Origin of the sequence: Nocardia vermiculata NBRC 100427 (assembly GCF_001613265.1) — a bacterium.
GTDB lineage: Bacteria > Actinomycetota > Actinomycetes > Mycobacteriales > Mycobacteriaceae > Nocardia > Nocardia vermiculata.
In genome coordinates, this window is record NZ_BDCA01000029.1 from 1 (window position 1) to 57,671 (window position 57,671).

At 66.4% G+C, this 57,671-nt stretch carries 46 protein-coding genes (1 of these 46 running past the window's edge); 32 read left to right on the forward strand and 14 right to left on the reverse strand.

Annotated elements, in window-relative coordinates; translation table 11 throughout:
- From NV2_RS31535 to NV2_RS24335, 3 genes are all read right to left on the reverse strand, one after another.
- On the reverse strand, nucleotides 1-765 hold a 765-nt coding region (locus tag NV2_RS31535; RefSeq protein ID WP_218019021.1), incomplete at its 3' end, for a hypothetical protein.
- 22 nt (nucleotides 766-787) lie between these two features.
- Entirely contained in the window at nucleotides 788-1,291 is a 504-nt protein-coding gene (locus NV2_RS24325) for a hypothetical protein (protein WP_157103061.1), read from the reverse strand.
- A 355-nt stretch (nucleotides 1,292-1,646) separates the two neighbouring features.
- On the reverse strand, nucleotides 1,647-2,282 hold the full coding sequence (locus NV2_RS24335) for a hypothetical protein (RefSeq protein WP_169811553.1): 636 nt from the start codon (nucleotides 2,280-2,282) through the stop codon (nucleotides 1,647-1,649).
- Between the two features lie 227 nt (nucleotides 2,283-2,509).
- Here NV2_RS24335 and NV2_RS24340 point away from each other — a divergent pair, with 227 nt between their 5' ends.
- The 5 genes from NV2_RS24340 to NV2_RS31060 all read left to right on the forward strand — a co-directional run bounded on the left by NV2_RS24340 (nucleotide 2,510) and on the right by NV2_RS31060 (nucleotide 7,216).
- Complete coding sequence (locus NV2_RS24340; RefSeq protein ID WP_067878960.1) at nucleotides 2,510-3,838, forward strand: helix-turn-helix domain-containing protein; 1,329 nt, start codon at nucleotides 2,510-2,512, stop codon at nucleotides 3,836-3,838.
- Complete coding sequence (locus tag NV2_RS24345) at nucleotides 3,835-4,392, forward strand: GNAT family N-acetyltransferase (protein WP_067878963.1); 558 nt, start codon at nucleotides 3,835-3,837, stop codon at nucleotides 4,390-4,392. The genes NV2_RS24340 and NV2_RS24345 overlap by 4 nt, the downstream gene beginning before the upstream one ends.
- The gene (locus tag NV2_RS24350) at nucleotides 4,314-5,021 is read left to right on the forward strand and encodes a chloramphenicol phosphotransferase CPT family protein (protein WP_218019022.1); all 708 of its coding nucleotides are present in this window, start codon (nucleotides 4,314-4,316) and stop codon (nucleotides 5,019-5,021) included. Before NV2_RS24345 ends, NV2_RS24350 begins: the two co-directional genes overlap by 79 nt.
- 94 nt (nucleotides 5,022-5,115) lie before the next feature.
- The gene (locus tag NV2_RS24355) at nucleotides 5,116-6,135 is read left to right on the forward strand and encodes an NADP-dependent oxidoreductase (RefSeq protein WP_157103062.1); all 1,020 of its coding nucleotides are present in this window, start codon (nucleotides 5,116-5,118) and stop codon (nucleotides 6,133-6,135) included.
- Nucleotides 6,136-6,334: 199 nt separating this feature from the next.
- A complete protein-coding gene (locus tag NV2_RS31060) occupies nucleotides 6,335-7,216 on the forward strand; it encodes a CPBP family intramembrane glutamic endopeptidase (RefSeq protein WP_084475386.1) in 882 nt (293 codons plus the stop codon).
- On the opposite strand, the gene NV2_RS24365 is transcribed toward NV2_RS31060, so the two are convergent.
- From NV2_RS24365 to NV2_RS24375, 3 genes are read right to left on the reverse strand one after another with little or no spacing between them, the layout of a single operon-like run.
- Nucleotides 7,098-7,982: a hypothetical protein gene (locus NV2_RS24365; RefSeq protein WP_067878976.1), complete on the reverse strand. Its 885-nt coding sequence runs from the start codon at nucleotides 7,980-7,982 to the stop codon at nucleotides 7,098-7,100. The genes NV2_RS31060 and NV2_RS24365 overlap by 119 nt on opposite strands.
- Nucleotides 7,979-8,797, reverse strand: a complete 819-nt coding sequence (locus NV2_RS24370; protein ID WP_084475388.1) for a MerR family transcriptional regulator — start codon at nucleotides 8,795-8,797, stop codon at nucleotides 7,979-7,981. The genes NV2_RS24365 and NV2_RS24370 overlap by 4 nt, the downstream gene beginning before the upstream one ends.
- A gap of 35 nt (nucleotides 8,798-8,832) precedes the next feature.
- The gene (locus NV2_RS24375; RefSeq protein ID WP_084475390.1) at nucleotides 8,833-9,498 is read right to left on the reverse strand and encodes a TetR/AcrR family transcriptional regulator; all 666 of its coding nucleotides are present in this window, start codon (nucleotides 9,496-9,498) and stop codon (nucleotides 8,833-8,835) included.
- Between the two features lie 102 nt (nucleotides 9,499-9,600).
- On the opposite strand from NV2_RS24375, the gene NV2_RS24380 reads away from it, so the two are divergent.
- Nucleotides 9,601-10,455 (forward strand): class I SAM-dependent methyltransferase, encoded by an 855-nt coding sequence (locus NV2_RS24380; protein ID WP_067878985.1) that lies wholly within the window; start codon nucleotides 9,601-9,603, stop codon nucleotides 10,453-10,455.
- Nucleotides 10,456-10,611: 156 nt separating this feature from the next.
- Nucleotides 10,612-12,402: a molybdopterin-dependent oxidoreductase gene (locus NV2_RS24385; protein WP_157103064.1), complete on the forward strand. Its 1,791-nt coding sequence runs from the start codon at nucleotides 10,612-10,614 to the stop codon at nucleotides 12,400-12,402.
- Nucleotides 12,403-12,456: 54 nt separating this feature from the next.
- Here NV2_RS24385 and NV2_RS24390 read toward each other — a convergent pair whose 3' ends face one another.
- Nucleotides 12,457-13,329, reverse strand: a complete 873-nt coding sequence (locus NV2_RS24390) for an oxidoreductase (RefSeq protein ID WP_067878989.1) — start codon at nucleotides 13,327-13,329, stop codon at nucleotides 12,457-12,459.
- 128 nt (nucleotides 13,330-13,457) lie between these two features.
- Between NV2_RS24390 and NV2_RS24395 the strand changes: the two genes are divergently transcribed.
- Nucleotides 13,458-13,880 carry a winged helix-turn-helix transcriptional regulator gene (locus NV2_RS24395; protein ID WP_067878992.1) on the forward strand — a complete coding sequence of 141 codons (423 nt, stop codon included), beginning with the start codon at nucleotides 13,458-13,460 and terminating at the stop codon, nucleotides 13,878-13,880.
- Between the two features lie 13 nt (nucleotides 13,881-13,893).
- Here NV2_RS24395 and NV2_RS24400 read toward each other — a convergent pair whose 3' ends face one another.
- A complete protein-coding gene (locus tag NV2_RS24400; RefSeq protein WP_067878995.1) occupies nucleotides 13,894-14,592 on the reverse strand; it encodes a siderophore-interacting protein in 699 nt (232 codons plus the stop codon).
- Between the two features lie 149 nt (nucleotides 14,593-14,741).
- On the opposite strand from NV2_RS24400, the gene NV2_RS24405 reads away from it, so the two are divergent.
- The 13 genes from NV2_RS24405 (at nucleotide 14,742) to NV2_RS24465 (ending at nucleotide 45,087) form a co-directional block, all read left to right on the forward strand.
- The gene (locus NV2_RS24405) at nucleotides 14,742-18,290 is read left to right on the forward strand and encodes an AMP-binding protein (RefSeq protein WP_067878998.1); all 3,549 of its coding nucleotides are present in this window, start codon (nucleotides 14,742-14,744) and stop codon (nucleotides 18,288-18,290) included.
- A gap of 46 nt (nucleotides 18,291-18,336) precedes the next feature.
- Nucleotides 18,337-24,432: a non-ribosomal peptide synthetase gene (locus NV2_RS24410; RefSeq protein WP_067879001.1), complete on the forward strand. Its 6,096-nt coding sequence runs from the start codon at nucleotides 18,337-18,339 to the stop codon at nucleotides 24,430-24,432.
- Between the two features lie 60 nt (nucleotides 24,433-24,492).
- Nucleotides 24,493-29,112 carry a non-ribosomal peptide synthetase gene (locus NV2_RS24415; RefSeq protein WP_067879004.1) on the forward strand — a complete coding sequence of 1,540 codons (4,620 nt, stop codon included), beginning with the start codon at nucleotides 24,493-24,495 and terminating at the stop codon, nucleotides 29,110-29,112.
- 45 nt (nucleotides 29,113-29,157) lie between these two features.
- The gene (locus NV2_RS24420; protein WP_067879007.1) at nucleotides 29,158-29,904 is read left to right on the forward strand and encodes a thioesterase II family protein; all 747 of its coding nucleotides are present in this window, start codon (nucleotides 29,158-29,160) and stop codon (nucleotides 29,902-29,904) included.
- 77 nt (nucleotides 29,905-29,981) lie between these two features.
- Complete coding sequence (locus NV2_RS24425) at nucleotides 29,982-31,304, forward strand: beta-ketoacyl [acyl carrier protein] synthase domain-containing protein (protein ID WP_067879010.1); 1,323 nt, start codon at nucleotides 29,982-29,984, stop codon at nucleotides 31,302-31,304.
- 55 nt (nucleotides 31,305-31,359) lie between these two features.
- Nucleotides 31,360-34,440, forward strand: a complete 3,081-nt coding sequence (nbtC, locus tag NV2_RS24430) for a nocobactin polyketide synthase NbtC (protein WP_245662764.1) — start codon at nucleotides 31,360-31,362, stop codon at nucleotides 34,438-34,440.
- 185 nt (nucleotides 34,441-34,625) lie between these two features.
- Nucleotides 34,626-35,378 carry a thioesterase II family protein gene (locus NV2_RS24435; protein ID WP_067879155.1) on the forward strand — a complete coding sequence of 251 codons (753 nt, stop codon included), beginning with the start codon at nucleotides 34,626-34,628 and terminating at the stop codon, nucleotides 35,376-35,378.
- Nucleotides 35,375-36,676 carry a beta-ketoacyl [acyl carrier protein] synthase domain-containing protein gene (locus NV2_RS24440; RefSeq protein WP_067879013.1) on the forward strand — a complete coding sequence of 434 codons (1,302 nt, stop codon included), beginning with the start codon at nucleotides 35,375-35,377 and terminating at the stop codon, nucleotides 36,674-36,676. Before NV2_RS24435 ends, NV2_RS24440 begins: the two co-directional genes overlap by 4 nt.
- Nucleotides 36,669-39,797 (forward strand): nocobactin polyketide synthase NbtC, encoded by a 3,129-nt coding sequence (gene nbtC / locus NV2_RS24445; protein ID WP_084475393.1) that lies wholly within the window; start codon nucleotides 36,669-36,671, stop codon nucleotides 39,795-39,797. The genes NV2_RS24440 and nbtC (NV2_RS24445) overlap by 8 nt, the downstream gene beginning before the upstream one ends.
- Nucleotides 39,798-39,967: 170 nt before the next feature.
- Nucleotides 39,968-40,921 (forward strand): daunorubicin/doxorubicin resistance ABC transporter ATP-binding protein DrrA, encoded by a 954-nt coding sequence (locus NV2_RS24450; protein ID WP_067879161.1) that lies wholly within the window; start codon nucleotides 39,968-39,970, stop codon nucleotides 40,919-40,921.
- On the forward strand, nucleotides 40,918-41,721 hold the full coding sequence (locus NV2_RS24455) for an ABC transporter permease (protein WP_067879016.1): 804 nt from the start codon (nucleotides 40,918-40,920) through the stop codon (nucleotides 41,719-41,721). Before NV2_RS24450 ends, NV2_RS24455 begins: the two co-directional genes overlap by 4 nt.
- A complete protein-coding gene (locus NV2_RS24460; RefSeq protein ID WP_245662761.1) occupies nucleotides 41,721-42,593 on the forward strand; it encodes an ABC transporter permease in 873 nt (290 codons plus the stop codon). The genes NV2_RS24455 and NV2_RS24460 overlap by 1 nt, the downstream gene beginning before the upstream one ends.
- Nucleotides 42,594-42,978: 385 nt before the next feature.
- Nucleotides 42,979-45,087, forward strand: coding sequence for an amylo-alpha-1,6-glucosidase (locus tag NV2_RS24465; protein WP_067879019.1), 2,109 nt, complete (start codon nucleotides 42,979-42,981; stop codon nucleotides 45,085-45,087).
- Between the two features lie 54 nt (nucleotides 45,088-45,141).
- On the opposite strand, the gene NV2_RS24470 is transcribed toward NV2_RS24465, so the two are convergent.
- On the reverse strand, nucleotides 45,142-47,175 hold the full coding sequence (locus NV2_RS24470) for a M13 family metallopeptidase (protein ID WP_067879022.1): 2,034 nt from the start codon (nucleotides 47,173-47,175) through the stop codon (nucleotides 45,142-45,144).
- A 349-nt stretch (nucleotides 47,176-47,524) separates the two neighbouring features.
- Here NV2_RS24470 and rplN point away from each other — a divergent pair, with 349 nt between their 5' ends.
- From rplN to NV2_RS24505, 8 genes are all read left to right on the forward strand, one after another.
- Nucleotides 47,525-47,893 (forward strand): 50S ribosomal protein L14, encoded by a 369-nt coding sequence (rplN, locus tag NV2_RS24475; protein ID WP_067879024.1) that lies wholly within the window; start codon nucleotides 47,525-47,527, stop codon nucleotides 47,891-47,893.
- A gap of 1 nt (nucleotide 47,894) precedes the next feature.
- The gene (gene rplX, locus NV2_RS24480) at nucleotides 47,895-48,209 is read left to right on the forward strand and encodes a 50S ribosomal protein L24 (protein ID WP_067879027.1); all 315 of its coding nucleotides are present in this window, start codon (nucleotides 47,895-47,897) and stop codon (nucleotides 48,207-48,209) included.
- Between the two features lie 2 nt (nucleotides 48,210-48,211).
- The gene (gene rplE / locus NV2_RS24485; protein ID WP_067879030.1) at nucleotides 48,212-48,775 is read left to right on the forward strand and encodes a 50S ribosomal protein L5; all 564 of its coding nucleotides are present in this window, start codon (nucleotides 48,212-48,214) and stop codon (nucleotides 48,773-48,775) included.
- A gap of 4 nt (nucleotides 48,776-48,779) precedes the next feature.
- Nucleotides 48,780-48,965 (forward strand): type Z 30S ribosomal protein S14, encoded by a 186-nt coding sequence (locus tag NV2_RS31065; protein WP_025347225.1) that lies wholly within the window; start codon nucleotides 48,780-48,782, stop codon nucleotides 48,963-48,965.
- Nucleotides 48,966-49,529: 564 nt separating this feature from the next.
- Complete coding sequence (locus tag NV2_RS24490; RefSeq protein WP_067879032.1) at nucleotides 49,530-49,922, forward strand: roadblock/LC7 domain-containing protein; 393 nt, start codon at nucleotides 49,530-49,532, stop codon at nucleotides 49,920-49,922.
- A gap of 7 nt (nucleotides 49,923-49,929) precedes the next feature.
- Nucleotides 49,930-50,760, forward strand: a complete 831-nt coding sequence (locus NV2_RS24495; RefSeq protein WP_245662762.1) for a hypothetical protein — start codon at nucleotides 49,930-49,932, stop codon at nucleotides 50,758-50,760.
- Entirely contained in the window at nucleotides 50,757-51,233 is a 477-nt protein-coding gene (locus NV2_RS24500) for a roadblock/LC7 domain-containing protein (protein WP_245662763.1), read from the forward strand. Before NV2_RS24495 ends, NV2_RS24500 begins: the two co-directional genes overlap by 4 nt.
- Before the next feature lie 3 nt (nucleotides 51,234-51,236).
- The gene (locus NV2_RS24505; RefSeq protein WP_067879038.1) at nucleotides 51,237-51,608 is read left to right on the forward strand and encodes a hypothetical protein; all 372 of its coding nucleotides are present in this window, start codon (nucleotides 51,237-51,239) and stop codon (nucleotides 51,606-51,608) included.
- Between the two features lie 24 nt (nucleotides 51,609-51,632).
- Here NV2_RS24505 and NV2_RS24510 read toward each other — a convergent pair whose 3' ends face one another.
- Nucleotides 51,633-52,019: a TY-Chap domain-containing protein gene (locus tag NV2_RS24510; protein WP_067879042.1), complete on the reverse strand. Its 387-nt coding sequence runs from the start codon at nucleotides 52,017-52,019 to the stop codon at nucleotides 51,633-51,635.
- 130 nt (nucleotides 52,020-52,149) lie between these two features.
- A complete protein-coding gene (locus tag NV2_RS24515; RefSeq protein WP_067879045.1) occupies nucleotides 52,150-52,854 on the reverse strand; it encodes a DUF2306 domain-containing protein in 705 nt (234 codons plus the stop codon).
- 113 nt (nucleotides 52,855-52,967) lie between these two features.
- Between NV2_RS24515 and NV2_RS24520 the strand changes: the two genes are divergently transcribed.
- Entirely contained in the window at nucleotides 52,968-53,714 is a 747-nt protein-coding gene (locus NV2_RS24520; protein ID WP_067879048.1) for a TetR/AcrR family transcriptional regulator, read from the forward strand.
- 195 nt (nucleotides 53,715-53,909) lie between these two features.
- On the forward strand, nucleotides 53,910-54,266 hold the full coding sequence (locus NV2_RS24525) for a hypothetical protein (protein ID WP_067879052.1): 357 nt from the start codon (nucleotides 53,910-53,912) through the stop codon (nucleotides 54,264-54,266).
- 149 nt (nucleotides 54,267-54,415) lie between these two features.
- Here NV2_RS24525 and NV2_RS24530 read toward each other — a convergent pair whose 3' ends face one another.
- Together NV2_RS24530 and NV2_RS24535 are read right to left on the reverse strand one after the other, a co-directional pair.
- The gene (locus NV2_RS24530) at nucleotides 54,416-54,928 is read right to left on the reverse strand and encodes a GNAT family N-acetyltransferase (RefSeq protein WP_067879054.1); all 513 of its coding nucleotides are present in this window, start codon (nucleotides 54,926-54,928) and stop codon (nucleotides 54,416-54,418) included.
- Nucleotides 54,929-55,185: 257 nt separating this feature from the next.
- Nucleotides 55,186-55,806, reverse strand: a complete 621-nt coding sequence (locus NV2_RS24535) for a TetR/AcrR family transcriptional regulator (RefSeq protein ID WP_067879057.1) — start codon at nucleotides 55,804-55,806, stop codon at nucleotides 55,186-55,188.
- 54 nt (nucleotides 55,807-55,860) lie between these two features.
- Between NV2_RS24535 and NV2_RS24540 the strand changes: the two genes are divergently transcribed.
- Entirely contained in the window at nucleotides 55,861-57,249 is a 1,389-nt protein-coding gene (locus NV2_RS24540; RefSeq protein ID WP_067879060.1) for an amidase, read from the forward strand.
- 115 nt (nucleotides 57,250-57,364) lie between these two features.
- Here NV2_RS24540 and NV2_RS24545 read toward each other — a convergent pair whose 3' ends face one another.
- A protein-coding gene (locus NV2_RS24545; RefSeq protein WP_067879063.1) for an SGNH/GDSL hydrolase family protein crosses the window boundary here: on the reverse strand, nucleotides 57,365-57,671 show its 3' portion. It continues 518 nt past the right edge of the window; 307 of the gene's 825 nt are visible here — the last part of the coding sequence; its start codon lies beyond the right edge, outside the window; its stop codon occupies nucleotides 57,365-57,367.

Here is a 57,671-nt window from a genome sequence, read left to right on the forward strand (position 1 = left end):
ACCTAGGGCTTCGTGTTCTTCTCGACCACGCTGACCGCTCGTTGTCGGCTCCGGTAGGCGGATTCGCTCGGTCGTCTGACGCATCAGTAGAAGTCGCTCGCGTGTGCGTTGCTGTCGCTCACGGCGTTCACGCAATCGTTCGGCGGCCTCTCGAACTCGGGGCAGACGCTCCTTCGCGCGCCGGCGGCGCTCATCTCGTTCGCGTTGTCGTTCGAGTTCTCGTGCCCGTTCGCGCTGCCTGACGATTTCCCGGATGTTCTGCAAGCGTTTGCGTGCACGATCGGCTCTGTCCAGTTCATAGACCCGGACCAACTCGAGCTGTTTCGACGCTAGAGTCCGGCCGACCTGTATAGCGCGCAGGGCGTCGGTTCTCGAGATTACTTGGTGGTTGAATTTACCTGGAAAATCTCGGGACAGTGCGTGCATGTCGTTGGAGACGGAGCGGGGGATCTTCTCGCCGGCCACGGTTTCCCAGTCGGAGCGCGCTATCTTTCCGGAGTCGATTCCGGCCCGCTCTCTGATCAGCTGCTCGCGTGCCTCCCGCTCGTTGAGACGGCCTGACTTGCGTTCGACCGCACGTATCCCCAGTCCTTCGGTGCGCGCGCTGTCGATTATTCGCGAACCTTTTCCGGTTTCTATTTTGAACTGCCGAACCCACCCCCGATCGGCGGTTTCCCCTCGGATGTATGCACGACCGAGTTCGAAGTACAGGCCTCGCTCGTAGTTGGATAACCCTCGCCGAATAGCATCATATTCGTCGGGCACCTATTCACCCCCGCTGAATTTTTTACGTGGAGCCTCGCTTTTTCTTCATGTCGCGGGCCGCCGAGGTGATCGCGTAGTCCGCCATACCCGGGCCGTCATCGTCGAGGAACAAGTAGTCGGTCATCGAGACCAAGCTCCGCACGTCCTCGCCCGTGCCGTCATGCACTGCGGGACTGAAATCCGTATACAGCGGGGCACCGCTCCACTCCGGGTAGTTGCCCCATGTCATGCCCGCGCGCCGGATGAAGCATTCGCCGTAGAACCGAATGAACTGATCGGCGGCGTCCCGGTTGTCTGGTGAAAGTAGGCCGTTGCGGTCGCCGAAGAGATTCTTCGCAGCTTCGAGGATCTGTTTGGTCAGGGGCGACTTCCACCAGGCGTCGCCGTAGCCGGCGACACCTGGCACCGTTTCAGTGAGGAATGATCGCACTTGCGCTTCCATCTGTTCGGGTGCAACCCAATCCAGGTAGGCCTGGGTCTTGTCGTCGAATTCGATGTCGAACCCCATCTGTCCTGCGTCGCTCATGTCTGGCTCCCGTCGTCGATGGTTTGCCGGTCAGGCTATCTCGCTCTACCACGATGAAGACGACTGCCAGAGTGCCTGGAACAGAGGAGCCAGTCCGCATTCACGGAAGTGTCCACAATCGTTCACAGGGCAACCGTCGGCACTGCGGATTCGGCTGCTCGAACATGACGGCCACAGCTGGATACTCGGCGACCCAGTGCATAACGAACCGCAGGGCGGCCGACATGCACGCCACGAACCTGAACTCGTGCTCATTCGGGACGGTGATTCGGAGGTACAAACCTATGTCCGGCTCGTACGGCAACGGCGATTCGAAGTGGGCTCCAGCTGGATCCACGAAGCTCATGGCGATCTTCTAGCGCTTGCTGGTCGGTGTGTAGTCGGCGAGGCCGGCTAGAACGTCGAGCAACGTTTCCAGGTTCACTCCCTTCGGCAGGGGGACATCGTTGTCACGGCGCGGTAGGAATGCGAGACCGCGTGCGGCTGCCCGCTCGCGTGGTGTGCCGACCGGGGGGACGATCTTGCCTTCTCTGACGAGGAAGCTGTATGCACTGGCTTTCCGTTGGCAGTCGAATGCGCGGCATTCCTTGTGCTGCTGCATGATCCATTGCGCAGCCCAGACGGTGAGCGGCTGCTCGGGATGTGCGTGCGTGGCATCAGCCGCACCTGATGCCGCTGCGGCCCAGGTGACGGGAGGGCACACCGTTTCCAGATCGAACATCTCACACACTCGACTCGGGCTGTTGCTGACGGTCTCCAGGTCGTAGACGACCACCGCGTCGGCATTCAGACCGGCGGCGAGCCCGAGCGCGTGGCCGACAGGGTCGGGGACGTCGATCGGTGGCCGCACCGTATGCAGCGGTGCGTACCCGAGCCGTGCCGCGTGACGGTGCACTTCGAGCGCATGCCGCGGAGCCTGGGGACCTGAGATATCGACGCGCACCAGGCATATTGCGGTTGGCTGATGGCGGTGTCGGTTTCCGAAATCCATTTGCCTGACCTTTCGTCGCGTGGCTGGATCAGCGCCCGCCGCCGTAGATCAGTCACCGTCTATCGGACGTCGCTGTGTGTTGATCGACGGAGCGGGCTACTGCTTTCTGCCCGTCGCGGGGTCTGAATCGAGTGTGGCCCACTGGTACTCGTGATCCCAGCCATGTCGGCGGTATGGAGGTCGTACGCTTCTCGTACGGAGCGTGGAGGCGACGATCAGGGGCGGCAATGATTGTGACGACGTGGACGAAAGTGGAAGTCCGGGCTCTACGCGATACAGCTCTTCGCCGGACGCAGGAGGAATTTGCTGAATGTCTCGGATTCAAGGTCGAGACCATTCAGAAGTGGGAGCAGAAAGCCACCGTGGAGCGGCCGGTCAAAGGCCGGTCAGCCGAAGCTCTCGACACAGCGCTTGCGCAACTCGAATCGGATCAGCGAGAACGTTTTCGGTCCGAGCTGTCCCGCTTGGAAGCGGACAATGCCCGGACCCCCACTCTCATTACTGCTTCCAGCGAACCAGGCACGGATGCAAAGGAGGTCGAGGAAGTGAGGCGGCGCGACTTCGGCAAGATGGCCGCAGCTGCGGGTGCGGCAATCTTGCTTCCGGACAACAACTCCGCCCGCATCGGCAGGGGCGACGTACAACGACTATTGGCCGGAGTAAATGCGCTCGAGCGCGCCGACCAGCAGCATGGTGGCGCAGGCCTCGTCGGCTACGCAGCGGATCGACTGGAGCGCGTCAAGGGGCTCCTCGACCGGGGAGTTTTCGACACCGCCACCGGGAACGCATTCATCAGCGCGGCCGGGGAGATGGCCGTGCTGTCCGGTTGGCTGGCCTACGACGCCGACCGGCACGTGCTGGCGCGACGCTGCTACGGCGACGCGATGGCGTTGGGCGCGGAAGCCGGCGACTCCGACCTTATGGCGCACACGTGTCTGTACTTGTCGAATCAGGCAGCGGCCCTTGCTCGTTATCCAGGCAGTCCGGGAGGAAGCCCGCACCGGGCTCTGCAGTTGAACGACCGGGCGCGGGATCTCGTGAGGGGTCGGTCGGCGGGTCGCGTGCATGCACTCATCGGTTTGCGTGACGCGCAGGCATACGCGCTGCTGGGTGACCGGTCTGCGTTCGGTCGTTCCATTGCGACAGCGTGGCGGGAGTTGGAGCACGCAATGCAATTCGAGCCGTTGGAGGAGGTCCCGCAGTGGTTGCGGTTCGTTACCTCCTCGGAGGTTGCGGATACCGAGGCACGAGGCTATGCGGATGTAGGTGACCTCTCGCGTGCTGTCGAGTTGTACGGCGCGGCCGTCGAACATCCGGCAGGACGACGAAACACGACGATCGTTCGGGCTTGGTCGGCGGCCACCCGGGCGCGAGCGGGCGACACCACCGGAGCATTGGAACATGGCATGTTCGCATTGGCCGGCCTGTCGGATATGTCGTCGACCCGCACTCTGAAGCGATTGAAGCCGGTACGGGATGCTGTCGCGGATGTTCCGGCTGGTGAGGAATTTCGGAACAAGTACGACTCTCTTACGGAGAAGGCAGCAACGCAATGACTATCGAGTTCCAGCACTATGACAATGACGGAGCGCGCGGTGTGCGTATGACCGTGGAGGATGTGTATCGCCGCTCGTACGTGGATGCCATCGCCTCCGGTGACCCGTTCGACTCGCCTGAAGAATTCATGCGCCGCTTCGACTCCTATTCCAGCCCGCGGAACACCGGTTTCGAATACGTGCTCGCGGTCGTCGGCGGTCGACCGGCGGGACAGATCTGGGGATGGCCGCTGCCACCGAACGCGGCGTGGTGGGGGAACTTGCATCTGGATGACCCGGACACAGATATCGAAGAGTTCACTGCAGAGGACGGGACTCGCACATTCGGTCTGAGCGAGATCATGGTGTGTACCGAGTACGCCGGTCAGGGTGTCGCCCGCGCGATGCATGACGAGCTGTTGGGGCGTCGTCCGGAGGGGCGAGCGACGCTGCTGGTGGAGCCGGACAATCCTCGTGCATATGAGCGCTATATCCGGTGGGGGTGGCGGCGGGTCGGGTACCTTCGCCCGAGCTGGCCCGACGCGCCACGGTTCGATGTGCTGATCCGTCCCTAATCTGCGCCCTGCCCGCCGGAGATAGCAGCGTGGACGACATGAACAACGAGACCGATGCTGATTTTGCGGGTGCAGGTCAGGTCATACTCCTCAACGGTGCGTCGAGTTCGGGCAAGTCGAGCATCGCGCGGCAGTTGCTGATCGATCTCGATCGTCCCTTCTTTCATATGAGCGTCGACATGTTCGGCGCGATGCGCTCGCAGGTTCGAACTCGCGAACTCGACGGTGATGCGCTCGCCGACACCCTTCGGCGAACCAGGGCAGGCTTCCATCGCGCGGTCGCAGCGATGGCGTCGGCCGGCAACAACGTCGTGATGGATCACGTCCTCAGTGAACCTTGGCGGCTACGGGACTGTCTCGCGGTTACCATCGGCATCGATGTCATCTTTGTCGGTGTCCACTGCCCACTCGATGAACTGCGACGTCGCGAAGAGCAACGCGGCGATCGCCTCCCTGGCACCGCGGCCGAACAGGCCGGTGTGGTCCATGCGCACGGTATCTACGACCTCGAAGTCGATACCGGTCGCAACGCCACCGAGGTCTGCTCCGCTCGAATCAAGACACTCATCGATCAGGGGAGATCTGTTCGAGCCTTCGACCGACTCCGCGCAGGAGAAGAACACGATTGATCCATCCGGACGACGAAGCCTTGGGAGCTGAGGGCAACATGGGTCGGCAGTAAATAGGTCGAGTGATGGGGTGTGGGCGCTCTAGTATCGCCCGGTGGTTAATGCGGTGAACCGGCAGTGGGTGTTGCGGCGGCGGCCGGTTGGGGCGGTGCGGGACGAGGATTTCGAGCTGCGGAGTGTGCCGGTGCCGACACCGGGGGCGGGGGAGGCCTTGGTTCGGGTGCGTTGGCTGGGGATCGATCCCACCCAGCGAGGCTGGCTGAATGCGGCCGAAAACTATATCGATGCCGTGCCGGTCGGTGCGGTGATGCGTGGTAGTGGTGTCGGCCAGGTGGTGGCCTCCAACGATCCCGATTGTCCGGTGGGGAGTTGGGTCGCGGGAATGGTGGGGTGGCAGGACTACGTTGTCCGGACGGCCGGCGGGTTGTTCGGACTGAACGTGGTGCCCGATGGGGTACCGCCGACGGCGATGCTGAGTCTGTTCGGAGCGCCCGGGTTGACCGCATATTTCGGCATGACCGACGTCGGTCGTCCCGAACCCGGCCAGACGGTGCTGGTATCGGCAGCGGCCGGCGTCACCGGTTCCATTGCCGGACAGATTGCCAAAGCGTTGGGTTGCACAGTGATCGGCATCGCCGGTGGTCCGGAAAAATGCTCGTGGATTACCGAGCACGCGGGCCTGGATGCCGGCATCGACTACAAGAACGATGATATCGATGCCTGTCTGACCAGACTCGCTCCCGGCGGCGTCGACGTCTTCTTCGACGGGGTGGGCGGTCGCGTCCTCGAACATGGTTTGGCACATCTGGCTCGCCATGCGCGGGTCGTTCTGGCCGGGGCCATCTCTTCCGGATATCAAGGTGTCGATCCGGAATGTGGTCCGCGGAATTACATGCGGCTGGCCCTGGACCGAGCACGTATGGAGGGGTTCATCTTCCTCGATTACCTCGATCGCTTTCCCGAGGCCTTCACGGCGTTGCACGACTGGCAGGCGCGGGGAGCGATCATCGTCGCCGAAACCGTCAGTAGCGGACTGGAATCCGCGCCGAGTGCATTACGCGCCGTTTTCGAGGGCCGTAACCTCGGTAAACAATTGGTCAAGATAATGCCCTGAGTGCGGTTACGGATGTCGACGTGCAGAATCTTGCCGCATCACTCGGCGAGCGGGGTCGTCGTGCCGCGGCTCTGCTTGCTGCGGTCGGTCGATAGCTCGATTGGCTTGTGCCGGTATGGTCGTCATGACCGCGGTGCGAATCCGAGGGCAGGTGGAAGCCGGCTGATCCGGTGCTCCCGAGGAGGCCAGGGTGAATACGATGTCGACCGCGCGCGACGAAGGCAACCGGACCAAGCGCCCTTCCCGCGCTTCCTTCGCATGGATGGTGGCGGGCGCGGTCGTTGTCGGCGTGATCGCAGGGTTGACCGCGGCGGGGCCGGGGCCTATTCCGTTGCTGGGGGCAGTCCTGGCGGTTGCGGTGTATTGGGTGGTGATGCGTCGTCTCGTGCATCGTTCTACGCCGGAGATCGCCTGGCAGGGCGCCGTCGGTTCGGTACTGTCCGGGATCGCTGTCGGGCTCGGATTCGTGCTCGTTTCCGTCGGCCTGATTACCGCGTTCGGCGGCTACTCGTTCTCGTGGACGGGAAATGGTGTCTGGGCGGTGGTTTGGTCCGCGGTCGTGGTACAGTGCGCTGCCGCGGTCACCGAGGAACTCATGTTCCGTGGCTTCGTCCTGCAGGCGGTGGAGCAGTGGTGGGGTAGCGGTGTTGCGCTCGCGGTCACGGGGGTGTTGTTCGGGGCTGTTCACTTGATGAATCCTGGTGCGACACTGTGGAGTGCGGTGGCCATCGCTGTCGAGGCGGGCGTCATGCTGGGGGCGGCGTTCGTGTGGCGGCGCAGCATCTGGTTCGTGGTGGGGCTGCATTTCGCGTGGAACGCGGCGGTGCAGTTGCTCGGTATCCCGGTTTCGGGACACAACTCCGAGGGCCTGTTCGCTGTCGAGTCCCACGGAGCCGTCGCGCTCACCGGTGGTGCATTCGGCTTGGAGGCCTCGGTCGTGCCCGTTGTCACCGGGGTGCTGATCAGCGTTTCGATGCTCGTATTCGCGTACCGTGGCGGGAGTCTGAGGGCCCGCCCTGTTGCGAGGTCAGCGTCGCGAGTAGCTGCCGAGGCTCGTCCAGGTAGAGGCTTATCCGATTGACTTCTCCGGTCTTTGTTCGAGAAGCGAACATCGCTGGAAGCGTCGCTTTGACAGTCGATTTCAGAGCCAGGCCGACCACCGTTCCGTCGGTGTTGGGCAGGAAAAGGTGACTCTCGCGGATGGCCGGCGCCGTTTCCGAAAAACGAGGCCGCGATTCGAGTGCCGCGATATCGCTTCGCTCGACGACAGTCACGACCTTCCCGGATTGACGCAGAACCAGCGATGTCTCGGTCAGATAGTGCGGATTGGTGCGATGAACCGCCAGGTAGCCGAACATGGCGAGTAGCGACCATACTGAGATCAGAGCCACGGCCACCCGAAGCCACATCCAGGGCAGCAGCAGATGCAGCACCACGATCTCGATGACGGTCGCCACGGCGAATGCCACCGGCAGTACGAGTGTTCCTTTGTTCGCGGTGAGCACGACGGCACCAGGCTCCACTCCCGAACACCGTCCCCGGGCCCACAGCCACAACGCTCGGTAGGCCCTGAGCTCGGCTCGAACGAGTGCTGGTATTGGGGAACGGCCGAGTACGCGGGCAGTGGCCTCCCGCAGCCGGTCGCCGCGCCGTACCCCCGCCACGACCGCGATACTCAGTCCCAGCATCAGTGCGCACGTCAGCGGGACCTCCACGGTGACGAACAACCACATCGCTTGGCGCCCGGTGATCTTTCCGGACGCGGCCAAGATCGCGTCGACGGCGACGACGAACACCGTGACCAGCTGCGCGACCTGTTGGAACCGTCGAATCCACATGGTATTCATTCGATATCCGTCGGTGTCGAGGACCGAGCGAGCAGTCCTTGCCGAACCAGCCGGACGACCGCGCGCTGCGCGGGATCGGAGATCATATCGTCGAGTGTCAGCGCCTCATTCGGCTCTCCGCAGGCCCGCTCCGCCTGGGGGAGCAGCGCCTGCTGGTGCTCGAACAGTCCCAGAATCCGGTCGGCGACAGCCGCTATCTGTGGCTGTGCCGTCTCCGGACTGCGGCCTTCGAGATCGGACCAGTCCGCGAGCGCCATCAGGTACCGCTCGCGTCGGTCGGGGTCGGTTACCGTCTCCTCGTACACTCCGAGCAAATTTTCCGGTGCTTTTCCGGACATCACGAGCGCCTCGACCAGGTCCCGGTCGCGTCGCAGGGCCGATCCGGCGGTACGGGAGTTGTCGATGGTCTCGGACAGTGCTGCGGAAAGTCGCGAAGGGAGCGCAGAGATACCTTGGCCTCGTTCGGCTTCGGCGAGCATGGCCGCGAGTTGTTCCCGGCGCCGGGCGAGTTCGGCCTGTTCGTGTTCGACGTCGCGCACAAGTTCCCGCAAATCCGCGACGATATCGCGGATGTCCTCATCGGGCTTGTCTTCGGCGAGGATGGCGGCCACCGAACCCAGCGGAACTCCGCGGGCCGCCAGCCAACGGATACGCATGAGCCGGACAGCATCGTCGACGGTGTATTCCCGGTACCCGTTGGGCAGCCGTCGCGGTTCCTCGAGCAGCCCCAGCCGGTGGTAGTGGCGCACCGTCCGCGTGGTGGTGTCGGCGATCGCCGCGAGCTTTCCTATCCGCATATCCCAAGCTTCAACCATGACCCGACGTCAAGGTCAAGGGCGGATGGCCGGGATCATGTGGTGTCGTTCCGATTCTTCCCGTAGCAGCGCATCCACATATCGACTCCGTTGTCGACGATCGTCGCGATCTCCTCGTCGGACAGGGGATGCAGTCCGTGTCCCGATCGCTCGATGGCGTCGTTAGCGGTGAGCAGGATCAGTTGGTGCGCAGCGAGGGGGGCGTCGGTGACGTTGAGAACCCCTGCCGCCGTGTGCTGTTCGATCTGCCCGGTAAGCATCGCTTCGAAGGTGGGGCGGTCCTGCTCCCATTCGCGGGCGAGTTCGGGGTGGCGGACTTGTTCGGCGATGACGAGGCGGCGCATGGCCGCGACACTGTCGCTCAACAGCACACGAACCAGTAGCCGAAACGACGTGCGCAGGTCGCGGTCGTAGTCGCCGGATTCGGTGTAACCGGCCTCGAACGAGTGCCGCATCTCCGCGCGTACTCGGGTCTTCACTGCGTGTACGACCGCGGTGAACAGCGCCTGTTTGTCGCCGAAATGGTTGTAGATGGTCTGCTTCGATACGCCCGCCTCGGCGGCGATCACGTCGACGCCGGCGTGAGTGAAGCCGCGCTGCGAGAACACCCGCTGCGCGGCGTCGATGATCGCTTGCCGTTTCTGCGGACGTCCCGGGCGAGGATCGCCGCGATCAGCGGTGACTTGACGACTTGGACTCATGAGTCCAAGATTAGCAACGACGTATTTGGACTCATGAGTCCAAGTTTGCCGGTCGCGCACCCACCGACCGGCGGGACACCGCAGAGGCCGACCGGAGCGCTCATGGACATCCGAAACATCTCCGATACCGCACGCCTGACGGCGACCTACCGGGCCGACGAGTCCGCTCGTCCGGATGCTCTGTTTCGCGATCCACTGGCGAGCCGGCTGGCCGGCGAAGGCGGCCGAACCCTCAGGGATACAGCACCTTCCGTGCTCCGGAGCGGTTGGCCGATCGTTACCCGCACCAAACTCGTCGACGACCTGATCGCTGCGGCTGTGCGGGAAGGGTGTGATCGGGTCCTGAACCTGGCAGCCGGTTTGGACACGCGTCCGTACCGGCTCGATCTGCCTTCCGGCCTGGTGTGGGTCGAGGTCGATCTCCCCGAACTCGTCGACGAAAAAAATGCTGCCTTGGCAGCGGAGCAGCCGGGGTGCAAGCTGCGACGGCACGGTCTCGATCTGCGCGACCGGAATGCGCTGGTGGGATTTCTCGACGAGGCACTCGGTGCGCGGGTACAACGAGGTAGCTCCGCGCCGCGGGCGTTGGTGCTCACCGAAGGACTGCTGATCTACCTCGGGCATCGAACGGTCGCCGATCTCGCGCACGCCCTTGCGCGTCCCGAAATACATTGGTGGATAACCGATGTCACCCTTGGCGGCGCCCACTCTCAGCTGGCTTCGTCTTTCGAGGACGGTCCACGTTTCGACCCCGCGGACGGCATCGGATTCTTCGAAGAACACGGCTGGCATCCGCTCGAGGTCGAGAATCTGGTGGTGCAGGCGGGACGATTTCGGCGGGCGCCCCAGGAGTTGTGGCAATTCGCCGAACTCCCACAGCAGATCCCGCGTAGTAATGAAATCCCCTGGTCCGGTGTGGTCCGGTTCCGGCAGGAAGCCACGATAGGGGAAGTCTGAGGCGGTCACCATGAAAAGTTGTGGCATTGCGACATCCGCGCCCGAACGATTCGCTTCGGTAACAGCCCGCCGGTGGGCGGCACTTGCCGTGCGTTAACGAATTTTTGACGGGAAATGCTGTAGTCGAACCGGCAGGGTGGTACTTAGCATCGATTCATGGGGAACGGCGATCGAGCAACCCCGCGCGGAGCCTCCAGCTCGTCCGAACAAGGGTTGGGTACCATTCCGGCGTTCCGGTCAGAATTGCAGCCGGGGCGTGATGTCGTCGACCCGCACGAGTGGGCGGGCGGTATTCCACGTGAGGCGGGTATCGCGCCGCGGGTGCGCGTGGGCCGGGATAAATGGTTCAACGTATTGTGGCTGCTGCCGGTGGGGTTCGTCGTCCTGATCATCACCGTCGCGGCGGCCAAGGGCTTGCACAATATGCCTGCCGTGCAGAATTTCATGGCCGAGTACCCCGGCAGTGGACTGGCGCCCGGACACGAACACATGCCGGGCATTCCGGCGTGGCTGTCGTGGCAGCATTTCTTCAATCTGTTCCTGATAATGTTCATTCTCCGGTCCGGTCTGCAGATTCTGGTGGACCATCCGCGGTTGTATTTCACCAGGAACTGCACGCCGGGAAAGGAGTGGCTGCGGCTTCGAGGGCCCGTTCCCGACGATCCGTTCTGGACGGCTAAAGACGACTCGGTGGAACTGCCCCGCCAGGTCGGGTTGCCCGGTATTCGGCATTCGATCGGTTTGGCCAGATGGTGGCATCTGGGGATGGACATGCTGTGGCTACTCAACGGTGTGGTCTTCTACGTGCTGTTGTTCACCACCGGGGAATGGCGCCGCATCGTGCCGACCAGGTGGGAGGTCTTTCCCGACGCGGTGACCGTGCTGATCCGATACCTGTCGTTGGACTGGCCGACCGACAACGGCTGGGTGGCCTACAACAGTCTGCAACTGCTGACCTACTTCGTGACGGTTTTCGTGGCGGCCCCTTTGGCGTTGCTCACCGGCCTCGGGATGTCGCCGGCCCTGTCCACGCGACTCGGGCGAATCAGTAAGCCGTTGAATATTCAGCTTGCACGGTCGTTGCACTTCCTCGTCATGATGTGGTTTCTGCTGTTCATCGCGCTTCACGTCACTTTCGTGGTAACTACCGGCGCACTGCGGAACCTGAATCACATGTTCGCCGGCCGCGACGACGACAGTTGGGTCGGCTTCGGCGTTTTCCTGATCGCGTTGGTGGTCGTGGTGCTGGGCTGGGTGGCGGCCACACCGCTCACCTTCCGGCATCCACGTCTCGTGCAACGGGTCGGGTACGCGCTGGTCGGTCCGTTGCAGCGCCTCTTCGAGTACACCGACGCGAAACCGGGAACCTACTCCGACGCTGATATCTCACCGTATCTGTGGCACAACGGGACGTACCCGGACAGTGACGAATATCGACGCCTGTACCGGTCGGGATTCCGGGATTATCGGCTGCGAATCTTCGGTCTGGTCCGGGATCCGGTCGACTTGTCGCTCGACGACCTCCGTGCGTTGCCGTATCACGAACAGACGACCCAGCATTTCTGTATCCAGGGCTGGTCGGGTGTCGCGAAATGGGGTGGAGTGTCGATGCATTCGATCATGGAGCGGGTGCATCCGCTCCCCGAGGCGAAATGGGTGGTCTTCTACTCTCTCGCCGAGGGGTCAGGCGGCGGAACCTACTACGACGCACACGCGATCGAGCAGATGGACCACCACCTGACCATGCTGGCCTACACCATGAACGACGACCCGTTGACCTACGGACACGGTGCCCCGTTGCGTTTACGGAACGAGCTACAGCACGGGTTCAAACACGTGAAATGGGTCGCCGCAATCGAATTCGTGGACGATTTCCGTCAGCTGGGCGGCGGCCACGGGGGTTACAACGAGGACCACGAGTTCTACGGCTACCGCCAGACGCTGTAGTTCCGACTTTGCCAGATCCCCGGTGCGCCATAGCTGATGACGCACCGGTGCCGCTCAGGCTGCGATCCCGTTCAACTCGGATATATCCTTCTCTCGGAGGGAAAGTCCAGCGCCGGTGATGTTTTCGATCAGATGTGCTGTGGACGAGGTGCCGGGGATGAGCAGAATGTTCGGCGAGCGCTGCAGCAGCCAGGCCAGTGCTACGGACATGGGCGTGGATTCCCGGCGGGTGGCGACCTCGGAGAGGGTTTCGGACTGTAGGGGAGTGAAGCCGCCGAGTGGGAAGAACGGGACGTAGGCGATGCCGTCGGCGGCGAGATCGTCGATGAGGGCGTCGTCGTGGCGGTGAGCGAGGTTGTACATGTTCTGCACGCAGACGATCGGCGCGACGGACCGGGCTTCGGCGACCTGTTCCGCGGTGACGTTGCTGACTCCGAGGTGGCGGATCACACCCTGCTGCTGGAGTTCGGCGAGCGTCTCGAACGCCTCGCTGATCGAGCCGGGCTGCGGGCCGGTGGCGTCGCCCATCCGCATGTTGACCAGGTCGAGCACGTCGACACCGAGCCGGTCCAGGTTCTGCTGCACCTGGGTGCGCAGGTCTTCCGGTGTGCGGGCGACCGGCCAGCCACCCTCCGCGTCACGGTTCGCGCCCACCTTGGTGGCGATGAACAGTGACTCGGGATAAGGGTGCAGCGCTTCGCGGATCAGCTGATTGGTGATGTAGGGCCCGTAGGCGTCGCTGGTGTCGATGTGGGTGATGCCGCGCGCCACCGCCGCACGCAGCACCGCCACGGCGCCTTCGTGGTCGGCCGGCGGGCCCATGATCCAGGGCCCGGTGAGTTGCATAGCGCCGTAACCGAATCGGGTGACAGTGGTATCACCCAGCGTCCAGGTGCCGCCGGGAAGTGGTGAGGTAGCTGCGTTCATCGGACGCCTCTCGTCGTGTGGTGGGGTAGCGCTTTCGCCCTTCGTCATCCAGTATTGGAGAGTTACTCCCTGTTGGGAAGTAGGCACTTGAAAGTGCGTTACCGGTTCGACGGTGAGAGGTGAGGTAGATGACGGGAAGAGCCGCCGAGAGGGCGCAGGAAAAGAGGGAGTACAACGCGTTCCTGGCGGTATGCCCGAGCCGCCGGCTCCTCGACCGCATCTCCGACAAATGGGTCGTGTTGATTCTGTGCGCGTTGGGTGGTGACGGCCCCGAAGGGCGGGAATCGGCCCGGTCGCTGCGTTACTCCGAGCTCGCCCGCACGATCACCGGAGTGAGCCAGAAGATGCTGACCCAGACGCTGCGTTCGCTGGAACGCGACGGCCTGCTCGTCCGGACGGTCACACCGACCGTGCCGGTCACGGTCTCCTACGAGCTGACCGACCTCGGTCACTCGCTCTACGGCATGACCCAAGGCCTCAGGCATTGGGCGCAGGACCATATGGACGAGGTTCTCGCCCATCGCGAGGACTACGACGCACGCGCCTCCTGACGGCGTTCGCCGCTCAGCGCCAGTAGCCGCGGCCGGTGACGTTGTGCTTCGGCAGTTTGGACTTCAGCGATTTGGTGACGGCACGGGTGGTGGCGGCGTCACAGGCTGCCCAGCCGAAACCGTCGGAGGCGCAGTCCACCGAATCGGCGGCCTGGCGCAGCAGCTGACCGTAGTTGACCCGTTCCACCCAGGTCACCTCGGTCTTCGGACCGGTGCGGACCGGGAGGGACTGTTCGGATTCCTCTTGCCACTCCAACCAGACCCGTGCCGGGGTTTCGCCGATGGCGTCGAGCAGGGAGTTGATCGCGGGGAGGGAGGCGCTGTCGCCGAAGATGACGAACTCCGACGGAACCGGCTGCGGGACCTGGAATTTCGATCCCATGACGGTGGCGTCGAGAGTGTCGCCGACGGAGGCCTTCTCGGCCCAGCGCGAGGCGGGCCCGCCGTGCAGGGCGAACTCGATATCGAAGGAGTCGTTGGCCGGGTCCGGGTCGACCAGGGTGTAGCCGCGCTGGACGAGATCGCCGCTGTCCTCGGCGAACCAGATGCGAATCCACTGGGTGGGATGGACCGGGTGGGCGGCCAGGAGTCCGCCGCCGGTGAACCCGATACGCAGGTATTTTTCGGTAACCTCTGTAACGGAAGTGACCGTCAGTCGGTAATCGTCGGCGCCGAGCGCCTTGAGCACGATGCCGTTGAAACCTTTACCCATACCGACAGGGTAGCTGAGTTAGGTTAGCCAAACCACACCCTTGTCGAAGATGGAGACCTCTGCGTTACACTCCTTGAAGGTTAGGCAAGCCTAGCCTTTTACGTGTGTGGTCAGGCCCGATTTTTCAGGCCGGTGAGGAGTGTTGTCTGATGCTCGGCAAGGCGGACGTTCGCAATATCGTGGCGGCAGAGCTGGAACTCGAACCGGAAGCCATCGGCTACGACGACGACCTGGTGGGCCTCGGCATGCACTCGATGATGTTGATGCGTCTGGCGGGTCGCTGGCGTAAGCAGGGCCACGAGGTCCGCAGCTCCGAGCTCGCGCTGGAGCCGACGGTCACCTCGTGGGCGCGACTGCTGGGCGCGGCCGAACCCGAGCCCGAGGTGCCCGCCGAGCCGGCTGGGTCCGTTGCCGACGGCGAGGAATTCCCGCTGGCCACCATGCAACACGCCTACTGGGTCGGTCGCCGCCAGGATCAGCAGCTCGGCGGGGTCGCCGCCCACCTCTACGTCGAATTCGACGGCCACGGACTGGAAGCCGAGCGAATGGCACGCGCGGTCACGCGGCTGGTACGCCGCCATCCGCAGTTGCGGGTGCAGTTCACCGACAGTGGTACGCAGCGGGTACTGCCCGAGCCGCTGCACCCGGTATTTCGCGCCGTGGACCTGACCGCCGCCGCCGATCCGGCCGCCGAGCTGGAGCGGTTGCGCGACGAGAAGAGTCACCAGTGCATGGATGTCGAGGTCGGCAAGGTCGTCGACATCACCCTCACCTCGTTGCCCGACGGCGCGCACCGGGTGCACGTCGATGTCGATATGCTCGCCGGTGACGCGCAGAGCTACCGTCGCGTCCTCAACGATCTGGCCGCGCTCTACGACTCCGATACCGAACCGGACGATGCGATCGGCTACACCTTCGCCGAATACCTCGAACGTAAGCAGCGCACCGCCCCCGACAACTCGGCCGCTCGCGACTGGTGGCAGCAGCGTCTCGCGGATCTGCCCGAAATTCCCACGCTGCCGGTGGTTCCCGAGAACGAGCGTCGCGATCCCGCGCGCAGCATCCGTCTGAATCACTGGTTCTCGCCCGAGGCGAAGGCGCAGCTGCACAAGGTCGCGCACGGCCACGGCGTGACGCCGGCCGTCACCCTCGCCACCGTGTTCTCCGAGGTCATCGCCCGCTGGTCCGCCCAGCAGCGCTTCTTGCTGAACGTCCCGCTGTTCGACCGTGAGCCCTTCCACGACGACGTCGACCGCGTGGTGGGCGATTTCACCAACTCGGTACTGGTCGACGTGGATGCGCGCAATCCGGAATCAGCGTTGCAGCGCGCCAAGCGCTTACAACGTGAATTGCACACCTGTGCTGCGCATTCCACCTACGAGGGGCTCGACGTCCTCCGCGATCTGGGGCGGCTGCGCGGTGCGCCGGTCACCCCGTCGGTGGTCTTCACCTCCGGCCTGGACCTCGGAGAACTGTTCTCCGACAGCGTGACCCGCCTGTTCGGTGAGCCCGTGTGGGTGCTGTCGCAGGGTCCGCAGGTCGACCTGGACGCGCAGGTGGCCGAACTTTCCGGGGGCCTGCTGGTGAACTGGGACGTGCGCCGTGACGCCCTGCCCGCCGGTGTCATCGAGGCGATGTTCGACGAGTTCCGCACCCTGCTGTTGACGCTCGTCGACAACGAATCGGACTGGCATGCACCGCTGTCCATCGCGTTGCCGGCCGCGCAGTGTGAGATCCGCGCGCGGGTCAACGACACCGCGGCCGATTTCGGACAGCGCACGCTGCACGACGCGTTCTTCACGCTCGCACAACAGGATCCGCAGCGTGCGGCATTGCGGTGGCGCGGCGGATCAGGAAGCAGCTACGGCGAACTGGCCCGTCAGGCCCTGGCCGTGGGCCGATCGCTCGCCGATGCCGGAGTGCAGCCCGGTGACACCGTCGCGGTCGTGATCGGCAAGGGGCACCGCCAGATTCCCGCCGTGCTCGGTGTGCTCGCCGCCGGTGCCACCTATGTACCGATCGGGACCGGTCAGCCGCCGGCCCGGCGCGACCGTATCCTGACGCGCTCCGGTGCCCGCATCGCCCTGGTCGACACCGCGACCGAACTGCCCGACGGGGTCACCGGCATCGCGTTGACCGCCGCGCTGGCGGGTCCGGAACTCGACGCCCCGCGCAGTGTCGCACCCGATGCGACGGCCTATGTGCTGTTCACCTCCGGATCCACCGGTGAGCCCAAGGGAGTCGAGGTCAGTCATCGCGCCGCGGCCAACACCATCGATGCCCTGGCCGCCCATTTCGACCTGGGCGACGAGGAACGCATGCTCGGCCTGTCCTCGCTGGAATTCGATCTGTCGGTGTACGACATCTTCGCCCCGCTGGCCCGTGGTGGCGCGCTGGTGTGCGTGGACCCCGAGACCGAACGCGACGTCCAGGCCTGGGCCGAGCTGATCGCCGAACACGGCGTGACCGTACTCAACTGCGCACCCGGGCTGATCGGCATGCTGCTCGACACCGTGGCAGGAGCGACGCGACCGGAGGCGGCAGCGCGCGTCACCACGGAGGGAGCCGCTCCTGCCACCGATTACACCGTGGCAGGAGCGACGCGACCGGAGGCGGCAGCGTCGCAGCAGTTGCGGTCGCTACGTGTGGTCATCACCGGTGGTGACCGGGTGGCCGCCGAGTTGGGTCACCGCTTGCGTGCGCTGGTGCCCGGCCTGCGTTTCGCGGGGCTGGGCGGCGCGACCGAGGCGGCGATCCATTCCACCGTCTGCGAGGTCGGCGACGACTTCCCGGCGGAGTGGCCGAGCGTGCCCTACGGCACCCCGCTGGCCAATGTGGCGATGCGGGTGGTGAACGAACGGGGTGAGGACTGCCCGGACTGGGTGGTCGGCGAACTGTGGATCGGCGGCACGAGTGTCGCCGACGGTTACCGCGGCGATCCGGAACGCACCGCGCAGCGTTTCCTGGAGCTCGACGGTCGGCGCTGGTACCGCACCGGCGATCTGGCCCGCTATCTGCCCGACGGCACGGTCGACTTCCTCGGCCGCGCCGATCATCAGGTCAAGATCCGCGGCTACCGCGTCGAGCTCGGCGAGGTCGAGGCGGCGCTGACCGAACTGCCGGCCGTGAGCCGGGCGGTCGCGCTGGTGACCGACTCCGGGCGGCTGGTCGCCGCGGTTGTCGGTGCGGGCAGCAGTACCGGTGCCGAGGTGCGTACCGCGCTGGCCGAACTGCTTCCGGCCCATATGATTCCCGAGGCGGTCGAGGTGCTGGATGCCCTCCCGCTCACCGCCAACGGTAAATACGATCGCGCCGCGCTCATCCGTCTGCTCGATACCGGCGCCGGTGTCGAACCGAACTTCGTGCCCGCGGCCGATGAGGTCGAGGCCGCGGTGGGGTATATCGCCGCGCAGCTGCTGGGCGTCGAAACCGTCGGCATGGAAACGGATTTCTTCGAGGTCGGCGGCAACTCGATCCTCGCTACCACGCTCACCGCGAAGGTGCGGGGGCTGCTCGCGGTGGAGAAGTTCGGTGTGACCCTGGTGTTCGGTGGACGCACGGTGCGCCGGATCGCCGCGGGGCTGCTGGACGCCGAGGCCGACCCCGATCGCCTGCGACAGGCGTCGCGGATTCTGCTGGAACTGGCCGAGGTGCCGGTGCCGCAGCAGGATTCGGCACTCGCCGGTAGCGGCCACTGAGCGCCGCTCGACCCGGATTCTCGTTGTAGACAGATTGGTTCGTCAGATGCGTTCGCTGGAAGACCTGCAGGTAGCGATGGCGGCTCGGCTCGCCGAGGAAGGTTTGGGGGGCACCGCCGCTGTCGGGGTCCGCCGCGATCGGCACCGGGCGCCCCTGTCGTTCGGGCAGCGCAATGTGTGGGCGCATCAGCAGATCTCGCCCGGCAGCTCCGCCTACAACCTGTGCCTGGCGCTCACCTTCACCGGTGTGGTCGACACGCACGCGTTGCATACGGCTTTCGAGGCGCTGGCGCAGCGGCATGAAGTCCTGCGCACCACATATCACATCGACGACGACGGTGAGCCTTATCAGCGGATCCATCAGGAGCTGCCGCCCCGGCTGCGCGAGGTGGATCTGTCCGGCACGGAACCGGAAGCGGCTCGGCAGCAGGTGCGGTCGCTGACCGAGGCCGCGGCGAGCGAAACATTCGACCTCACCGCCGAATCCTCGTTGCGGGTCACCTTTGCCCGCGTGCACGCCACCGAACTCGTCGCCATCGTGGTCGTTCAGCACATCGCCTGGGACGGCATGACCCTCCCGGCCCTGTCTCGTGATGTGGAGACGTTCTATCGGCAGGCCCGCACCGGAGCGGTGCAGGTCGAGCCGCTGCGACTGCAGGTGGCCGATTTCGCCGAGTGGGAGGCCGACCGATTCGCCGCCGACGATCACACCGAGGACATCGAATTCTGGAAGAGCCGCTTCGACGGTGAGCTGCCCCAGCTGCAACTGCCCTACGACCGCCGGCCGGTCACGGTCACCGAGCGCGGCGAGCGTTCGGACAAGCTGCTCAGCGAATACGGTGACGCCTCGCTGCGCCGCCTCACCGCGCAACTGCGCACCACCCCGTTCTCGGTTTTCCTCGCCGCCTACTATCTCGCCCTGCGGCAGCTGACCGGCCGCGCGGATATGGTCATCGGCACGACCGTAGCCAACCGCGAGGAATCGGGGATGGAACTGCTGGTCGGCAACCTCAGCAATATGCTCCCGCTGCATATCGCCGCCGACGGTGAGCTGCGCTTCGATGCTCTGGTCGAGCAGGTGCGCGGCGTGATCACCGATGCGTTCGGGCACAAGCATTTCCCGCAGGAACAGATCGTGCGCGCGGTGAATGCCGCGACCGGCAATGTGGGCTCGAATCTGTTCGACACCATGGTGCTGTTCCTGCATCAGAAGATCGACGGCCCGCAGCTGCCGGGTGTCACGACCAGCTGGGAGTTGATGCACAACGGTGGCGCACTGCTGCCGCTGGTGGTCGAAACCTTCATGCACACCGACCGCACCGATGTGCAGATCACCTATCGCACCGATCTTTTCGACGCGACGACTATCGATCGCCTGCACGAGTACATCGATCAGGTACTCGTCGCGGCCACTCCGGACCAGCCGATCGCCGAATTGACCAGGTTGTCGGGCTCCGACCGGGCAGCGTTGGCCGAGTGGTCGCACGGCACGGCCGTCGCCATCGAGGCCGACACCGTCGATGCGATGATCCGCCGTGTCAGTCGTGAGCATCCCGACCGGACCGCGGTGGTCTTCGGCGATATCGAGTTGAGCTATCGCGAATTCGACGCCCGTGTCAACCGGCTGGCTCGGCTACTGCTGGAAGACGGTGTGCGGCAGGGTGATCCGGTCGGTGTGTACGCCGAGCGCAGCGAACGGCTGCCGATCGCGTTCGCCGCGGTGCAGCGGGTGGGTGCGGTCTACTTCCCGATCGATCCCAGCTACCCGGCCGACCGCATCGAATATATGCTCGCCGACGCCGAGCCGGCTCTGCTGCTGCTCTCCTCCGAACAGGCGCTGCCTGTCGAGACCACGGTGCCGGCAGTCGATCTCGCCGACCCCTCGGTCGTGGAACGCCTGGCGAGCAGCGATGGTACCGCCCTGCCCGAGTCCGAGCTCACTCGTCCGATCCACCCGCTCGACGCCTGCTATCTGCTCTACACCTCCGGTACCACCGGCCGCCCCAAAGGCGTGGTGATCCATCATCGTGGAGTCACCAACCATGTGCAGTGGATGCGTGACTATCTGGCCTTCGGCGAGGAACGCATCCTGCAGAAGGCGCCCATCGGTTTCGATGTCTCGGTGTTCGAACTGGTGAACGCGCTGTGCACCGGCTCGGCCACGGTGCTGCCGCCCCCGCAGTGGTGGCAGGCCGACGTGGAGGCGCTCGCCGACATCATCCACCGGCATCGCATCACCCAGATCTCATTGGTGCCCAGTGTGGTTCGGGCCTTCATCGATGCCGGACCGGATCCGGCGCGGCTGCAGTCCATGCGCTATGTGTACCTCGGCGGTGAATCCGTTCCCCCGGCCCTGGTCGAGGAATCGAGCCGGTTCTTCGGTGGCACCGTGCTGGGACTGTACGGCCCCACCGAGGGGTCGATGGATCTCATGCACGAGGACTTCTCCGGCTGCGATCCCGAGGAGGCCGGCAACGAGATCCGCTCGGCGCTCATCGGCCGTCCCGAATCCAATTCGTCGGTATACGTACTCGACGAGCAGTTGCGTCAGGTCCCGCCGGGCGTGGTCGGCGAGCTCTACCTCGGTGGTGTGCAATTGGCCCGCGGTTACCACCGGCGCCCCGACCTGACGGCCGCAGCATTCGTGGCCTGCCCGTTCGCGGGCGCCTCGGGCGCACGGATGTATCGCACCGGCGATATCGTGCGCTGGAACGGCCGGGGGCGGATGGAATATCTGGGCCGCGTGGACGACCAGGTGAAGGTGCGCGGCCATCGCATCGAACTGGGCGAGATCGGCACCGTGCTGCGCCGGATGCCCGGGATCGCCTCCGCGGTCGCGATCACGGTGCGGCAGAGTGCCGGCGACCTCGCGCTGGCGGCTTACTATGTGCCCGAGTCCGATTCGGCTCTCGGTGCCGATGCCGACGACCGGATCCGCGCACATCTGGCCGAACGGCTTCCGGAATATATGGTTCCCGCCGCGCTGGTGCGACTGGACGAACTGCCGCTGACCGCCAACGGCAAGCTGGATCGCCGGGCGCTACCGGCCCCCGATCTGGGCGGTAGCACCGGTCGCGGGCGGGTGCTGCGTGAAGGCGCCGAACGGCATGTGGCCGATGCGGTGCGGCAGGTCCTCGGGCTGCCCGAGGGCACCGATCTGGCCGCCGACGACGACTTTCTGGCGCTGGGCGGTGACTCCATCACCGCGATCCGGATGGCGTCGGCACTGAAGAAGCGTGGTCTGCTCATCACGACCAGTGCGCTGTTCGACGCGCGCACGGTCGCACGGATCGCCGCGGCGGCCGAACCGATCGTCGCCGGCGGTGCTCCCGCACTGGCGGAGGTCGGCTCCGAGACGGGCTGGATTCCGCTCAACCCGATCGCCACCATGCTCACCGAGACGGCGGCCGATTACAGCGCGTACGTCCAGGCCACTGCGGTGGTGACCCCGCCGCACAGCACTCTCGAGCAGGTCACCGCTGTGGTCGGGGCGCTGGTGGACCGGCATCCGATGCTGCGCGCCCGACTGGCCGAAGATGCCGAGGGCCGCACCGCATTCCACATCGCCGACGACACCGCCGCACCGACGCTCACCGAGGTGGTGCTGCCCGCCGGGAAATGGGACCGCACCGCGGGCGCGGAACTGCGCGCGAAGCTGCGTGAAGCCGCCGAACTGCTGGACCCCGCCGACGGGCGGATGGTCGCCGCGGTCCGGGTGCGTTCCGACGACAACGCACAGGGCCGGCTACTGCTGGTGATCCACCACCTGGTCGTCGACGGCGTGTCCTGGCGCATCCTGCACGACGACCTGCGTCAGCTCTGGGGTGACCTCGACGCTCCGGCCGAAGCCGGTACCTCGGTGAAGACCTGGAACACCAGCCTGCTCGAGCTGGCCGGCACCAGTACCATCCGGGACACGCTCCCGTACTGGGCCGCCGCCGCCGAGGGCGTGGATCCGCTGCTGGGCGAGCGGGAACTGGATCCGGCCGTCGACACCGTCGCGACCGTCCGCGAACTCACCGCCACCCTCGACTCCGACGACACCGCCTTCCTGATGACCACCGCGACCGCGGCCTTCGGCTGCGATTTCCTCGACCTGCAGGTGGCATCGCTCGCGGTGGCCGTGCACCGGTTCCGACAGCGCCGTGACACCGATGCCGAGACCGTGTCGCTCACCATGGAGCGACACGGCCGGGTCGAAACCCTGTTCTCCGGTGTGGATCTGGCCAACACCGTTGGCTGGTTCACCACCACCTATCCGGTAACGCTCGACGTCAGCGGAGGCGGCGGGATGGAGCCGGCGGTCAAGGCGGTCAAGGAGCAGCTGCTGGCGGTACCGGATTCCGGTATCGGCTGGGGTCTGTTGCGCTGGATCGACACCGCGACCCGCCCGGCGCTGGAGCAGTACCGCACCCCACAGATCAGCTTCAACTACATGGGCCGATTCGCCGCCGCCGCATCCGAGGGTGAGGTGGAGAACTTCTCGGCCGCACCGGAATTCGGGTACATGGGCGGCCATGCGAATGCCACCATGCCCGCCCCGGCGCTGCTCGACATCAACACCGTCGCGCTCACCGAGGACGACCGGGTGAGCCTGCAGGCCTCCTTCCGCTATCCCGGCGACGCACTGTCCGAAGACGATGTGCGCGAGCTGGCCGAACTGTGGGAGTCCGGGCTGGGTGAACTCGCCAAGGCGGTGCGGGACAACCAGGCGCGCCGGTTGAGCCCGAGTGATGTGCTGGCCGACGGACCCACGCAGCTCGATCTGGACCGGTGGCACGAGATCTACGGCGAGTACGAGGACGTGTACCCGCTGGCGCCGATGCAGGCCGGGTTGTACCTCACCGCGCTGAGCGCGGGTGCGCGCGACGTCTACAACGTGCAGACACTCATCGGCGTGCGCGGTGCGCTGGACGTCGCCCGGCTGGACCGGGCCTTCGGCACCGTCCTGAATCGATACCCGAATCTGCGTGTGACACTGTCGGTGTCGCATGCCGGGCAGCCCTATGCGATCGTAGCCGGGCAGATGCCGGTTCCGGTCCGCGAGATCGACCTGACCGCGGTGCCGGATACGAACGCCCGGCTGCACGAGTTCTACCGCGCCGATCAGGCCGAGCAGTTCGACCTGTCGCGGGGCCCGCTCACCCGAGTGACCGTGCTGCACCTTCCCGGCGATGTACACACCATCGTGCTGACCATGCACCATATGCTGCTCGACGGCTGGTCCGGTCAGTTGGTGGCGCGAGAGGTGTTCGCCGAGTACGCGGTTGCCGGTGCCGAGCCGATCGCGACCCCGGACACCTTCGGCAAGTTCCTGTCGCTCGTCGAGGCGGAACGCGAGGCGGTGGAAGCGGCGTGGAGCCCGGTGCTCGACGGTGTGCAGCCCTGTCTGGTCGCGCCCGGTCGCGGTGCCGGTGGTGAGGGCGTCCCGGTGGAGCGATCCTTCGTGATTCCGGACGAACTCGTGGACCGGCTCACCGCGCTGGCCTCCGAGATCGGCACCACCTTCAGTGTGATCTGCCAGTTGGCGTGGGCGAATGCGTTGCGTTACGTCAGCGGTGACGAGACCACGGTCTTCGGCGAGGCGGTCTCGGGCCGACCGGCCGATCTGGACGAGGTGGACAACGCGATCGGTTGTTTCGCCAACATCATTCCGGCGGTGATCGAGTTCTCGGGTGCGAAGACCTGGCGCGAACACCTCACCGAGGTGCAGACCCGGCGCATGGAACTCATGGAGTACCACAGCTATCCGCTGACCTCGGCGCTGCGGGCCGCGGGCAGCCGCAAGCTGTTCGACACCATGTTCGTCTTCGAGTCCTATCCGCCCGGTCGCCGGCAGCTCGAAGCGCTACTCGACAGCGCGGGACTGGAATTGGCCTCGTTCGAGGGCGCCGGCGCCACCGACAACGCGCTGCTGCTGATGATCTTCCCGGCCAATTCGCTGCTCCCCAGCGATTCGGTGCAGGCGGCGATCTTCTACGGCGAGGACTGTTTCGAAGACGACGACGCCCGCATCATCGAGGCGGCGTTCAGCAACACCCTGCACGCCATGGCGGATGCACCGGACGAGGCGATCAGCGGTGCCGCGGTGCTCGACGACGAGGACCAGGGACTGCTGGTGATGCGGCGCATGTGGCAATAGGCCGCCGGTAGGCCGACAGCGGCGACAACGTAGGGCCCAACGACGTGGGGATCGGGAGGCATGACGATGAGTGACGGCGATGCGCAGATAGAGGACGTGCTGGCGCTGGCTCCGCTGCAGGAGGGACTGTTCTCGCTGTCCCACCTGTCCGGGGACGACGATGTGTACACGATCCCGTTCGTCGTGGATATCGACGGACCATTGGACGGCTCCCGCATGCGGCGCGCCATGGAGGCGCTGCTGCGTCGGCATTCGAATCTGCGAGCGGTGTTCTGGGACGAGGACCTGCCTCGCCCGGTGCAGATCGTACCCAGTGACGTCGAATTGCCGTGGTCGGAGATCGATTCGGCGCCCGAGGAACTGGATACGGTGACCGCCGCCGAGATACGCCGTGGTTTCGATCTGAGCCGGGGGCCGGCGCTGCGGGTCCTGCTGGTGCGGGTGCCCTCGGACGGCGCCGGGGTCGAGCGGCGCCGGATGATCGTCACGATGCACCACATCCTGATCGACGGCTGGTCGCTCGGACTGTTCTTCACCGAACTGCGTGCCTTGTACGGGTCCGGAGGCTCCGCGCGGGAGCTGCCGCCGGTGCGTCCGTACCGCGATTACATTGCCTGGCTGGCCGCCCAGGACATGGCATCGGCTCAGCAGCGCTGGGTGGAGTATCTGGGCGTCGTCGACGGGCCGTTGATGGTGGCCGACGGCGGTGCGGCGATGGGCATCGACAGCGCCGAGGTGTCGGCGCCGGCCGAGATCACTCGCTTCACTCTCTCGGCCGACGAGACCGCTCGGGTACGCACCTGGGCACGAACTCAGGGCCTGACGCTGAACACCGTGGTCCAGTTCGCCTGGACGTTGGTGCTGTCGCGGCTGACCGACCGCAGCGACGTCGTATACGGGACCGTCGTCACCGGGCGGCCGGATCAACTGCCCGGCGTGGAACACATCATCGGCCTGTTCCTCAATACCGTCGCGGTGGCGTTCCGGCTGGATCCCGACGGATCCGCGGCTGCCGAATGCGCTCGGCTGCAACGAGAATCGGCTGCCATGCGCGAGCTCGGATATCTGAGTCTGTCGGCGGTACAACGCGCGGCCGGGCACGGCGCACTGTTCGACACCATGTTCGTCTTCCAGAACGCGCCCATGGAGGAGGCGTTCAACGACGCCACCCTGGACGGCGGTGTCACGCTGCGCCCGGTGATGACCGAGAACCTCACGCATTACCCGTTGACGGTGGTCTCGCATCTGCTGGGGGACGAGCTGATGGTGGTCGTGGAGGCGGTTCGTGAGTCGGTGCCGTATCTGCCGGACGATATCGGCGCGGCCATGCTTGCCGTGCTGCGCGAGTTGCCCGAATCCACCCACACCAGGTGTGCGGAGCTCGAGGTACTGCCGAGGCCCGATGCGCAGGCGCTGTTGCGTGCCTCGACCACGGCGTCGGTGGCAGATCTCGACACCGTTTCTGCCACCTCGATTTTCACATTGTTCGCGCGGCAAGCGGCGGCGACGCCGGACGCGGTGGCACTGACCACCGACGACGTCGTCCTGACCTACCGTGAACTGCACGAGCAGTCGGCGCGGCTGGCCGGGGAACTGATCGCCGCCGGGATCGGGCCGGAACGCGTGGTCGCGGTATTGCTGCCGCGGGGCCCGCGCGCGATCGTCACGGTCCTGGCGACCCTGGCCGCCGGCGGCGCCTACGTGCCGGTGGACCTCGCATTGCCCGCGGCGCGGATCGAGTCGATTCTCCGGCAATCCGCACCGCAGCTGGTAGTGACCGATACCGATCACGGCGCACTGCTCGACGAGGACGGAGCACCCCTGTTCGAGGAGCACCGGGTGCTGCGGCTCGACGACCCACGGGTCGCGCGACGGATCGATACCCGGCCGTCGGAACCGCCGGAATCCGCCGGGCACTCCGCGGGCAGCGCCTACCTCATCTTCACCTCGGGCTCGACCGGTGAGCCGAAGGGCGTCATCGGCACCCATGAGGCCGTGATCAGCTATTTCCTGGATCATCGGGAGCGGGTGTACCGGCCCGCGGTGGCGCGGTTGGGGCGGAAACTGCGGATCGCGCACGCCTGGTCGCTGAGTTTCGACGCGTCCTGGCAGCCGCTGATCGGACTGCTCGACGGTCACGCACTGCATCTGTTCGACGACGAGGCGATGCGGGATGCGCACTGCCTGGTCGCGGGGATGGACCGCTACGGCCTGGACATGATCGACACCACGCCGTCGCTGTTCCGGCAGTTGACCGCCGCCGGACTGCTGCGTCGTCCGCCGGCGGTGGTCGCCCTGGGGGGCGAGGCCATCGACTCGCAGCTGTGGGAGCAGCTGCGCGCGCTGCCGGAGGTAGCCGTGCACAATTGCTACGGGCCTACCGAGACCACGGTCGAGGCGGTGGTAGCGGATGTGAGCACGATCGACGCCGCCGAGCCGCACGCGGACGCACCGACCATCGGTACCCCCACCGCCGGCACCTCGGGATATGTTCTCGATTCCCGGTTGCGTCCGGTACCGGTCGGGGTGATCGGCGAATTGTATGTGGCCGGACCGCAGTTGGCTCGTGGTTATGCGGCCCGCCCGGGCGGCACCGCGGACCGTTTCGTGGCCGACCCACTACACGCGGGTGGCCGGATGTATCGCACCGGCGATCTGGTGCGCCGGCGTAGCGACGGCCGGTTGACCTACCTGGGACGGGCCGACGCACAGGTCAAGGTGCGTGGGTACCGGATCGAGATCGGCGAGGTCGACACCGCGTTGCGGATGCTGCCGGAGGTCGCGGCCGCCGCGGCCACGGTGCTGCGCCGCGGGGCGGGCGCCGGGCTCGTCGGATTCGTCGCCGGTGCACCGGGGTCCGCCCTCGACCCGGTGGCCATGCGGGCGGCGCTGGCGAAGCGGTTGCCCGCCTACATGATTCCCTCGCGCATCGTGGTTGTGCCGCGGCTGCCGGTGACGGTGAACGGCAAGCTCGATGTGCGCGAGCTGGAGCGCCTGGCCGAGAATGCGCTCGGCGACGGCAGTGGTGCTCGAAAGACGCCGCCGGCCACGCCGACCGAGAAGACACTCGGCGCGCTGATCGGAGAGGTGTTCGAGGGCCGCGCACCCGGCGTGGACGAGGACTTCTTCGCGCTCGGGATGGACAGCATCGTCGCCATCGCCCTGGTGAACCGGGCTCGCCGCGCCGGACTGGCGGTGAACGCCCGCACGGTACTGGCCAATCCCACCATTCGTGATCTCGCCGCGGCGCTGGACCGTGGTGTGACACAGGTGTCTTCGGGCGACGGGGAGACCTACGGACAGGTGCCGCCGCTGCCGATCGTGTCGTGGATGTTCGATCACGGGAACTATCGGCGGTTCACCCAGAACATGCTGCTCACCGTTCCCGAAGGGGTGACCCGGGCCGATCTCACCACCATGCTGCAGACGGTGCTCGACGGTCACGATGTGCTGCGGTCACACCTGACCCACACCGCCGCCGGTCCGCGCCTGATCACCCGCGAACCCGGAGCTGTCCAGGCCGCGGAGGTGCTCACCTGGATCGTCGATATCCCCGCGGCCGCCGGTGGGGCGGACCTACGCGACGCCACGCACGCCGCACTCGAGGAGATCGACCCGGACACCGGAAATATGGTGCGCGCGGCCTGGTTCCGCCGCCCCGCCGGTGGTGATCTGCTGTTCCTGGCCATTCACCATATCGCCGTGGACGTGGTGTCGTGGCATATTCTCACCTCCGATCTGACCGCGGCCTGGGAGCAGATCTGTTCCGGCGCCACACCGAAAGTGCTCGACGAACCCACCTCGTACCGGGCCTTCTCGCAGCTGCTGTGGGAGCGGGCGGACAACGTGGACTCCCGGACGCGGCAACGCGACTATTGGGCGGCCCAGGTGCAGGCGCCGGATCCCGCGATCGGTCACCGCAAACCCGATCCCGCGGTCGATACCTGGGCCTCGTTGCAGGCCACCATGATTCGCACGCCTACTGCCACGACCGCGGCGGTGCTGCGGACCGCTTCCCGGGATGAGGGCGTGCGCGAAGCCCTGCTCACGGCGCTGACCATCACGCTGGCGTCGTGGCGCCGGGGTCGTGGCCAGGATCCCACCGACGGTGCGCTGATCGCTCTGGAGAGCCACGGGCGGGCGGACGAGGTGATCGGGGCCGATACGTCCGGAACGGTGGGCTGGTTCACCACGGTCTTCCCGGTTCGACTGGGCGCGGGCGCCTCCACCGTCGATATCGATACCGCCGAGGTCGATCCGGTGGCGGTACGGCGACTGCTCACCGAGATAACCGGACATATCGCTGAAATCCCGTTTAACGGACTGGATTTCGGGCTACTACAGCAAGTAGCGGGAGTTTCCGAACTCGCCGGAGTAGCCGAGCCACAGGTCGAATTCAACTACCTGGGGCGTGCCGACCTGATGCGCAACGACAGTGCCGACTGGTCGATCGTCACCGACGAAACCTTCGCCGATGCCATGCCCATCGCGCCGGAGCCGGACCTCCCGCTGCGCTATGCACTCGATGTCGTTGCCGGTGTCGAGGGTGGTCCGGACGGGCCCGTGCTGACAACCCAATGGCGCTGGAGTTCAACGCTGTTCACCTCTGAAGATGCTGTTCGACTGGCGGCGCTGTGGAATCGCAGCATCGCCGCAGTCGCCGCCGCAGTCGACCACTGAGGCGTTCCGACCGACACCGTCCGCAGGGGGCGACGAAGGGACGATATGCATAAACCGGGATGGATCAGGAAGTTTCACAAACCCGGAACCTCGGGCAGTCCGCCGCTACTGATATTTCCGCACGCCGGGGCCGGGGCGTCGACGTACCGGAAGTTTTCCAAAGCATTCAGCGCGCATTTCGACGTGATCGTATTTCAATATCCCGGACGGCAGGACCGGGCGAGCGAACCGTTACCGGTCTCACTTCCCGATATCGCCTCCGGTGCGCTGCACGAATTCATCGGCTCGGCCTTCCATCGCAGTACCCCGATCTACACCTTCGGGCACAGTATGGGCGCGCTGGTGTCGTTCGAATTCGTCCGGATGGCCGAGGCCGCCGGAATCGACGTGCGATTGCTGACCGTGGCCGCGGCGGTGCCGCCGTGCCGCGCCGACACTCGCCCGCGCACACCCACCGGAGACGAGGACCTGCTCGATCACCTCGCCATGCTCGAGGGCACCGGCGGAGATGTGCTCGGAAACCGAGAGATCATGCGGCTGGCCCTGCCGGTGTTGCAGGCAGACCACCGCGCCTGCGATGCGTATTCCGGACCGGCGGACGCCCGGCTGCGTGCGGCGGTACACGCGCTGGGCGGCGACCGCGACCCGATCGTCTCCGTCGCGGATCTGCACGGATGGCGCAAACATGCGGCCGACACCGAAGTATCGGTGTTCGAGGGCGGTCATTTCTTCCACAACGATCACATCGATGCCATCGCCGAATCGACGGCCGGAATCGCCGGATCCGGGTAGCTCCCGGATCGATGTGACACCGAATTTCGGCGCGGCCGAGCAGTTCGACCGATAGCAAACTACAGCGGGGAGCAGCGATGACATCGGCGACGAAAGAAGACGTCGACCACATAGTAATTTCCGGGATGGCGGTCGAGGCGCCGGGCGGAATAGACGGACCGGCCGAGTTGTGGTCGGCCCTGACGGACGAGCGGGAATTGATCGGCCCGTTTCCGCGGGACCGCGGCTGGCCGGTCGAGGAAATGCTGTCACTGTCGGAATTGGACGGCTGGGGCGCGGTACCCGATGCCGGCGGATTCCTGGATCGGGCGGCATCGTTCGACCCGGCATTCTTCGGTATCGGCCGGCACGAGGCACTCGCCACCGACCCCCAGCAGCGCGTGGCACTTCGCGTCGCCTGGAAGGCCCTGGAGAACTCCGGCATCAATCCCGTCGCAGTCGAGGGTGAAGAGGGCGGCTGTTTCATCGGTACCTTGCCGATGGAATACGGTCCGCGCGGTGCCGAGGTCAACGACTACAGCGGATACCGGGTGGTCGGGCAGGTGACGATGAGTGTCGCCGGCCGGGTATCGCACTGCCTGGGATTGACCGGCCCGTCGCTGACCGTGGACACCGCATGCACCTCGTCGCTGACCGCGCTCCATCTGGCCGCGGCCGCGGTCCGCTCGGAGGAATGCGACTGGGCGCTGGCCGGTGGTGTGTGCGTGATGGGTTCGCCGATCCTGTTCTACGAATTCGCCAAACACAATGCGCTGTCGTCCGACGGACACTGCCGCTCCTACGCCGACGACGCGACCGGGACCCTCTGGGGCGAGGGGGCCGGGTTCGTGCTCGTGGAGCGCGAATCACGGGCCCGCCGGCTCGGGCACCGCGTGTACGCGCGCATCCTCGCCTCCGCGCAGAATCACAACGGGAAGGGTAAACCGATCCTGTCACCGCGGGTGGAAGCGCAGGAGCGGGTGATTCACAAGACGTTCCGGCTGGCAGGCATCGACCCGGCCGAGGTGGAGATGATCGAGGGGCACGGCACCGCCACCCGCGCGGGTGACCCCGTGGAGCTCACCGCATTGCAGAACACCTACGGTGCCACCGACTCGGCACCGCTGCTCGGCTCGCTGAAATCGAATATCGGGCACAGCCAGGCCGCGGCCGGTGTGCTCGGCCTGATCAAAGTGCTGCTGGCCGGACAGCACGGCCGGATTCCGGCCAGCCTGTATGCCGAAAAACCCACCACGAAGGTGAATTGGGACCGCTCGAGCCTGCGCTTGGCCACCGAGTCACAACCCTGGCGAGCTCGACGCGGCAGACGCTGGGGCGCGGTGTCCGCCTTCGGGGCCGGCGGCGCCAACGCACACACGATCGTCGAGATGCCGGAGCGCGAGGAGACCGCCGATGTCTGAGTACCGTCTGCCGGACGGCACCGTTCCGGTTCTGGTGTCCTCCGACAGTCCCGCCGTGCTGGGACGTGAGGCCGCCACGCTGCTGACCTATCTCGGTGATCACCCGGAGGTGACGCCGGAACGCGTCGCCGACATGCTGTTCCGCACCCGGGCACCACGCCGGCACCGTGCGCTCGCCATGGCCGGAACCAGAGCCGAGCTGATCACCGCACTGCAGGCGGTCGCCGAGGACCGCACTCACCCCGCGGTGATCCGGCCCGAGGTACCGGCCACCGCGCGCCGCCCTGGATTCGTCTTCCCCGGTCAGGGCGGACAACGGCCCGGGATGGGTCGGCTCTTCTACGACCGGGTCCCCGCTTTCCGCGACGAAATCGACCGGTGCACAGCACTTTTCGAAGAGTTTTTCGGCGAATCGCCGCGGGCGTATCTGCTGGATTCCGACAGCGCCGATGCGGACGGAGCGGACGACACCGCCCGGATCGTGCAGCCCGCGTTGTTCACTCAGATGGCCGGTCTGGCGGCGATGTGGCGGGCCGCCGGAATCGGACCGGAGCTGGTGGTCGGGCACAGTCAGGGCGAGATCGCGGCCGCATACGTCTCCGGTGCGATGACACTCGCCGATGCGGTACTCGTGGTCGGTACCCGCGCCCGCGCGGTGGATACCATCTCCTCGGATCGGTATGCCATGGCCGTCGCCGCCGCGAGCCGCGAAGAATGCGAACGCCTGCTCGCCCGCAACTCGGGCTGGGCGCAGGTGTCGGTGATCAATTCACCTGGCCTGGTGGGGATCTCGGGGGAGCGGCACACGGTCTGCGAGGTGGTGGACACCCTCACCGGGCGCGACCGCTTCGCTCGCCTGATCCGGGTGGGGTATCCCGCGCATACCGATCGGGTCGCGGAATTTCGTACCGAGCTGCAGGACGCAGTCCGTGGCCGGCTCGCCAACCAGCAGTTTCTCGAGTCCGAAATACCCTGTCTGGGCGCTACTCTCGGCGACGTGATCATCCCGGATCTGCCGGTGGACGAATACTGGTTCTGGAACCTGCGCAATCCGGTCCGTTTCGATCTCGCGATCGAGGCCGCGCTGGCGCGAGAGGTCGACACCTTCGTCGAGCTGGCCGATCATCCGACGCTGGCACTGTCGGTGCAGGAGAACATCACCGTCGCCGGCGCCGCTGCCACCGTCACCGCCACCTCGGTGCGTACCGCTGCCGACCTGTCGGAATTCACCCGCAACCTGGCGAATCTGGCGGTGGCGGACCTCCGCTACGAGTGGGATGCGCTGCGTATCGATACCGCACCGCCCACGCTGCCACTGCCCGATTTTCCGAATACCGGGATGAACGAGCAGCGACTGTGGTTGCCCTACAACGATTCCGCCGCGTCCGCACCGGCGCTTACCGCGCGGCGGACACCGGTGGCGTCCGAGCCGGTACGGGAGCTCACGACCGCTGGGCCGCAGGTGGTGGTCGAACAGTGGCAACGCCCGCAGCGGAGGTCGCTGAGTGCGCCCTGCACCCTCGCGGTCGTCGACCACACCGGTGCCTGTGCAGAACTGGCTGCCGCATTGTGTGACGAAGCCGAGAATCAGGGGGCGGTGGCACGCCGGATCGACGTGGCGTCCCGGCCGGACACCGGAGATGCGGACACGGTTGTCGTCCTGCTGCCGGGCAAGGCCGGCCCGGACGCCGTCGGCGAGGTCGCGCGATTCTTCGGTGAGCGAGAGTGGTGGTTCGACGCCGCCACCGAGGTGAAGCAGTGGTGGCTCGTCACAGTCGGCGCCGAGTCGGTGCTTGCACAGGACCCACCACCGGAGCCGGTACCCGCCGCTGTTGCCGCGGGCTTCCGTTGCCTGGGCGGCGAATACCCGGGCATCGCGTTCCGGCATCTGGATCTGCCCGCCGGTGCGGGCGGTGCGGCGGATGCCGCGGCCGTCGTCACCGCACTGCATACTGCGCGGGAGCCCGAACTGGCGCTGCGTGACGGAGCGACCTATGTGAAGCGGCTGGTCGAGCCGGCGCCCGCACAATCGGTCGAGGTACCGAGCCATGTGCTGATCATCGGCGGCACCGGCGGGGTGGGGCTCGAATACTGCCGGCACTTCGCCGAGGCCGGGGCGCATCGGATCACGCTGGTCAGCCGGTCGGGCGCCGGGGCGGCGGCCGACCGGATCGCCGCGATCGGCGCCGCCTCCGGTACCGATATCCGCGTCGTGGCCCATGATGTGGGTGAGGTGGCGTCGGTCGCTGCCCTCGCGGACGAATTACGTGCCACGCCGGTGGATTTCGTGCTGCACGCGGCTGCCGACATCGCCGAGCTGACCAATGTCGAGCTGACCGAGGTGACACCGGATCGGGTGGAGCGGGCCCTGCGCGGGAAGGTCACGGGCATCACCGCCGTGCTGACCGCGCTGACACTGTCCGAGCAGTGCCGCGTCCTGCTGTGTTCGTCGCTGGCGGCGAGTATCGGCGGGCGCGGGATGGCGGTCTACGCGGCGGCGAACCGGATGCTCGACGCCATGGCGTACCGGCTGCGTGCCGACGGGATCCGTGCGGTGTCGATCCAGTGGGGCTGGTGGTCGACGCATCGAGGCGCGGGTACCTCCGAGGCCACTGTGCTGGAGAGGGTGGGGTATCGCCCGATGCCGCCCGACCCGGCAATCACATTGAGCCTGACCGAATTACCGGCGAACGCCATCATCGCCGCCTTCGACTGGGAACGCGGCCGCTCGGTACTCGGTCAATTCGGCTACGGTCCACTGCTGACCGATCTGCGCACGCCGGAGCTCGACGGCGATATCGAGCCGGAGCCGCAGCGCGGAGCAGCCGACTCCGCTCCGGCGCCGGACCGGGTGCTGCGCATCCTCACCGATGTCATCGGCGCGGACGACCCGGCCGGGATCGATACCGCCGCACCCCTGGTAGCTGTCGGCCTGGATTCGTTGCAGGCATTGGAGATGCGCCGCCGCGTCGACGAGGAGTTCCACTACGAACTGCCCGTCGCCGATCTGATCGGCGGGGCCTCGCTCGACGATGTCCTACGGATGCTCGGCGCGGGGCCGTCGCCGGTGGGAGCAGGCTCGCCTGCTGCGGCACCGGAACGGGCGCACCGACGGCCGGCGGGAGGTGGGTGGTGAGGCCTGCGGTCCTCGACCAGCACATCTTCATGATCGTTCGGGAGGGATGATCCGATGCCGCAGGCTGCGCGCCCACCCCCCTTCAGCGGGAGGGTCGTCGGGTATATTAGGTTTGCCTCACCTACCTAAGGCTGCTGGTGCGGCGGGGCCGAGGCCGGACGACCTTGCACAGAGAGATGCGTGATATGGCAACAACACCCGGTTGGATTCGACAGTTTCACAAGCCGCGTGCGGCGGTCGCACCGTTGGTGATCTGTCCACACGCGGGCGGCGGCGCCTCGACCTATCGGTCGTTCTCCAAACAGCTGCGCGACCACTTCGACGTGGTCGTGCTGCAGTATCCGGGCCGGCAGGACCGCGCCCGGGAGGCGGCGTTGGGCACACTGCCGCAGGTCGCCGCCGGTGCGTTCGACGAATTCACCCGCTCGCCGTGGAACCGGGATGAGCCGATCACCGTTTTCGGGCACAGCATGGGCGCGATCGTGGCCTTCGAATTCGCACGTCTCGCCGAGGCCGCGGGGGTCCCGGTACGGTTGCTGGCGGTCTCCGGGGCGGTGGCGCCCTCGCGGGTCGTGGATATGCCCGCTCACCCGACCGAGGACGAACAGCTGCTCGACCACCTCGTCGGATTGCAGGGCACCGGTACCGATGTGCTGGGCAACCGCGACCTGATGGCCATGGCGCTGCCGGTGCTGAAGGCCGACTACGCGGCATTCGACCAGTACACCTGCCCGGAAGATGTGCAGCTGCACACCCCCATCCAAGCCATGGGCGGCAGCGACGACGAATTCGTGACGATGGGTGAGCTCTACGGCTGGCAGCGCCACACCAGCGCGGAGCTGGCGGTCGACATGTTCGACGGGGGCCATTTCTACCTGCATGATCAGGTCGAAGGCATTTCGGAACTGCTCGCCGCGGAGCTGGAGACCGCGAGATGAGCGAGCAGGACCCCATCGTCGTCACCGGTATCGGCATCGACGCACCCGGCGGGATCGACACGCCGGCGCAGTACTGGAGCGCGCTCGCCGAATCCCGCGATCTGATCGGCCCGTTCCCCCGGGATCGTGGCTGGCCGATCGAGCGGCTGCTGACCCTGGGGGAAGTCGAGGGCTGGTCGGAGGTCCGCGACGCCGGCGGATTCCTCTACACCGCCGGTGAATTCGATCCGATGTTCTTCGGGATCACCCCGCGGGAAGCCGTGGCGATGGATCCGCAGCAGCGCGTCGCCTTGAAGGTGGCGTGGCGTGCGCTCGAGCATGCCGGAATCAACCCCGGCGCGCTCGACGGCGCGGACGTCGGCTGTTTCATGGGCGCCTCGGTCACCGAATACGGACCCCATGCGGCCGAGGTGAACGAGTACAGCGGTTATCGCGCCACCGGCACCGCACTCGGCGCGGTCGCCGGGAGAATTGCCAACTGTCTCGGCCTGGCCGGCCCGGCGATGGTGGTCGATACCGCCTGCGCGTCGTCGCTGTCGGCCCTGCACCTGGCCGCCGGCGCGATTCGCAACGACGAATGCGAATGGGCACTGGCCGGTGCGGTCTGCGTCATGGGCTCGGCCGGCGCATTCTTCGAGTTCTCCAAGAACAACGCCCTGTCCACCGATGGGCAGTGCAAGCCGTATTCGGCCGATGCCGACGGCACCCTGTGGGGTGAGGGTGCCGGCGTCGTCGTGCTGGAGCGCGAGTCCCGCGCTCGTGCGCTCGGCCACCGGATCTACGGCCGGGTCCTCGCGACTCGGGTCAACCACAACGGCGGCGGCGCACCGATCGCGGTCCCAAGTTCCGCGGGACAGGAGCGGTTGATCCGGAAAACCGTCGAGGTCGCAGGTATTTCCCCGGACGTCGTCGGCATGATCGAGGGACACGGCACGGGTACCGCGGTCGGTGATCCGCTCGAACTGACGGCGCTGCAGTCGGTGTACGGCGGCGGTGCCGCCCGGCTCGGCTCGGTGAAATCCAATCTCGGCCACGCCCAGGCCGCCGCGGGCATGCTCGGCCTGATCAAGGTGCTGGTGAGCGGGCTGCACGGATTCATCCCACCCACTCGTTTCGCCGACAATCCCAGCCCCGAGGTGGATTGGGCAGCCACCGGATTGCGGCTGGCGGCCAAACTCGAGCCGTGGGAGCCGCAGGCCGGCATGCGCTACGGCGCCGTCTCGTCGTTCGGTGTTTCGGGCACGAATGCCCATGCGCTGCTGGCCGTCCCGGCTGTGGAAGAGGAGAACCATGTCTAGCTACCGACTTCCGGACGGCAGCGTCCCGGTGCTGCTGTCCTCGGACACCACGGACACATTGACTCGCGAAGCCGCAGCGATCGCCGACTATGTGGCCGAACACGACACCGTCGGCCCGGACCGGGTGGCGGACATGCTATTTCGCACCCGTACCGCCCGTCGCTACCGGGCATTGATCATGGCCACCGATCGCGAGAGCCTGCTCGGCGCGTTGCGTGCCGTCGCGGCCGGAGCAGCTCATCCCGATGTCGTTGTCGGATCCCGGGCTGCCACCGCGAGCCGGGTGTCCTATGTCTTTCCGGGCCAGGGGAGCCAGCGCCCCGGTATGGGCCGGATGCTCTACGACCGTTCCGAGGCCTACCGTACGGCGGTCGACGAATGCGACAAGGTCTTCCACGAACTGAAGCAGCGCTCACCGCTGCCGTATCTGCTGGATGCGGACCTGCCGGCCGACGACAGCGCGAGCACCGTACAGCCGGCGCTGTTCATGCAGATGATCGGCGTGGCGGCGATGTGGCAGGCCGTGGGTGTGCATCCCACATCGGTCGTCGGCCATTCCCAGGGGGAGATCAGTGCGGGATACGTCGCCGGGGCACATACTCTGCCCGATGCGGTCCGCGTCGTCACCTCCCGCGCCCGGATCGTGGACGGGGAAAAGCTGACCGGATACACGATGGCGGTAGTCGGCATCGACCGCGACGAATGTGAGGACCTGCTTGCCCGGCAGGCGGGATTCGCGGAACTGTCGGTGGTCAACTCCGAGCACATCCTCGCCATCTCGGGTGAACGTGACGCGGTGCGCCAGATCGTCGAAGCGCTCAACGCGGCCGGAAAATTCGCCAAGGAGATCCGGGTTCAGTATCCGGCGCACACCTCCTATGTCAGCGGATTCCGCGAGATCCTGAACCGTACCGTCGGCAATGATATGGACAACTTCTCGTTCCTGCCCGCCGAGGTCGATTTCATCGGCGGCACCTTCGGTGATCGGGTCGAGATCGACCAGTCCGTGCTGGACTACTGGTATCTGAACCTGCGTAACCGGGTTCGCTTCGATCGCGCCATCGGGGTGGCCGCCGACCGCGGCGCCGACACCTTCATCGAGATCTCCGAACACCCCACGCTGATGCTGGCGCTGCAGGAAAATCTTGCCACCGCGTCGGCGGCGCGCCCGATCGAGATCCTGGGCACCTCCCGGCGCACCGCCGAAGATCTGCGGGAATTCACCCGGAACTTGGCGACGATCGCGGTGCACGATGCCGGCTTCGCCTGGGAAGCCCTGCGCGAGAGCCCTTCCGGTGCTACGCCCGCGTTGCCCCTGCTCGATTTCCCCAGTACGCAGATGAGCCCGAAGGTGCTGTGGGCGCCGTACCCGTACGCGGCGAAGACGGATGCGTCGGTTGTGGATTCGCCGCAGACGCGCGGATCTCGGGGTACCGACGGCACCGTGGTACCGCAGCGGTACGTGGAGCAATGGACCCGCCTGCGGCGTCGCAAGCTGATCGCACCCCGCACCATCGCACTGGTCGACCCCACCGGCGCCTACGCCGAGCTCGTTACCGCAATCGGCGCGGCCGCACCGCGCAACGGAGCCACCGTCGTCGAATACGGCGCCGGTTCCGGCTACGACACCCTGGTAATCCTCGCTCCGCCGGCCACCGCCACCACTCCGGCCGGTGTTGCCGAGGACCTGGCCACCTTCCTCGGCACGCCCGCCTGGCCGGCCGGCCTGTCCGGCGCCGCCGACATCTGGCTGGTGACGACCGGCGGTGAACAGGTGACCGAGGACGAGATTCCCGATCCGCTCCATGCCGCGGCCCAGGCCGGATTCCGTTGCCTGGCCGCCGATCACATCGGCACCGGCATCCGCCACGTGGACCTGAGTGCGGACGCCACCGCCGATCCCGCCGGTGCGGCCAAGGCACTGGTCGGCGCGCTGCACATCGCTGGTGAACCCGAGCTCGCGGTGCGGGACGGCGGTGTGTACGCCAAGCGACTGATTCTCGACGACAACGCCGACGACGAGCCGCCGACCGGTACCGACCTCCGCGAGGTGGTGATCGTCGGGGGCACCGGCAAACTCGGGCTCGACTTCTGTGAATACCTCGCCGCAGCAGGTGCCGCGCGTATCACGCTGGTCAGCAGAAGCGGCGGTGACTCCGCGGCGATGGCGCGCATCCTGGATATCCAGCAGCGCACCCGGACCGAGATCGTGCGTGCGAGCTGCGATGTCGGTGACGAATCCGCGGTGCGCGAACTCGGGACGCGCTTCGACGGCGCGCCGGTCACGCTGCTCCTGCATGCGGCCGTGGACTACTCGGCCGCCGAGGCCGACGTGACGCCCGATACGGTGCGCGCCGCCGCGACCGCCAAATCGGTAGCGCTGGAACATCTGGTGCGCGGATTGCCGCTCGCCGACGACGCCCGCATCCTGCTCTGCTCCTCGTTGTCGGCGACGATCGGCGGACGCGGACATCGGGTGTACGCCGCGGTCAATCGCCTGCTCGACGCTGCTGCCGCGCGCTATCGGGCCGAGGGGCTGCGCTGTAGCTCGGTGCAGTGGGGACTGTGGCGTGCGGTCGGCGCGGACAATGCCGACGCGCTGGCAAAGATCAGCGGTACCGGTCTGCAGCCGATGGACGCTGCGACGGCGGTGACGGCCGGGCTCGCCCGCGATTCGGCCAATGTGCTGGTCACAGCGGCCGATTGGGGGCGAATCCGGGAGCTCTACACGGTCTTCGGTTACCAGCCGCTGTTCAGCGACCTGCCCGACCCCGAGCCGGACCCCGCACCTCCCGCGGCGGCGGACCCTGCGAAAACCGCTGTGGTGGAGCAGAACTCCGCAGCGCCAGATGGCGAAACCGGCACCGAAGCCGCGACGCCGGTGGATACCGGTGCGCCGGTGGACACCGGTGCGGCGGTGCAATCGGCACTGCGTGTGGTGATGGGATTGGGCGCCGCCGAGGCGATCGACGGATCGATTCCGTTGGTGGCACTCGGGCTGGATTCGCTGCAGGCCCTGGACCTGCGTAAACGGGTCGAAACCGAACTCCGGCGCGATCTGCCGGTCACTGCGATACTCGGCGGAGCATCGCTGGACGAGGTCGTCGCGCTGCTCGGCTGATCGCCGCCGCGCGCCGGGGGATCGACTGCTGTGACTCCATCCCTGCCCTGCCGCTCGTAGGGGAGGGGTGGAGTTGCCGCTTTAATTAGGTTAGCGTTACCAAAGTAATTGGGGCTTGTCGTCTTCAGACGGAGAACATTGTGTCGGAACCAGTGGGAGAACCGGGCGGGATCTCGGGAGCGGACACCGCGATCGTCGTCGAATCGGTGGAGAAATCCTTCGGTGATGTAAAAGCCCTGCGGGGCATCACCTTCAGCGTGCCCACGGGCAGTGTGCTCGGGGTGCTGGGGCCCAACGGGGCCGGTAAGACCACGACCGTATCCATCCTGTCGACCCTCACCCGGCCCGACGCCGGCCGGGCCGTCGTCGCCGGATACGACGTGGTGACAGACGCCGCGCGAGTGCGGTCGTCGATCATGCTCACCGGGCAGTACGCGGCGCTGGACGAAATGCTCACCGGGCGCGAGAACCTGGTGCTGTTCGGCCGGTTGATGGGATTGCGCCGCAAGGCCGCCGCCGCACGCGCGGTGGAACTGCTCGAACAGTTCGCACTGACCGAGGCCGCTGATCGCCGGGTCGGCCAGTATTCCGGCGGTATGCGCCGCCGCATCGATATCGCCTGTGGGCTGGTGCGTCCGCCGCGCGTGGTGTTCCTCGACGAACCCACCACCGGCCTGGACCCGGTGAGCCGGCAGAGCCTGTGGTCGCTGGTGCGCTCACTCAAGGAACAGGGCGTCACGATCCTGCTCACCACCCAGTACCTCGAGGAGGCGGACGCGCTCAGCGACAACATCATCGTCGTCGACAAGGGCACCGTGATCGCCGAGGGCACCGCCGATCAGCTCAAGGCCCGCGCGGGCGACAGCTACTGCGAGGTGGTCCCGGTCGATGCCGGTGACGTGCCGGCCGTGGTCACCGCGCTGTCCGAACTCGGTGAGCCCACCGTCGCCGAGTCCCGGGACCGGGTGTCGATCCCGGCGCCGGGCGGCGCGGCGACCCTCTCGCAGGCACTGGAGCGGATCACCGCCGCCGATATCGAGCTGATCGATATCGCGCTGCGCCGGCCCTCGCTGGACGAGGTCTTCATCCAGCTGACCAAGCCGACCGTGGGGGCGAAGGTATGACGGTCGCCACCGAATCGGCTGCCACGCCGGAGGTCGCCGACGACGACTTCCGGGTACCGGCCTGGCTGCAATTGGGAGCGCTCAGCGGGCGCAGTGCCCGGACCGCGCTGCGCGAGGGCGATGTGGTCCTCGCCTTCTTCCAGCCGCTGGTGTTCTTCGTCTGCTTCTACGTGCCGCTGCGCCGATCGCTCGAGGTGCCCGGGGTCGACTACGCCCAGTACCTGCTGCCCATCATCGCGGTGTTCGCGATGTTCTTCGCATCGATGTTCGCCGGAGACCGGGCCGCGCGCGAAGTCGTCGGCGGCATGTCGACCCGGTTGCGGTCGATGCCGGTACCGGCCTGGATCCCGGTCACGGCCCGTACCTCCGCGAATCTGATGCGGGTGGTGACCGCCCTCATCGGTGCGCTGGTGGTCGGCACGATCTTCGGTTTCCGCTTCCACTCCGCCGGTGCTGCCGTGATCTTCGTGCTGGTGGTGCTGGCCTTCGGGACCGGACTGGTGGTCGCGACCGACGCGCTCGGCACGGTCACCCGCAACTCGGAGATCAGCGGCACCGTGCTGTTCGGCCCGCAACTGCTGCTGGTGATGACCTCGACCGGGTTCGTCCCGGCCGAGGGGTTCCCGGGCTGGATCCAGCCCTTCGTCCGTAACCAGCCGGTCTCCCAGATCACCGCGGCACTGCGCGGGCTGGCCGAGGGCCGGTACGTCTCGGAACTGGCCGTAGCCCTGGTGTGGATCGCCGGCCTGCTGGTCGTGGGCGCGGTTCTGGCCGTACGAGCGGAAGGACGCCGGGCGTAATGAGCGAAGCGAACACCACAGTGAGCGCGCCGACCGATCCGGCCGCGGGTGACGACGCGATGCGAGTGGATCTCTCCGGCGCGCGGGAATTCGACACCCAGCCGGGTACGGGTGGGCTCCCGGCACAGGCCCTGGTCGAGGCCGGACGGCTGTTGCGGCGCTGGTCGCGGCAGCCGGAGGTGATCACCTCCACGCTGATCTTCCCGATTCTGCTGCTGCTCATGTACGACCTGGTGCTGAAGAAGTCGCTCGGCGCGATGAACGGCACCGACCCCATCTACGGATTCGTGCCGATGATCGCGGTCGCCGGCGCCATGTACGGCGCGATGGGTACCGGTCTGTCACTGTTCGGTGAGCGGGAGAGCGGCCTGTTGCGCCGGTTCTGGGTGCTCCCGATCAGTCGTTCGGCCGGGCTCACCGGCCGGCTGCTCGCCGAATGCGGCCGGGCACTGGCCGCCACCGTCGTGGTGGTGGTCGTCGGCATGATCCTGGGGCTGCGCTTCCAGGAGGGCTGGGCCGGACTGCTGGGCGTCCTGGTGGTCCCGGTCATCGTGATCGCCGGGTTCACGCCGGTGGTGGTGATGGTCGGGGTGAGCAGTGTGGGCGACAAGGTCACCCAGCTGTTCGCGATCGTGGTGCTGGTCGGGATGTTCTTCAACTCGGGCTTCGTTCCGGTGCAGAACTACCCCGGCTGGCTGCAGCCGATCGTGCGTGGCCAGCCGATGAGCTGCGCCATCGAGGCGATGCGCAACTTCACCCTCGGTGGCCCGGTGCTGGTTCCCTTCCTGCAGACCGTGGCCTGGGCCGCCGGCCTGATCCTGGTCTTCGGCGGCCTCGCCGTCCGTGGTTACCGCCGCGCCGTCCAAGCCTGACCGAACTGCCGATATACACCCCGTCACAACCCGTCTCCCGTGCGCGACAGTCGTTCGGGAGACGGGTTTTCGGCGTATTCCTGGAACTCACCTGCCCGGCCCGGGCGACGCCGGCGGATGCCACGAGCACGTCGTGTCGCCGATTACCGCCGTCCGGGAGCGTCCAGCGGTTACTCTCGAATGTCGGCAGTTGTTCGTTCTCGCATGGTGTTGCAGGCCCAGCACAACCACGAAGACCACGAAACCCTCGAGCCCCGCAAATCCGACGCCGGACCGTTGCTCCGGCGTGGTGGGAGGAGCCGTTCGCGATGGTGATTGTCGAGTCGGTAGACCGTTCCAGCCCGGTGCGGCGAAGGCCCGCCCCGGCCTACGGGGGTGGTGTGCGATGACGGCGCCCTCACCTCTCAACGGCGGTGAACCCGCCCTGTTGAACGGCGCGGTGACCCTGGTCGAAGGCAGCACCTTCTGCCTGTCCGACCGGGTCGGCGATGTGGAATCGGGCACCTCGCAGGGCCTGTTCTATCACGATGCCCGGGTCGTATCGCGCTGGGAGCTACGGGTGGACGGGCAGCGGCTGGAACCGCTGTCGGTGCTGAGTCCGGAGGCTTTCACCGCGCGTTTCATCCTGCGTCGCCCGCCGCGTTCCGGTGCCGCGGACTCGAGTCTGCTGGTGGTGCGTGAGCGGCTCGTGGCCGACGGCATGCGCGAGACCATCGTGCTGGAGAATCTCGGTCGCGAACCCACCGCGGTGGTGCTGGAACTACGCGCCGACGCCGATTTCGTGGATCTGTTCGCGGTCAAGGAGGGGCGGGCCGGGCACGGCCACGCCGAATTACTGGTCACCGACAACGAACTGCTGCTCAACGATCGCTCGGACCGCGCCCGTGGCCTCGCGATCTCCTCCTCCGAGCTGCCGATCGTGATGCCCGGTTCGCTGACCTGGCGCATCGTGGTGCCGGCGACGGGACGCTGGCAGACCGAGGTGCTCGCGCAGCCGACGGTCGCCAATCAACGAGTCCACGTCGCGATGCGTCCCGGAGAGCATTACCGCTCCAGTGAGCCCGGCCGCAAAATGGCCGCCTGGCGTGATACCGCGACCAAACTCACCACCGGGGACATCGAGCTCACCGCGATTCTGCAACGCACCGAAAGCGATCTGGGCGCCCTGCAGATCCGGGAGGAACGTCGGCACCGCACCTTCGTCGCCGCCGGCGCACCCTGGTTCATGACCTTGTTCGGCCGCGATTCCCTGCTCACCGCGTGGATGGCGTTGCCGCTGGATTCCTCGCTGGCACTGGGCACCATGCAGCAGCTGGCCGAGATGCAGGGGCAGCAGGTGGATGCGCTCACCGAGGAGGAGCCGGGCCGGATCATGCACGAGATCCGGCGCGGCCCGTCCGGCGGGCTAGCCCTGGGCGGTGAGGTCTACTACGGAACCGTCGACGCCACACCACTTTTCGTGATGTTGCTCGCCGAAACACGCCGCTGGGGAGCATCACCGGAGGCCGTGCAGGCGCTGCTGCCCGCCGCCGACGCCGCGCTGGACTGGATATCGCATTTCGGCGATCGCGACGGCGACGGTTTCGTCGAATATCAGCGCGCCACCGACCGCGGCCTGATCAATCAGGGCTGGAAGGACAGTTTCGACGGCATCAACGATGCCTGCGGCAACCTGGCCCAGGCCCCGATCGCCCTGTGTGAGGTGCAGAGCTACGTCTACGCGGCGCTGCGGGCGCGGGCCGAACTGGCCGAGGAATTCGGCCAGGACGAGAAGGCCGGCCAGCTGCGCGATCGTGCCGCCGAAATGCGCACCAAGTTCGCGGAATCCTTCTGGATGCCGGAAAGGGGCTGGTATGCGGTCGCGCTGGACGGCGGCAAGCGCCGGGTCGACGCGCTGACCAGCAATATCGGCCATTGTCTGTGGTCGGGCATCGTGCCCGACGATCACGCCGAGCAACTGGTGCATCAGCTCTCCACTGCGGAGATGGACTCCGGATTCGGCCTGCGCACCCTGTCTTCGGCGATGGGCGCATTCAATCCGATGAGCTACCACAATGGTTCGGTGTGGCCGCACGATACGGCGATCACCGTGGCCGGGCTGCTGCGCTATCGGCACATCCCCGGCGCGGTCGATCTGGCGACCCGGCTGACCAACGGATTGCTCGATGCGGCAACCGCTTTCGGTGGCAGGCTGCCGGAGCTGTTCTGCGGGTTCCAACGCTCTCGGTTCTCCGCCCCGGTACCGTATCCGACCTCCTGCTCACCACAGGCCTGGTCGAGTGCGGCGCCACTGCTCCTGGTCCGGTCGTTCCTGGGGCTGGACCCCGATGTACCGCACCGCACGGTGGCCGTGCTGCCGCACGTCCCGCCACGCTGGGGCCGGGTCGAACTCACTGACCTACGCCTCGGCGGCACCACCGTGGACCTGGCCGTCGACGGCGACCAGGTCACCGCCACCAACCTGCCGGAGGACTGGCGACTGATCACCCACTGAGTGACGGGGCCGGGTGCCCCGGCCGTGGTGGGGCGCCCGGTTATGCGCTGGTCCTCACAGGGTTACGCGCTGGTCCTCGGGCAGAAACAGTGTGTCGCTCTGTTGCACGCCGAAGGTGGTGTAGAACTCCGGAAGATTGCGTACGACCTGGTTGCAGCGGAATTCGCCGGGTGAGTGCGGGTCGGTCGCCACCTGCTGAGCCAGGGCCTGCTCGGTCTGCTTCTCCCGCCAATTGCGGCCCCACGACTGGAACAGTGGCGTGTAATCGGGCGCGTTGTGCCCGGCCTTGCCCTCTTCGATCCGGAATGCGGCCAGCGAGATCATCAGGCCGCGGATATCGGCGAGGTTCTCGCCGACGGTGAGTTCACCGTTGACGTGCGAACCGGGCGGCAACCCCTGGGGTACCAGCGTGTTGTATTGGTCGACAACCTGTTTCGTCTTGGCCTCGAAGGCCTTCAGGTCCTCGGGGGTCCACCAGTCCTCGCGGTTGCCCTCGCCGTTGTATTTGGCGCCCTGATCGTCGAAGCCGTGGCCGATCTCGTGGCCGATGGTGGCGCCGATCGCACCGTAGTTCACCGCGGGCAGCGCGTCCGGATCGAAGAACGGCGGCTGCAGAATCGCGGCGGGGAAGTTGATGGAGTTGGAGGTGGGCTGGTAGTAGGCGTTGACGGTCTGTGGTGACATCGCCCACTCGGTCTTGTCCACCCGGGTGCCGAGCTTGTTCACCGCGCGCTCGGCCTCGAAGGCCTCGATCGCGAGCAGGGATTCGACCAGCTTGCCGCGGGTGATCTTCAGTTTCGAATAGTCCACCCACTTGTCCGGGTAGCCGATCTTCACCGTGATCTTGTCCAGCTTGGCCAGCGCCGCTTCCCGCGTCTTCGGCGACATCCACTCCGAGTTGCGGAAGTTCTCCCGGTAGGCGGCGAGCAGATTGTCCACCAGTTGCTCGGCGCTCTTCTTCGCCTTGGGCGGGAAATGTTTCTCCACGTACAGCTTGCCGAGCTGTTCCCCGAGGTTGGCATCGACCACACCCACGGCCGATTTCCACAGGTCCGGACGTTGTTCGATGCCGACGGTGGCCTTCAGATAGTCGAAGTTGGCGTCGGAGAGTTCGGTGTTGAGGTACTTGGCGTACTGACGCAGCAGGGCGAGTTTCAGCCATTCGCGCCAGGTGTCGATCGGCACCTCTTTCCACAGTGCTCCGGCGGCGGTGACGAACGACGGTTCGCCGACCACCACCTTCGCGAACAGATCCTTGGGGCGGTCGGTCACCCCCTTCAGCCACGGATCCCAATCGAATTCCGGTGCGAGGGCGGTCATTTCGTCCCACGACATCAGGTTGTAGGTGGCGTCGGCATCGCGGGTGCGCACGTTGTCCCAGAAGGCTGCGGCAATGCGTTTCTCCAGGTCGAGCGTGCGTTCCCCGGCGCCGTCGGCGAGTTTCGCCCCGGTGGCCAGTGTGTTCAGCAGGGTGCGATAGGCCGCGAGCTGGTCGGCGAACTGCGGATCGTCGTAGTACTGCTCGCTCATGCCGATCCCGGACTGCCCGACCGTGGCGATGTAGGCGTTCGAGTCCTTGCGGTCGATGCCGATACCGATCCCGATCAGCCCGCCCAGCGGGAGCGCGCCCATCACCTGCGCCAGATCGGCCTTGGTCGCGGCGCCGTCGATCCGGTCGAACAGCGGCTGCAGGGGAGTGGTGCCCAGTGTCTCGAGCGTGTCCAGATCCATCCGTGCGTCGAACAGGTCGCGGATCTGCTGGGCCTCGGATCCGTCCTCCGGATCGTGGATGCCGTCGATGACCTCGCGCAGCTGCCCCTCCACCCGATCCGACACCTCGGCGAAGGTGCCGTAGGAAACCTTGTCCGGCGGCATCTGGTAGGTCCGCAGCCAGGTGCCGTTGATGTGGCGGTACAGATCGTCCTGCGGGCGCACGGCCTGATCGACACCGGAGAGATCGGGGCCGGTCAGCGGCTTGGGTTTCGTATCGTCACGGTCGCAGGCGACCAGCGCGGCGGCGACCGGCACCGCACCGAGCGCGATCAGGAACGAGCGGCGCCCCAGGCGGGCCGGACCGGACGATGTCACAAAAGTTCCTCTCCCCGACGGCAGGTAGTCTGCGGACAGAGGCTAACCGAACGGGCTGAGCTGCGCCTGAATCGTCGCCGCCTCCGGAGTGGGAAGCATTCCATCGACGCCCGGATTTGGGCGCTACCTGCGGCTTGGCTACACTTGTCGGGTTGCCTGCGGGTGTTGTACCCGCACTTCGGCCGCGAACCCACAGTGGTTGATTCTCTCGAATCATGCATAACCGCTGGCAGGCGCTGCCCCGCGGAGCTCGCGGAGCGGGCCGTCAAGGTCCGTCGAAGGGCAGCTGACCATGCCCGTCGGGTCGGTAATCCGGCGTGCATTACGTCCAGGTCTAGGAGGAGCTGAAGTGATTCAGCAGGAGTCGCGACTGCGCGTCGCCGACAACACGGGTGCCAAGGAGATCCTCTGCATCCGCGTGCTCGGCGGGTCGTCGCGTCGCTATGCCGGTATCGGCGACGTCATCGTCGCCACCGTCAAGGACGCCATCCCCGGCGGCAACGTCAAGAAGGGTGATGTCGTCAAGGCGGTCGTCGTGCGCACCGCCAAGGAGCGTCGTCGTCCGGATGGTTCGTACATCAAGTTCGATGAGAACGCCGCGGTGCTGATCAAGGCGGACAACGATCCGCGTGGCACCCGCATCTTCGGCCCCGTCGGCCGTGAGCTGCGTGACAAGCGTTTCATGAAGATCGTTTCGCTGGCCCCGGAGGTGCTCTGACATGAAGGTGCACAAGGGCGACACCGTGATCGTCGTCTCGGGTAAGGACAAGGGCGCCAAGGGCAAGGTCATCCAGGCCTACCCGGCAACCGACAAGATCCTGGTCGAGGGCGTGAACCGGATCAAGAAGCACATCGCGAACTCCGCGAATCAGCGCGGCGCCAGCTCCGGCGGCATCGTGACCCAGGAGGCGCCCATCCACGTGTCCAACGTGATGGTTGTCGACTCCGACGGCAAGCCGACCCGCGTTGGTTACCGCACCGACGAGAACGGCAAGCGGGTGCGCATCTCCCGTCGCAACGGGAAGGACATCTGAGCATGACCACCGCAGAAAACATTCAGCCTCGGCTCAAGCTGCGCTACCGCGCGGAAATCAAGGACGCGCTGAACAGCGAGTTCAACTACGCCAACGTGATGCAGATCCCGGGCGTGGTGAAGGTCGTCGTCAACATGGGTGTCGGTGACGCTGCCCGCGACGCCAAGCTGATCAACGGCGCCGTCAACGACCTGGCCCTGATCACCGGTCAGAAGCCGGAGATCCGCAAGGCCCGCAAGTCCATCGCGCAGTTCAAGCTGCGTGAGGGTATGCCGATCGGTGCGCGCGTCACCCTGCGTGGCGACCGCATGTGGGAGTTCCTGGACCGCCTGGTCTCCATCGCGCTGCCCCGTATCCGCGACTTCCGCGGCCTGTCGCCGAAGCAGTTCGACGGCAACGGCAACTACACGTTCGGCCTGAGCGAGCAGTCGATGTTCCACGAGATCGATGTGGACTCCATCGACCGCCCGCGCGGTATGGACATCACGGTCGTCACCACCGCGACCAACGATGAGGAGGGCCGCGCCCTGCTCAAGCACCTCGGCTTCCCGTTCAAGGAGAACTGAGCACATGGCTAAGAAAGCTCTCGTCAACAAGGCCGCCGCGAAGCCGAAGTTCGCTGTTCGTGGCTACACCCGCTGCCAGCGTTGCGGTCGTCCGCGCGCGGTCTACCGCAAGTTCGGCCTGTGCCGCGTCTGCGTCCGTGAAATGGCGCACCGCGGCGAGCTGCCGGGCGTGCACAAGAGCTCCTGGTGAGCTCGCGCTACTGAGGTAGCGCACGCGCTGAGCGCAACAATCGAATCGAGGAAGGGTACGGACTCTGCTGAGTCCGTACCCTTTCTTGCGTTGCGGGAGGCTATCCGAGGCCGCGAGCTCCCGCCGAACTGCCGTACCCGCCGGGCTCCGGCGCACGGCGGAGGCAATCCCCCATACGTCGCGCTGACCGATTGCCGGTGGCTTCGCATCGGGACTGCAGTCGAAGTCGGTGTCCGCTCCGGCCAGCGCGCCGGCGCAGCCTGTGACAGCTTCCGGAAAGCGGGAGCGCATGCGTGTTCCAGGGCCGATTCGTCTCCCGGCGGCGCATCGGATGCGACACGGCGTGGCCGTTCCTGTGCTGAATCATTCAGAATGACGGTTCCAAATCGAGTGTGACGCCAGGTGTCGACACGCCTCGTACAGCTCCGTCACCTGTGCATTTGCCGCGAATGATCTTGTGTCCCAGTGGAGTTGCCCGGGATTCTCTCCGTTCGTCCTGCGCGCTCGTCGACTGATGTGTAGCGTCTGCGTTTCAGATAGCCCGAACTCGACGAGCGGTGGCGTGTGATCAGTATTGACGAGTGCCTGAAGCGGGTCATGGAGATTCCCGGGGCACGCGGAGTGACACTGGTGGACAGCGCAAGTGGTCTGGCCATCGCCGCGGCCGGGAGGCACGACCCGATCGACGAGCACGAAGATGCTGCTGCCACAACGGATGTGGTGCGGTCTGTGCTCGGCTGTTCGGCACTTGCCACCGACCACGGCGACGACGACATCACCGAGATCATCGTTTGCGGTACTCGCGGCTATCACCTGCTGAACCTGATCAACGGTGACTTCGACGGCAGGCTGTTCGTGCACGTGCTCTTCGAAGAGGAAACCGGAAACCTGGCGATGGCGAGATTCCAGCTGCGGGGCATTCTGTCCGAATTGGCCGAGGGCGGCCATGGGCATTGAGCTGGCGATGGAACTGAGACGTCTGGAGGAACAGGGAAGTACGGGGGTGCTGCACGCGGGGGACGGTTCGTTTCATCTGACCAGGGGGGAAATAGTTTCCGCCGATTGCCGGCGCACCACCGGACTGGACCGCCTCGTCGTAGAGGCCGGCGTCGCCACCGCGGAGGATTGGCAGCGGGCCGGGGCGGGTGATCCCGGGCGAGTACTGGAACAGCCCAGACTGGAAACCCTTGCGCTGCTGTCGGTTTTCGATGCCGCCTACTTTCTGCTCGCGTCCTCGGAGGTTCCCGAATTCGAGCCCGCACCCGAACACTGGCTGGCGCCGGTCTGTCACATCACGCCGCGGCTACTGGTCAACGAGTGTGCGCGGCGCGGCGATCCGGAGTCGGGCCCGTGGCCGGCCGAACTGGTCGACCGGGTGCCGGTAGCACCGGTCCGACGGGTGCGGCGGCGGCGAATCGCACTGACCGGAGGGCAGCTCGAGGTGCTGGCGGCCGCCGATGGTCGGCTCAGCGTGGCAGGTATCGCCGCCGAGCTCGGCCGCACCACCTACGGCTGCCTGGTGGCAGTGCGGGAACTGACCCGCGCGGGACTCGTGCAATCGCCGCTCGCACCGTCCGGTCCGCAGGCGCGACCGATGACTGCCGCGCCGAGACATGCTGCTGCACAACGAATACCGTCCGACACGAGTGCGGCGGTAGTGCCGACGGCACCGCCGCTGGTGCGGCGGAGGAAGCCGCAGCAGTTGCCGCCGATCGCGCCGGAGGAGCGCTGGGAGGCGACCGTCGACCGCGAGGTGCTCTACCGCCTGCGGGCGGCATTGAAGGAACTCGAGTGACCGCGCGGAAGAAGCTGCTCGGCGACCTGATGGGAAGGTTCTCGAAGGTGTCCGAACCCGAACCGAATGATGCGGTGCTCGCCGAGTTGACGCTGCTGCGCGAGCGTGTCCCCGGATTGACCGGGACGCTGGTGGCCTCCAGTGACGGTCTGCTGATCGCACACGATCTGCCGTCCGAAATCGAGCCGACCGGCATGGCGGCGCTGTCCGCATCGCAGCTGGCGCTGTCTCATCGGCTCGCGAGTACCGCACTCGGCGGCGGCTTCCACGAGGTGGTGGTTCGCGGCACGGGCGGTCACGTCGTGGTCTACGCGGCCGACTGGAGTTCGCTGACCGTATTGGCCGGACCGGAGGTGAATGTCGGCCGGTTGCACCTGGAGTCGCGGCCGGCGGCCCGCGCGATCGCCGACCACCTCGGCATCTTGACCGGAAAACACAGCAAAGACCGGACGAACACCAATGGAAAGGAATAGCACGTGTCGAATCTCGATCTGGCTTTGAAGGAAATGATGGCGATCGACGGCGCGCTCGGCGCCTCCGTCGTCGACTACAACAGCGGTATGTCGCTCGGCATGCTTGGTAGCTCGAAAGCGCTGGACCTGCAGGTCGCGGGCGCCGGCAATACCGAGGTGGTGCGCGCGAAGCTGCGTACCATCGAACAGCTCGGCCTCAACGAGGACATCGAAGACGTCCTGATCACCCTGTCCAGCCAGTACCACATCATCCGCCCCATGACCGGGCGTACCTCCAAAGGCCTGTTCCTCTACCTCGCCCTGGACCGCGGCCGCGCCAATCTGGCCCTGGCTCGGCACCGGCTCAAGAGCATCGAAGCCGACCTCGAGGTGTGAACGCGCTGCACGCGGCGCGCGAATTCAGAAGGTTTCGACGGTGATCTGCTCCGCAGCGGATATGCCGAGCACTTCCCGCAGTGCGGACACGATAGTGAAAGTTATCTGCTCCCAACCTATTTCACCAGCCGCCATTTCTCGAAGGTAATTCGGTTCCGCTTCGGCGAATCCGAGTTCGGTGAGGGCTGCGATCTTCTCGTTCCGTTGGGGGTGCGCCGGAGCCTGCTGACGGCGCTTCCACCAGGATGTGGTGGGACGCGCGATGGCGGGGTGGGCGACCTCCACCCGGACGGCATCGTGGAATCCGAGCCATTGCACGAACCCCTCGTCGGTCGAAAGTACGGCGGTCCCCTCGTTTTCCCCTGAGGTGGCGGCCAGAGCGGTTTTCACCAACTGCGTCACATCATCCATATTTCCTCCTCCGCTGCCACCGTAGGCCGGTAGAGGCTGTGGCAGGTGCGAGTTCGTGGATCCGGCCGATCGAGGAGGGCGAGACTACGGAATCGGACGCCGGGGTGGGAATCGGACACCGGGGTGGTATCTACGGTGCTCTCCGTCGTGTGCGTCGGCGGATGCAGGCCTCCGCGACGAGCAGGTTCGCGGTCAGCGATAACCATGCGCCCGCGCTGGCCATATCGTGAATCATTGCCGTGAGGTCGCCTTCGTACACCCGCGAGTCCTCCAGCGAGAAGACGATGAGCGCCAACGGGCCGCCCCACAGGCGAGAGGTCGACAGTGACAAGGTCACCGCGAAGTTACGGATCATCCACGCACGATGGTCTGCAAACCGACGCTCACGCGCCGCCCGGAGTCCCGCGATGCCGGTCGCGAGCCAGATTCCGGTGGTCACGAGCAGTGCGGCCTGGTTCGAAACGCCCTGCTCGGCCCACAGTGTCACCGGGATCGCGAGGACTGCCGCGGGAAATACGCCGAGGAAGAAGTATGCGCGGCCGGTCCAGCGATGCAGGCGGGGCCGGTGGGCGCGCAGTCGCGGCCACAGTTGGAGGAGTCCGGTAACGGTTGCGATCGCGCCGAATCCGATATGTGCGACCAGAAGCCCGTACCGCACCTGGTCACCGTGCATATCGGCCCGGCTGGTGGCGATGTCGGGTGGCACGTATGCCCACAGCATGTAGACGAGCAGCGCGAGTGTGCCCGTAGCCAGGGCGAGCAGCCACCACGGTCGTCGTGGTGCGGGGGGTAGGGCTGAGCGGGGGGTGGGATCGAGTCGGGCGTCCACGGACATCGGCGCTCCTTCGCTTCATTTACTATCCGGTAGATAGTATCTACCAGATACTAAATGTCGAGGCTACGATTCGGCGGCGAGGAAATGGTGGACGGCTGACGGGAGGCACCACGATGGCCGGTACGAACGAGCCCGCCGGGTTGTGGCGGCTCTGGCGGCTGCCGGTTGAATCGCGACTGGGACGCCCGGCCGATCTCGACATCGACCGGGTCGTCGCCGCGGCGCTTGTCCTCGCCGACCGTGACGGGCTGGCCGGTGTGACTCTGCCGAAAGTCGCGGAATCGCTGGGCGTGACGAAGATGGCCCTCTACCGGTACGTCGGTTCCAAGGACGAGCTCTACATACTGCTTGCGGACGCGGCGATGGCACCGGTACCGCAGCCGTGGTCCGGAATGGATTGGCGAGCCGCCCTGCGGGCATGGGCATATGCCAACCGCGAGGTCTTCCGGCGCCATCCATGGTTGGCGCACCTGCCCACCCCCGGACCCCCGTCCGGGCCCAATGGGATCGGGTGGATGGATCTGGCTCTGCAGGCCTTGCGTGAGACCACACTCGACTGGCCTTCGAAGGTCGGGGTGGTGGCGCTCGTCGGCGGGTGGGTGCGTGAGAGTGCGATCCTCGAACAAGACCTCGCTGACGGCCGACGGGGCCGGCAGCAGAGTGAGGTGGAGCGGGACTACGGACGCGCACTTGCTGAACTGGTGGCGCCGGAGCGGTTTCCGGAGGCTGCCCGGCTGTTCGCCTCCTCGGCTTTCGAACCGGACCCGGCGGCCGATGTCGATGCAGACTTCACCTTCGGCCTCGATACCCTCCTCGACGGAATTGCCGTTCGCATCGAGCGATCGAACGGGAACCATTGAGATGGTTGTTCGTCACCCCGGCGGGGTAATACATGTTGTCCGGTGCTTACGGACACTCGTCCAGTTGTCGTCCGAGACGCCGGCTGAGGCGCAGGCCGTGGCGCCGGGCTGAACGACGTCGGGTGATACCGGCGAGCTCGAGCGAGGGAGTCGGCCGCGATGACTGCGGAATCACGCCACGTACCAACAGTTTCGGTGGATTTCGCAGACCTGGCCGAGCTGATCCGTGCCGTGCACTCCGTGGTGATCGATATGCCACGTCGTCTGCGGCGCCGCCACGACAACGTGATCGATATCGTCGCCGCCATCGTCGAAGAGGTGCACCCGGCCATTGTCCGGGACCGTCATGGCCTGCTCCGGACCCCCGCCGCGGCGTTCTCGGTGACGCAGCGCGATCAGATCGTCGATGTGGCGGTCGATCACGGTCACGTCACCGCCTACGCGACCTTCTTCCCGCAGTCCGCGGGCACCGCAGCCCATTGGGCGGCGTGGCTCGCCGAACACACCCGCGATGCGCTCGCAGAGCGCCACATCACTGTCCTGCTGTCCTGAGCCGCCGTCGGGCGAGCGTGCGGACATATCTCACTGGGCTCGATCCGTTCGGTGGCTAGGTCGTGTGCACCCGGAGCCGGGACCGCCCGGTCTCACTCGCATATCCGCGAGCGAGACCGGGCGACCGGTGTGGTGCAGCTACGGCTGGATCAGATACCGAACGGTGCCGCGTAACGAACGGTGCCGCCGGGCAGCTGCTCCGCGCCGAGGCTCAGTGCCATCAGCGCGTCGTCGGGGACGTCGATGCTGAGCCGGATGCCGTACTGCGAGGCCCGGGTGAAACCGAACCGTGGGTAGTAGGGCGGATGCCCGAGAACGATCACGAACTGCTCACCCAACTGCCGGGCGGCCTCCAGAGCGGCCCGGATGGCCGCCGAGCCCGCCCCCGTTCGCTGGTATTCCGGCAGCACCGCGCACGGCCCCAGGCACAGGGCCGGGGTGTCGTCCACGTGACAGCGAGTCAGCAGTGCGAACCCGACAGGCGTGCCGTCCGGCGTCGCGCTGAGCATGGACAGCTCGGCGATCCACGCCGGATCGGTGCGCAGCGCGTCGACGAGGTCGGCTTCCTCCGCGGTCTCGAAGGCGCCGAGATTGATGGCGCGGATTGCGGGGATATCGGCCTCGGTCTCGGCGCGAGTGATCCAGTTGTTCTGAGTGTTCAACGCAGTTGTCTCTCTGAGAGGGGGCCCCGTTCGAACACCGCCGACCTGCGCGCCGAGGTGAACCTCGGTGCTGTCGGAGACAGGAATCGATCAGACGGGAGCCCTGGATGTGAGGATGTTTCCGACGCTGCGCGAGGCAGCGACTGCCATGGCAATCATCAACTCACCTTCACTTTCGCTCACTGGATCGACACGAACGGCACGACGCTAACACCGGAGGGAGAGGGCCGCCATCGATTATTCGAGGTCGGGTCGGGTCACGAGGTAGCCGGTGGTTTCGCCATCGTCGACCACGAGCGCATGAGCAGTTCCACGGCGTCGACCACCACCTCGTCGGCGATCTCGTCCGGAAACAGCAGTCGTTGGATCAGTAATCCGTCCTCGAGCGCGTGCACGATGAGCGCCAGGAACGCCGGATCGGCGGGCGGGACGACGTCCAGGGCGTCGAAGGTCGCGGTGATGCTCGCGGTGTGCGCGTCGCGCGCGATCAGCTCGCGGGTTGCGAGCTGATCCCGGAACTCGGGCGTCCGCAGCGCGTACAGGATCAGCTCGGTGCGCAACGACAGCCAGCCGAGCAGATGTTCGGCACGTTCCCGGTGCCAGGCCCGCAGTGCGAGGAACGGATCCGGCCGGCGGGTAACGGATTCGACCTCGTCGAGCTCGCGCAGGGTGCGTTGTTTCAGTAGCTCCACGACGAGTTCGTGCTTGTCGGAGAAGTTTCCGTAGAACGCGCCGCGGCTGTAGCCGGCGCGCTCGGCGATCTGCTCGACGGAGGCCCCGTTGACACCGCGCTCGGTGAACAGTTCCGCCGCGGCCGCCAGCAGTCGGTCCCGGGTCTGTTGTCTGCTCTGCTCACGTGTCAGTCGCTTTGCCGCCATGCACCCAGAATAATCAGTTCTGTATCCAGATACAGGTATGTATATTCGCGTGCCATGTGGAATCGGCAAGCCACGGAGTTGGCACAGGCAGTACGAACCGGGCAGCACAGCGCGACCGAAGTGATCGAGTCGCATCTCGAACGCATCGCCGCGACCAATCCGACCGTCAACGCCGTGACGCAGCTACTCGCCGACAGCGCGCGAGCGGCAGCCGTGGAACTGGACGTGCGCCGGGAGGCGGGGAAGCCACTCGGCCCGCTGGCCGGGGTGCCGTTCACCGTCAAAGAGAACATCGACATCGGCGGGGTACCGACTACCCATGGCGTGCGCGCGCTCGAAAATGCAGTCGCAGAGACCGATTCGCCGTCGGTGGCGCGGCTGCGCGCGGCCGGCGCCATCCCGATCGGACACACCAATATGCCGGACCTGACGATCGGCGGCTACACCAACAGCCAGCTGTTCGGCGAGACCGTCAATCCCTGGGGCACGATCCGCAACCCGAGTGGCACCAGCGGCGGCGACGGTGCCGCGGTCGCCGCCGGAATGGCCGCAATCGGCCTCGGCAACGATTCCGGTGGCTCGGTTCGCGGTCCGGCGCTGAACTGCGGTGTCACCGCGCTGAATCCGACCTACGGCCGGTTCCCTGCCGAGCACCGGGTCCGTGGGCAGGAGCCGATGTCGGCCTCGCAGCTGTTTCCGAAGGACGGCCCGCTCACCCGGTCGATCCCGGACCTACGCGCGGTTTTCGAGGTGATGGCCGGCGTCGATCCGCGAGATCCACGCGCGGTCCCGGCGCCGGTGGACGGGCCGCCGCTGCCCGCCCCGCTGAAGGTCGGGGTGGTAGCCGATCCGGGCGGGCTCGGCGTGCATCCGAAAGTCCGTGCGGCAGTGCATCGAGCGGCCGATCTGCTGGAGGATGCCGGTTATCGAGTGGAGGAGACCGACGTCCCGCGGCTCGCCGACGGCATCGGCGGATACCTGAAGATGATCACCAGCGAATTCGCGCTGAACTGGCCGCGCATCCGGGGTCTGCTGACCGAGGAGAGCGCCCAGCACATGGAGTTGACCATCGCCGGGCAGCCACCGCTCGAACTCGCGGAGTATCTGCGGCTGACCGGTGAACGGTATTCCGTACTCCGTGACTGGCATCAGTTCCTCGCCGAGTACCCGCTGATCCTCGGCGGGGTCTCCACCGAGCCGCCCGGCGATCCGGAAACCTTCGAGATCGATGCGGAGCAGAACATGCGCATGGCCGTCGCCGTTCGACTGTGCACGCTGACCACATTCGTCGGGGTCCCCGCGGTGGCGGTGCCGACCGGAGTAGTGGACGGAATCCCGATGGGGGTGCAGATCATCGGCCGACCGTTCCGTGAGGACCTGTGCCTGTCCGCCGCTGGTGCGATCGAGGCCGCTGTCGGCACGTTGACCCCGGTGTTCGGGTGAGTGAAGGTTCGCCGCCCGCACGTCGTCGAGGAAGGCCGCATCATGTCGGGCCCGGTCGTGCGAGATCTCGACGGTTGCCTGCCCCGGGGCCACCCGTCGACCCTGGGGAGGAGTTTCATCGTTCTTCCCCGGCGAGGACTCCCAGAACCTGGGTTGCCAGCGCCTCCTGGATTGCGGCGCTGGGATGCAGGCCGTCGTCGGCGAGGGCGTCGGAGGTGGTGTCGGAGAACGCCGTCGAGGTGGTGACGACGAGATCGTTTCCCGTCGGCAGCGTTCGGGTGAGTTCATCCAGATCGGCGTTGTTCCAGCCGATTCCGGAGCCGGCGAAGAACGGGAATCGAGCGACCCGTGCTTCGTCGATCGGGGTCGGCGTCAACCACACCCAGCTGCCTGTGTTGTTCGGAAGTGCGCGGGCGCGCAGT

What these genes read in the sequence shown, in the direction of transcription:
- rplX (WP_067879027.1), top strand. Translation starts at nt 47,895, where the DNA reads ATGAAGGTGCACAAGGGCGACACCGTGATCGTCGTCTCGGGTAAGGAC.
- NV2_RS24440 (WP_067879013.1), top strand. Translation starts at nt 35,375, where the DNA reads ATGAGCGAGCAGGACCCCATCGTCGTCACCGGTATCGGCATCGACGCA.
- NV2_RS24325 (WP_157103061.1), bottom strand. Translation starts at nt 1,291, where the DNA reads ATGAGCGACGCAGGACAGATGGGGTTCGACATCGAATTCGACGACAAG.
- NV2_RS24390 (WP_067878989.1), bottom strand. Translation starts at nt 13,329, where the DNA reads ATGAACGCAGCTACCTCACCACTTCCCGGCGGCACCTGGACGCTGGGT.
- NV2_RS24515 (WP_067879045.1), bottom strand. Translation starts at nt 52,854, where the DNA reads ATGTCCGTGGACGCCCGACTCGATCCCACCCCCCGCTCAGCCCTACCC.
- NV2_RS24395 (WP_067878992.1), top strand. Translation starts at nt 13,458, where the DNA reads ATGACGGGAAGAGCCGCCGAGAGGGCGCAGGAAAAGAGGGAGTACAAC.
- NV2_RS24495 (WP_245662762.1), top strand. Translation starts at nt 49,930, where the DNA reads ATGGAACTGAGACGTCTGGAGGAACAGGGAAGTACGGGGGTGCTGCAC.
- NV2_RS24375 (WP_084475390.1), bottom strand. Translation starts at nt 9,498, where the DNA reads ATGAGTCCAAGTCGTCAAGTCACCGCTGATCGCGGCGATCCTCGCCCG.
- NV2_RS24380 (WP_067878985.1), top strand. Translation starts at nt 9,601, where the DNA reads ATGGACATCCGAAACATCTCCGATACCGCACGCCTGACGGCGACCTAC.
- NV2_RS24460 (WP_245662761.1), top strand. Translation starts at nt 41,721, where the DNA reads ATGAGCGAAGCGAACACCACAGTGAGCGCGCCGACCGATCCGGCCGCG.
- NV2_RS24435 (WP_067879155.1), top strand. Translation starts at nt 34,626, where the DNA reads ATGGCAACAACACCCGGTTGGATTCGACAGTTTCACAAGCCGCGTGCG.
- NV2_RS24425 (WP_067879010.1), top strand. Translation starts at nt 29,982, where the DNA reads ATGACATCGGCGACGAAAGAAGACGTCGACCACATAGTAATTTCCGGG.
- NV2_RS24540 (WP_067879060.1), top strand. Translation starts at nt 55,861, where the DNA reads ATGTGGAATCGGCAAGCCACGGAGTTGGCACAGGCAGTACGAACCGGG.
- NV2_RS24365 (WP_067878976.1), bottom strand. Translation starts at nt 7,982, where the DNA reads ATGAATACCATGTGGATTCGACGGTTCCAACAGGTCGCGCAGCTGGTC.
- NV2_RS24465 (WP_067879019.1), top strand. Translation starts at nt 42,979, where the DNA reads ATGACGGCGCCCTCACCTCTCAACGGCGGTGAACCCGCCCTGTTGAAC.
- NV2_RS24370 (WP_084475388.1), bottom strand. Translation starts at nt 8,797, where the DNA reads ATGGTTGAAGCTTGGGATATGCGGATAGGAAAGCTCGCGGCGATCGCC.
- NV2_RS24420 (WP_067879007.1), top strand. Translation starts at nt 29,158, where the DNA reads ATGCATAAACCGGGATGGATCAGGAAGTTTCACAAACCCGGAACCTCG.
- NV2_RS24520 (WP_067879048.1), top strand. Translation starts at nt 52,968, where the DNA reads ATGGCCGGTACGAACGAGCCCGCCGGGTTGTGGCGGCTCTGGCGGCTG.
- NV2_RS24400 (WP_067878995.1), bottom strand. Translation starts at nt 14,592, where the DNA reads ATGGGTAAAGGTTTCAACGGCATCGTGCTCAAGGCGCTCGGCGCCGAC.
- nbtC (WP_084475393.1), top strand. Translation starts at nt 36,669, where the DNA reads ATGTCTAGCTACCGACTTCCGGACGGCAGCGTCCCGGTGCTGCTGTCC.
- NV2_RS31060 (WP_084475386.1), top strand. Translation starts at nt 6,335, where the DNA reads ATGTCGACCGCGCGCGACGAAGGCAACCGGACCAAGCGCCCTTCCCGC.
- NV2_RS24385 (WP_157103064.1), top strand. Translation starts at nt 10,612, where the DNA reads ATGGGGAACGGCGATCGAGCAACCCCGCGCGGAGCCTCCAGCTCGTCC.
- NV2_RS24410 (WP_067879001.1), top strand. Translation starts at nt 18,337, where the DNA reads ATGCGTTCGCTGGAAGACCTGCAGGTAGCGATGGCGGCTCGGCTCGCC.
- NV2_RS24345 (WP_067878963.1), top strand. Translation starts at nt 3,835, where the DNA reads ATGACTATCGAGTTCCAGCACTATGACAATGACGGAGCGCGCGGTGTG.
- NV2_RS24455 (WP_067879016.1), top strand. Translation starts at nt 40,918, where the DNA reads ATGACGGTCGCCACCGAATCGGCTGCCACGCCGGAGGTCGCCGACGAC.
- NV2_RS31065 (WP_025347225.1), top strand. Translation starts at nt 48,780, where the DNA reads ATGGCTAAGAAAGCTCTCGTCAACAAGGCCGCCGCGAAGCCGAAGTTC.
- NV2_RS24340 (WP_067878960.1), top strand. Translation starts at nt 2,510, where the DNA reads ATGATTGTGACGACGTGGACGAAAGTGGAAGTCCGGGCTCTACGCGAT.
- NV2_RS24415 (WP_067879004.1), top strand. Translation starts at nt 24,493, where the DNA reads ATGACGATGAGTGACGGCGATGCGCAGATAGAGGACGTGCTGGCGCTG.
- NV2_RS24335 (WP_169811553.1), bottom strand. Translation starts at nt 2,282, where the DNA reads ATGGATTTCGGAAACCGACACCGCCATCAGCCAACCGCAATATGCCTG.
- NV2_RS24405 (WP_067878998.1), top strand. Translation starts at nt 14,742, where the DNA reads ATGCTCGGCAAGGCGGACGTTCGCAATATCGTGGCGGCAGAGCTGGAA.
- NV2_RS24510 (WP_067879042.1), bottom strand. Translation starts at nt 52,019, where the DNA reads ATGGATGATGTGACGCAGTTGGTGAAAACCGCTCTGGCCGCCACCTCA.
- NV2_RS24535 (WP_067879057.1), bottom strand. Translation starts at nt 55,806, where the DNA reads ATGGCGGCAAAGCGACTGACACGTGAGCAGAGCAGACAACAGACCCGG.
- rplE (WP_067879030.1), top strand. Translation starts at nt 48,212, where the DNA reads ATGACCACCGCAGAAAACATTCAGCCTCGGCTCAAGCTGCGCTACCGC.